The organism is Moritella sp. F3, assembly GCF_015082335.1.
In the GTDB taxonomy this organism is placed as follows: domain Bacteria; phylum Pseudomonadota; class Gammaproteobacteria; order Enterobacterales; family Moritellaceae; genus Moritella.
Map to the genome: position 1 here is coordinate 1 of NZ_BLRL01000015.1, position 57671 is coordinate 57671.

At 39.1% G+C, this 57671-nt stretch carries 53 protein-coding genes (1 of these 53 running past the window's edge); 31 read left to right on the forward strand and 22 right to left on the reverse strand.

Translation table 11 applies throughout. The annotated features are described in order from the left end of the window. The 4 genes from JFU56_RS18845 to ihfA form a co-directional block, all read left to right on the forward strand. Positions 1 to 2163: bifunctional diguanylate cyclase/phosphodiesterase (locus tag JFU56_RS18845; RefSeq protein ID WP_198438809.1), on the forward strand; the 2163-nt coding region annotated here is incomplete at its 5' end. 90 nt (positions 2164 to 2253) lie between these two features. Next, complete coding sequence (pheS, locus tag JFU56_RS18850; protein WP_019439700.1) at positions 2254 to 3237, forward strand: phenylalanine--tRNA ligase subunit alpha; 984 nt, start codon at positions 2254 to 2256, stop codon at positions 3235 to 3237. A 14-nt stretch (positions 3238 to 3251) separates the two neighbouring features. Then, positions 3252 to 5639, forward strand: a complete 2388-nt coding sequence (gene pheT, locus JFU56_RS18855) for a phenylalanine--tRNA ligase subunit beta (RefSeq protein WP_198438810.1) — start codon at positions 3252 to 3254, stop codon at positions 5637 to 5639. A 3-nt stretch (positions 5640 to 5642) separates the two neighbouring features. Next, positions 5643 to 5936 (forward strand): integration host factor subunit alpha, encoded by a 294-nt coding sequence (ihfA, locus tag JFU56_RS18860; protein WP_017223241.1) that lies wholly within the window; start codon positions 5643 to 5645, stop codon positions 5934 to 5936. Between the two features lie 124 nt (positions 5937 to 6060). Here ihfA and JFU56_RS18865 read toward each other — a convergent pair whose 3' ends face one another. Beyond that, positions 6061 to 7620 carry a SulP family inorganic anion transporter gene (locus JFU56_RS18865; protein ID WP_198438811.1) on the reverse strand — a complete coding sequence of 520 codons (1560 nt, stop codon included), beginning with the start codon at positions 7618 to 7620 and terminating at the stop codon, positions 6061 to 6063. Between the two features lie 161 nt (positions 7621 to 7781). After that, positions 7782 to 11252 (reverse strand): ribonuclease E, encoded by a 3471-nt coding sequence (gene rne, locus JFU56_RS18870; RefSeq protein WP_374221055.1) that lies wholly within the window; start codon positions 11250 to 11252, stop codon positions 7782 to 7784. A gap of 541 nt (positions 11253 to 11793) precedes the next feature. Between rne and rluC the strand changes: the two genes are divergently transcribed. After that, a complete protein-coding gene (gene rluC / locus JFU56_RS18875) occupies positions 11794 to 12747 on the forward strand; it encodes a 23S rRNA pseudouridine(955/2504/2580) synthase RluC (RefSeq protein WP_198438812.1) in 954 nt (317 codons plus the stop codon). A 104-nt stretch (positions 12748 to 12851) separates the two neighbouring features. Here the strand turns inward: rluC and JFU56_RS18880 are convergent, their stop codons facing one another. After that, positions 12852 to 13439: a nucleoside triphosphate pyrophosphatase gene (locus JFU56_RS18880; protein ID WP_198438813.1), complete on the reverse strand. Its 588-nt coding sequence runs from the start codon at positions 13437 to 13439 to the stop codon at positions 12852 to 12854. A 112-nt stretch (positions 13440 to 13551) separates the two neighbouring features. On the opposite strand from JFU56_RS18880, the gene yceD reads away from it, so the two are divergent. The 12 genes from yceD to JFU56_RS18940 all read left to right on the forward strand — a co-directional run bounded on the left by yceD (position 13552) and on the right by JFU56_RS18940 (position 22876). Beyond that, positions 13552 to 14100 carry a 23S rRNA accumulation protein YceD gene (gene yceD, locus JFU56_RS18885; RefSeq protein ID WP_081588309.1) on the forward strand — a complete coding sequence of 183 codons (549 nt, stop codon included), beginning with the start codon at positions 13552 to 13554 and terminating at the stop codon, positions 14098 to 14100. Between the two features lie 16 nt (positions 14101 to 14116). Then, positions 14117 to 14287: a 50S ribosomal protein L32 gene (gene rpmF, locus JFU56_RS18890; protein WP_006033904.1), complete on the forward strand. Its 171-nt coding sequence runs from the start codon at positions 14117 to 14119 to the stop codon at positions 14285 to 14287. 10 nt (positions 14288 to 14297) lie between these two features. Then, positions 14298 to 15311 carry a phosphate acyltransferase PlsX gene (gene plsX / locus JFU56_RS18895; RefSeq protein WP_198438814.1) on the forward strand — a complete coding sequence of 338 codons (1014 nt, stop codon included), beginning with the start codon at positions 14298 to 14300 and terminating at the stop codon, positions 15309 to 15311. A 132-nt stretch (positions 15312 to 15443) separates the two neighbouring features. After that, positions 15444 to 16367 carry an ACP S-malonyltransferase gene (gene fabD, locus JFU56_RS18900; RefSeq protein ID WP_198438815.1) on the forward strand — a complete coding sequence of 308 codons (924 nt, stop codon included), beginning with the start codon at positions 15444 to 15446 and terminating at the stop codon, positions 16365 to 16367. A 16-nt stretch (positions 16368 to 16383) separates the two neighbouring features. Next, positions 16384 to 17118: a 3-oxoacyl-ACP reductase FabG gene (fabG, locus tag JFU56_RS18905; RefSeq protein ID WP_198438816.1), complete on the forward strand. Its 735-nt coding sequence runs from the start codon at positions 16384 to 16386 to the stop codon at positions 17116 to 17118. A gap of 141 nt (positions 17119 to 17259) precedes the next feature. Next, positions 17260 to 17496, forward strand: a complete 237-nt coding sequence (gene acpP / locus JFU56_RS18910) for an acyl carrier protein (RefSeq protein ID WP_019440310.1) — start codon at positions 17260 to 17262, stop codon at positions 17494 to 17496. A 116-nt stretch (positions 17497 to 17612) separates the two neighbouring features. Further along, positions 17613 to 18860, forward strand: coding sequence for a beta-ketoacyl-ACP synthase II (gene fabF / locus JFU56_RS18915; protein WP_198438817.1), 1248 nt, complete (start codon positions 17613 to 17615; stop codon positions 18858 to 18860). A gap of 177 nt (positions 18861 to 19037) precedes the next feature. Next, positions 19038 to 20036: an endolytic transglycosylase MltG gene (mltG, locus tag JFU56_RS18920; protein WP_198438818.1), complete on the forward strand. Its 999-nt coding sequence runs from the start codon at positions 19038 to 19040 to the stop codon at positions 20034 to 20036. 16 nt (positions 20037 to 20052) lie between these two features. Continuing rightward, positions 20053 to 20697: a dTMP kinase gene (tmk, locus tag JFU56_RS18925; protein WP_198438819.1), complete on the forward strand. Its 645-nt coding sequence runs from the start codon at positions 20053 to 20055 to the stop codon at positions 20695 to 20697. 4 nt (positions 20698 to 20701) lie between these two features. Next, positions 20702 to 21673: a DNA polymerase III subunit delta' gene (gene holB / locus JFU56_RS18930; protein ID WP_198438820.1), complete on the forward strand. Its 972-nt coding sequence runs from the start codon at positions 20702 to 20704 to the stop codon at positions 21671 to 21673. A 1-nt stretch (position 21674) separates the two neighbouring features. Beyond that, complete coding sequence (locus tag JFU56_RS18935; RefSeq protein ID WP_198438821.1) at positions 21675 to 22448, forward strand: TatD family hydrolase; 774 nt, start codon at positions 21675 to 21677, stop codon at positions 22446 to 22448. A gap of 176 nt (positions 22449 to 22624) precedes the next feature. Further along, a complete protein-coding gene (locus tag JFU56_RS18940) occupies positions 22625 to 22876 on the forward strand; it encodes a DUF2960 domain-containing protein (RefSeq protein WP_019440304.1) in 252 nt (83 codons plus the stop codon). 256 nt (positions 22877 to 23132) lie between these two features. Here the strand turns inward: JFU56_RS18940 and JFU56_RS18945 are convergent, their stop codons facing one another. Then, entirely contained in the window at positions 23133 to 23651 is a 519-nt protein-coding gene (locus JFU56_RS18945) for a DUF2062 domain-containing protein (RefSeq protein ID WP_198438822.1), read from the reverse strand. Between the two features lie 232 nt (positions 23652 to 23883). Between JFU56_RS18945 and JFU56_RS18950 the strand changes: the two genes are divergently transcribed. Together JFU56_RS18950 and JFU56_RS18955 are read left to right on the forward strand one after the other, a co-directional pair. Next, positions 23884 to 25260: a ComEC/Rec2 family competence protein gene (locus JFU56_RS18950; protein WP_242066028.1), complete on the forward strand. Its 1377-nt coding sequence runs from the start codon at positions 23884 to 23886 to the stop codon at positions 25258 to 25260. A gap of 18 nt (positions 25261 to 25278) precedes the next feature. Then, positions 25279 to 25620: a hypothetical protein gene (locus tag JFU56_RS18955; RefSeq protein ID WP_198438823.1), complete on the forward strand. Its 342-nt coding sequence runs from the start codon at positions 25279 to 25281 to the stop codon at positions 25618 to 25620. Here JFU56_RS18955 and JFU56_RS18960 read toward each other — a convergent pair. From JFU56_RS18960 to JFU56_RS18970, 3 genes are all read right to left on the reverse strand, one after another. Then, positions 25617 to 26522, reverse strand: coding sequence for a TIGR01777 family oxidoreductase (locus tag JFU56_RS18960; RefSeq protein WP_198438824.1), 906 nt, complete (start codon positions 26520 to 26522; stop codon positions 25617 to 25619). The two genes, JFU56_RS18955 and JFU56_RS18960, sit on opposite strands and share 4 nt — an antisense overlap. Positions 26523 to 26698: 176 nt before the next feature. Beyond that, entirely contained in the window at positions 26699 to 28180 is a 1482-nt protein-coding gene (locus tag JFU56_RS18965; protein WP_198438825.1) for a glycosyltransferase family 39 protein, read from the reverse strand. Positions 28181 to 28235: 55 nt separating this feature from the next. Continuing rightward, positions 28236 to 29282 carry a glycosyltransferase family 2 protein gene (locus JFU56_RS18970; RefSeq protein WP_198438826.1) on the reverse strand — a complete coding sequence of 349 codons (1047 nt, stop codon included), beginning with the start codon at positions 29280 to 29282 and terminating at the stop codon, positions 28236 to 28238. Between the two features lie 149 nt (positions 29283 to 29431). Between JFU56_RS18970 and JFU56_RS18975 the strand changes: the two genes are divergently transcribed. Together JFU56_RS18975 and JFU56_RS18980 are read left to right on the forward strand one after the other, a co-directional pair. Then, a complete protein-coding gene (locus tag JFU56_RS18975; RefSeq protein WP_198438827.1) occupies positions 29432 to 30109 on the forward strand; it encodes a response regulator transcription factor in 678 nt (225 codons plus the stop codon). 14 nt (positions 30110 to 30123) lie between these two features. Further along, positions 30124 to 31377 carry a HAMP domain-containing sensor histidine kinase gene (locus tag JFU56_RS18980; protein ID WP_198438828.1) on the forward strand — a complete coding sequence of 418 codons (1254 nt, stop codon included), beginning with the start codon at positions 30124 to 30126 and terminating at the stop codon, positions 31375 to 31377. Between the two features lie 30 nt (positions 31378 to 31407). On the opposite strand, the gene JFU56_RS18985 is transcribed toward JFU56_RS18980, so the two are convergent. From JFU56_RS18985 to JFU56_RS18995, 3 genes are all read right to left on the reverse strand, one after another. Beyond that, the gene (locus tag JFU56_RS18985) at positions 31408 to 31791 is read right to left on the reverse strand and encodes a GtrA family protein (protein WP_198438829.1); all 384 of its coding nucleotides are present in this window, start codon (positions 31789 to 31791) and stop codon (positions 31408 to 31410) included. Positions 31792 to 31924: 133 nt separating this feature from the next. Then, entirely contained in the window at positions 31925 to 32398 is a 474-nt protein-coding gene (locus JFU56_RS18990; protein ID WP_198438830.1) for an NYN domain-containing protein, read from the reverse strand. Positions 32399 to 32447: 49 nt separating this feature from the next. Then, positions 32448 to 32900 (reverse strand): YaiI/YqxD family protein, encoded by a 453-nt coding sequence (locus JFU56_RS18995; RefSeq protein WP_198438905.1) that lies wholly within the window; start codon positions 32898 to 32900, stop codon positions 32448 to 32450. A gap of 206 nt (positions 32901 to 33106) precedes the next feature. Between JFU56_RS18995 and JFU56_RS19000 the strand changes: the two genes are divergently transcribed. Continuing rightward, entirely contained in the window at positions 33107 to 34333 is a 1227-nt protein-coding gene (locus JFU56_RS19000; RefSeq protein WP_198438831.1) for a murein L,D-transpeptidase, read from the forward strand. 69 nt (positions 34334 to 34402) lie between these two features. Beyond that, entirely contained in the window at positions 34403 to 34951 is a 549-nt protein-coding gene (locus tag JFU56_RS19005) for a DUF882 domain-containing protein (protein WP_198438832.1), read from the forward strand. A gap of 17 nt (positions 34952 to 34968) precedes the next feature. On the opposite strand, the gene JFU56_RS19010 is transcribed toward JFU56_RS19005, so the two are convergent. Further along, positions 34969 to 36006, reverse strand: coding sequence for a right-handed parallel beta-helix repeat-containing protein (locus JFU56_RS19010; protein ID WP_242066029.1), 1038 nt, complete (start codon positions 36004 to 36006; stop codon positions 34969 to 34971). Between the two features lie 273 nt (positions 36007 to 36279). On the opposite strand from JFU56_RS19010, the gene JFU56_RS19015 reads away from it, so the two are divergent. The 7 genes from JFU56_RS19015 (at position 36280) to JFU56_RS19045 (ending at position 45442) form a co-directional block, all read left to right on the forward strand. Beyond that, positions 36280 to 37539, forward strand: a complete 1260-nt coding sequence (locus tag JFU56_RS19015; RefSeq protein ID WP_198438833.1) for an O-antigen ligase — start codon at positions 36280 to 36282, stop codon at positions 37537 to 37539. Between the two features lie 35 nt (positions 37540 to 37574). Next, complete coding sequence (locus tag JFU56_RS19020) at positions 37575 to 39026, forward strand: oligosaccharide flippase family protein (RefSeq protein ID WP_198438834.1); 1452 nt, start codon at positions 37575 to 37577, stop codon at positions 39024 to 39026. A gap of 363 nt (positions 39027 to 39389) precedes the next feature. Then, a complete protein-coding gene (locus JFU56_RS19025) occupies positions 39390 to 40784 on the forward strand; it encodes an undecaprenyl-phosphate glucose phosphotransferase (protein ID WP_198438835.1) in 1395 nt (464 codons plus the stop codon). 57 nt (positions 40785 to 40841) lie between these two features. Then, entirely contained in the window at positions 40842 to 42032 is a 1191-nt protein-coding gene (locus JFU56_RS19030; protein ID WP_198438836.1) for an outer membrane beta-barrel protein, read from the forward strand. Positions 42033 to 42041: 9 nt separating this feature from the next. Then, positions 42042 to 42560 carry a polysaccharide biosynthesis/export family protein gene (locus JFU56_RS19035; RefSeq protein ID WP_198438837.1) on the forward strand — a complete coding sequence of 173 codons (519 nt, stop codon included), beginning with the start codon at positions 42042 to 42044 and terminating at the stop codon, positions 42558 to 42560. Beyond that, positions 42560 to 44863, forward strand: coding sequence for a polysaccharide biosynthesis tyrosine autokinase (locus tag JFU56_RS19040; RefSeq protein ID WP_198438838.1), 2304 nt, complete (start codon positions 42560 to 42562; stop codon positions 44861 to 44863). The genes JFU56_RS19035 and JFU56_RS19040 overlap by 1 nt, the downstream gene beginning before the upstream one ends. A 99-nt stretch (positions 44864 to 44962) precedes the next feature. Further along, on the forward strand, positions 44963 to 45442 hold the full coding sequence (locus JFU56_RS19045) for a DUF1499 domain-containing protein (RefSeq protein ID WP_198438839.1): 480 nt from the start codon (positions 44963 to 44965) through the stop codon (positions 45440 to 45442). Between the two features lie 116 nt (positions 45443 to 45558). Here JFU56_RS19045 and JFU56_RS19050 read toward each other — a convergent pair whose 3' ends face one another. From JFU56_RS19050 to JFU56_RS19075, 6 genes are all read right to left on the reverse strand, one after another. Continuing rightward, positions 45559 to 47349 carry an amino acid ABC transporter ATP-binding/permease protein gene (locus tag JFU56_RS19050; RefSeq protein WP_198438840.1) on the reverse strand — a complete coding sequence of 597 codons (1791 nt, stop codon included), beginning with the start codon at positions 47347 to 47349 and terminating at the stop codon, positions 45559 to 45561. Then, positions 47346 to 49097, reverse strand: coding sequence for a thiol reductant ABC exporter subunit CydD (gene cydD / locus JFU56_RS19055; RefSeq protein ID WP_198438841.1), 1752 nt, complete (start codon positions 49095 to 49097; stop codon positions 47346 to 47348). Before cydD ends, JFU56_RS19050 begins: the two co-directional genes overlap by 4 nt. Before the next feature lie 161 nt (positions 49098 to 49258). Further along, entirely contained in the window at positions 49259 to 49387 is a 129-nt protein-coding gene (cydX, locus tag JFU56_RS19060) for a cytochrome bd-I oxidase subunit CydX (RefSeq protein WP_198438842.1), read from the reverse strand. Between the two features lie 10 nt (positions 49388 to 49397). Then, positions 49398 to 50537 (reverse strand): cytochrome d ubiquinol oxidase subunit II, encoded by a 1140-nt coding sequence (cydB, locus tag JFU56_RS19065; RefSeq protein ID WP_198438843.1) that lies wholly within the window; start codon positions 50535 to 50537, stop codon positions 49398 to 49400. Positions 50538 to 50548: 11 nt separating this feature from the next. Next, positions 50549 to 52138 (reverse strand): cytochrome ubiquinol oxidase subunit I, encoded by a 1590-nt coding sequence (locus JFU56_RS19070; RefSeq protein WP_198438844.1) that lies wholly within the window; start codon positions 52136 to 52138, stop codon positions 50549 to 50551. Positions 52139 to 52158: 20 nt separating this feature from the next. Then, the gene (locus JFU56_RS19075; protein ID WP_198438845.1) at positions 52159 to 52722 is read right to left on the reverse strand and encodes a GbsR/MarR family transcriptional regulator; all 564 of its coding nucleotides are present in this window, start codon (positions 52720 to 52722) and stop codon (positions 52159 to 52161) included. Between the two features lie 368 nt (positions 52723 to 53090). On the opposite strand from JFU56_RS19075, the gene JFU56_RS19080 reads away from it, so the two are divergent. Continuing rightward, the gene (locus tag JFU56_RS19080; protein ID WP_198438846.1) at positions 53091 to 53714 is read left to right on the forward strand and encodes a lysophospholipid acyltransferase family protein; all 624 of its coding nucleotides are present in this window, start codon (positions 53091 to 53093) and stop codon (positions 53712 to 53714) included. A gap of 158 nt (positions 53715 to 53872) precedes the next feature. Here JFU56_RS19080 and hisIE read toward each other — a convergent pair whose 3' ends face one another. The 5 genes in view from hisIE to hisC are tightly spaced (at most 46 nt apart) and all read right to left on the reverse strand, a layout consistent with a single transcriptional unit that may run on beyond the window. Beyond that, the gene (hisIE, locus tag JFU56_RS19085) at positions 53873 to 54487 is read right to left on the reverse strand and encodes a bifunctional phosphoribosyl-AMP cyclohydrolase/phosphoribosyl-ATP diphosphatase HisIE (protein ID WP_198438847.1); all 615 of its coding nucleotides are present in this window, start codon (positions 54485 to 54487) and stop codon (positions 53873 to 53875) included. Next, entirely contained in the window at positions 54484 to 55257 is a 774-nt protein-coding gene (hisF, locus tag JFU56_RS19090) for an imidazole glycerol phosphate synthase subunit HisF (protein ID WP_198438848.1), read from the reverse strand. The genes hisIE and hisF overlap by 4 nt, the downstream gene beginning before the upstream one ends. 1 nt (position 55258) lies before the next feature. After that, positions 55259 to 55891 (reverse strand): imidazole glycerol phosphate synthase subunit HisH, encoded by a 633-nt coding sequence (gene hisH, locus JFU56_RS19095; protein WP_198438849.1) that lies wholly within the window; start codon positions 55889 to 55891, stop codon positions 55259 to 55261. Then, entirely contained in the window at positions 55891 to 56964 is a 1074-nt protein-coding gene (hisB, locus tag JFU56_RS19100) for a bifunctional histidinol-phosphatase/imidazoleglycerol-phosphate dehydratase HisB (RefSeq protein WP_198438850.1), read from the reverse strand. Before hisB ends, hisH begins: the two co-directional genes overlap by 1 nt. Before the next feature lie 46 nt (positions 56965 to 57010). Next, positions 57011 to 57671, reverse strand: the 3' portion of a protein-coding gene (gene hisC / locus JFU56_RS19105) for a histidinol-phosphate transaminase (protein ID WP_198438851.1). It continues 407 nt past the right edge of the window; only the last 661 of its 1068 coding nucleotides appear in the window; its start codon lies beyond the right edge, outside the window; its stop codon occupies positions 57011 to 57013.

Below are 57671 nucleotides of genomic sequence, written 5' to 3' on the forward strand. Positions count from 1 at the left end.
ACGCAATATTATGATTCTATAATTGTGATGTTGATGGGCGTCATAGGCTTAAATTTGAGCTTGTTTGCACGACAATTGCTTAAATTACGATACCGAGCTTGGTTTTCGTTATCGACTCAAGTGTTAATTGCGGCTTCATTCGTTGTTATTTTGAGTCCGTTATTATTTTCATTCAAAATAGGTATTATTTTTGTCTCAGCTTTAGCGTTAGGCATTACGCTACTGTCGATAGTATGTGGTTTGTTTTTTATTCGTGACGAGTCGAAAGATGTTCGTTTTTATGTGCTATCGCTAGTGTATTTTATACTCGGTATTGATATACATATTCTCACGCGTTTTGGCTTACTTGGCGACTTTGAGTTTTCAGACTATATCTCAGCATGTTCAGCATTAGTTGTCTTGATTTATTTATGCTGGAACTTTGCAAAACAAATGGCACATGACCGAGTTGTAAAAAAAGATGTAGAAAAACAAATGACCTCTGTCAATGAGCGCTATTACAGTGTATTTCAAAACGCAGCTGAGGGCATGTTCACGACATCAATGGAAGGCAACGTATTGGCGATGAACAAGTCAATGTGTCGAATATTAGGCTATATCAATCTTGAAGATATGAATAAGTCGGGTCATTTTAAAGCGGACGACTTTTATGCTAACCCCAATTTACGTGATGAAATAATCGCTACCTTACGGGTTAAGGGCGAAGTGAATAGCGTCGAGATGACAGGGCATGACCGTTATGGCGAGATATTTCATGGCGAAATTAATATGCGCTTGAATGTTCAACCAGATATTACCGTGATTGACGGCTCATTCGTTAATACGACTAAGCGTAAGCAGCATGAGATTAAACTTGAGTCTATTGCAAAATATGACCAGTTAACAGGATTAGTCAATCGTATACACTTTGAGAAGCTGGTTGGTGTATCACTAGAGACTAACCGTTCAGTACTCGAAGACAATATTTTGCTTTATTTAGATCTTGACCAGTTCAAATTGGTTAATGATATATGTGGTCATGATGTTGGTGATTCACTATTGAAAAAAATAACGGTTGTTTTAAAGTCATTTCTTGATGACACGGCAATATTGGCACGCCTAGGTGGCGATGAATTTGGTATTTTGCTTAACCACACCAATTTCGACAATGCACTCGAGGTCGCTGATACTATCCGTTGTGGTATTGAAGATTTTAGATTTACGCATCAAGGACGCCATTTTGTGCTCGGTGTTAGTATTGGTATCGTGATACTTGACGAGTCAATTGAAAATTTTTCACAGGCATTAAGTCTTGCTGATACAGCGTGTTATACAGCTAAAGAGCAAGGACGTAACCGTGTGCATGTTTATAGTAAATGCAATGATGTTATGTTGGGTCATCAACGAGAAATGCGCTGGATTGGGGTATTACGAGAAGCGTTAGATGAAGATAGATTTGAACTCGCATTTCAAACGATTATGCCATTATCAGCTGATATTAATGAAGGTTATCGTTATGAAATATTGCTGCGTTTGAGGGACGAGGAGGGGAAGCTACAATCGCCGAGTGAGTTTATCGCCGCAGCTGAAAACTATAATTTCATGACTCAGTTAGATCGTTGGGTTGTCAGAACATACTGCCAGTGGCTATCATCTAATCCAGCACATCTCGTTAGTTTAAGTTCTGCATCAATTAACTTATGTGGACAATCGTTAGTAGATAGAAGTATGCATACATTTATTGAAAATACGATTTCAATGTATGGCATCCCCCCCGAAAAACTATGCTTTGAAATAACAGAAAGCCAAGCCATTATGGACTTTGATCAAACGATTTTATTCATGAATAAATTTAAAGCATTAGGCTGCCGTTTTAGCTTAGATGATTTTGGTAGTGGTTTTTCTTCATATAGTTACATCAAACGATTGCCTATTGATCAACTCAAAATTGATGGCGCATTTGTCGAAAATATTGAAACTGATAACGTTGATTATACGATGGTTAAGTCATTTAATGATATCGCTAGGGCGGTAAATATCAAGACAGTGGCCGAATATGTTGAAAATGAAAACATCAAAAATATATTATCAGAAATCGGCATTGATTATGTGCAAGGCTATTTAATAGCCAAACCTCGACTTTTAGTCGATTTTGTTGATAATGAACAACTTGATTCAGCTTAAGGACTAGCACTTCAGCTTACTTTTGAGTAAAATCATCCATTACTGAATGAATCTATTCACTTTTCCTGCCAACAGGGTGATAAGAAAAACATGCAACACCTCAAAGAAATAATAGTACAGGCCGTAGAAGCCGTAGCAAACGCAACAGATCTAGCAACATTGGATACTGTCCGTGTTGAGTACCTTGGTAAAAAGGGTATTTTGACTGAACAGATGAAAACATTAGGTAAACTGCCTCCAGCAGAGAAACCTAAAGCTGGTCAAGCGATTAACATTGCGAAACAAGAAGTTCAAAAAGTCATTAACGAGAAACGTGATGCATTTCAACAAGCAGTTCTAGATGCTAAATTAGCTGAAGAAATGATTGATGTTACTGCACCAGGTCGTACCAACCTAAATGGTGGTCTACATCCTGTAACACGAACTATCGAACGTATTGAATCATTTTTTGGTGAATTAGGTTTCGCTGTTAAATCTGGTCCAGAAGTTGAAGATGATTATCACAACTTTGATGCATTGAATATCCCTGAGCACCATCCTGCTCGTGCGGATCACGATACATTTTACTTTAATCCTAAATTAGTACTTAGAACACAAACGTCTGGTGTTCAGATCCGTACGATGGAAGTGGAAAAACCACCTATCCGTATTATCTCTCCAGGCCGTGTTTACCGTAATGATTACGATCAAACGCACACACCAATGTTCCATCAAGTAGAAGGTCTATTTGTTGACGAAAAAGTAAGCTTTAGCGAGCTGAAAGGTGTGTTACACGACTTCCTAAACAACTTCTTTGAAGAAGATTTAGAAATTCGTTTCCGTCCTTCTTATTTCCCTTTCACAGAAACTTCAGCTGAAGTAGATGTAATGGGCAAAAACGGTAAATGGTTAGAAGTATTAGGCTGCGGCATGGTACACCCTAACGTATTAACGTCTGTTGGAATCGACCCTGAGAAATACTCTGGCTTTGCCTTTGGTATGGGTGTTGAACGTTTAGCGATGCTTCGCTATGGCGTTAACGATTTACGTTCATTTTTCGAAAATGATTTACGTTTCCTCAAGCAGTTTAAATAAGATAGGACACTAAAATGAAATTCAGTAATGAATGGTTACAAACTTGGGTTAAACCAGGTCTAACAAATGAAGAACTAGCGCATCAAATTACGATGGCTGGCCTTGAAGTAGATGGTATTGATGCTGTTGCGGGTGATTTTACTGGTATCGTTGTCGGTCACGTTGTTGAATGTGGTCAGCATCCAGATGCAGATAAATTACAAGTAACTAAAATCGATATCGGTGCTGAAGAGCTAATCGACATCGTATGTGGTGCATCTAACTGCCGTGCAGGCCTTAAAGTTGCTGTTGCAACAGTGGGCGCTGTATTACCTGGCGATTTCAAAATCAAGAAAGCAAAACTACGTGGTCAACCATCATTTGGTATGCTTTGCTCTGAATCTGAAATGGGTATGGCTGAATCAGCTGACGGTATCATTGAATTACCTGCAGATGCAGTACCGGGTACTTGTATCCGTGAATTCCTTGGTCTTGATGATGTTACAATTGAAGTTGATCTAACGCCTAACCGCGCAGATTGCTTAAGCATTGCTGGTATCGCTCGTGAAGTCGGTGTATTAAACAACATCGCAGTAACTGCACCAGAATGGACTAACGTAACAGAAACAAGCAGCGAAACAGTCGCTGTATCTGTGACTGCAACAGAACTATGTCCTCGTTACCTTGGTCGTGTTATCAATAACTTAGATATGAGCGCTAAAACTCCTTTATGGATGGTTGAGCGTTTACGTCGTTGTGGCACGCGTTCTATTGACCCTGTTGTTGACGTAACTAACTATGTATTGTTAGAACTTGGTCAACCAATGCATGCATTTGATCTTGCAACATTGACAGGCGCGATTAATGTTCGTCTTGCTAACCAAGATGAAAAATTAACGCTGCTTGATGGCAACGAAGTTAAATTAAACGATAATACACTTGTTATTGCTGATGACTCTGGCGCTATCGCAATGGCTGGTATCTTTGGTGGCGAAAAAACAGGTGTAACGGCTGCAACTAACTCTATCTTATTAGAGTCTGCATTCTTTAGCCCGTTAGCTATCACCGGTCGTGCTCGTGCATACGGTCTACATACTGATTCATCACACCGTTTCGAACGTGGTGTTGATTTTGAACTACAATACCAAGCGATGGAACGTGCAACACAGTTAATAGTTGAAATCTGTGGTGGTGAAGTTGCACCTGTTGTTGATGTAACAACTGAAGCGACATTACCGAAGCATGCACCAATCAACTTACGTCGTCATCAATTAGATAAAGTAATTGGTTTCCACGTTGAAGATGAAAAAGTAACTGACATTTTAAATACGTTAGGCCTAGCACCAACGTTTGAAAATGATACGTGGACTGTTACTTCTCCTTCATTCCGTTTCGACATCGAAGTTGAAGTTGATCTGATTGAAGAAGTGGCGCGTGTATTTGGTTATAACAATATCCCAAATATAGCGCCTGTAGCACCATTGAAGATGACGAATCATGACGAGGCTACATTACCAGTTCGTCGTATCCGTGACTTAATGGTTGACCGTGGTTTCCAAGAAGCAATTACATATAGCTTCGTAGATCCTAAACGTCAATTCTTGCTACACCCTGAAGCTGATCACCTAACATTACCGCATCCAATTTCGATTGAGATGTCTGTAATGCGCGTAAGTATGTTTACAGGTTTGGTTGAAGCTGTTGTAGCTAACCAAAAACGTCAACAACAACGTATCCGTTTATTTGAAACGGGTCTGACTTTCATCAAAGATGAGTCAGTTGAAAACGGTGTACTTCAAGTGCCTATGCTTGGCGCTATTATAGCCGGTACAGCAAATGCTGAATCTTGGACTCAAGAAAGCAAAGCAGTAGACTATTTCGACCTTAAAGGTGATTTAGATGCATTGCTAGACCAAACCTGTAATACCGATGAATTTGTACTTAAACGTGCAAGTCATCCTGGTTTACACCCTGGTCAAAGCGCTGAAATATTCTATGCTGGTCGCTCAGTTGGCCATATTGGTGCTATCCATCCTTCATTAGAGAAGAAGTTAGGCCTAAATGGTTCAACGATTATTCTTGAGATTGAACTTGCAACGTTAACAGCTCGTAAATTACCGCAAGCTGCTGAAGTTTCTAAGTTTCCTGCTAACCGTCGTGACATCGCTATGATTGTTAAAGACGATGTTAATGCAGGAGATGTACTGAACTTTATCAAAAAAGTTGGCGGGAATCAGTTAGTTGGCATAAACTTGTTTGATGTATACCAAGGTACAGGTGTTGTGGAAGGGCATAAGAGCCTAGCTATCAGCTTAACCTTACAAGATATATCACGCACCTTGGAAGAAAAAGAGATATCTGAAGCAGTTAATAATATTGTTGAAGCTATTTCATCTGAATTCAATGCATCCTTGAGGGATTAATTTATGGCACTAACCAAAGCTGATATTGCTGAAACATTATTTAACGATGTTGGTCTAAGTAAACGTGAATCTAAAGAAATGGTAGAAGCTTTCTTTGAAGAAATCCGTTTATCTTTAGAAGTTAACGAACAAGTTAAAATATCTGGTTTTGGTAATTTTGACCTACGTGATAAAGGCGAACGACCTGGTCGTAACCCTAAAACAGGTGAAGATATACCAATTACAGCTCGTCGTGTTGTGACTTTTAAACCAGGTCAGAAGTTAAAAGCGAAAGTAGAAACAATCGTAAAAGATTAGCGTTTCATCAGATAATAAAAAACCGGCTAATGCCGGTTTTTTTATGCCTGTTATAAATTAGCGTCATAACAGTGAATATATTTATACCCTACAACCTAATGAAAAGAAGTAGGGTAAAGACGTATTAGCCGCCTAATTTATCTGATGCGATATGGTATTCTGGATCTTCGATTAAATTAACTTCAATCATGTCTCCAGCACGTTTCATTAGTTGTTTACATTCTAATGATAGGTGACGAAGGTGTAATATTTTACCTTCAGCTACATAGCGCTCAGCTAGTGTATCAATTGCTTCAATTGCTGAGTGGTCACAAACGCGTGAATTAGCAAAGTCGATGATCACATCTTGTGGGTCATTAGCTGTATCAAATAGCTCTAAGAAGTGGCTAACAGAACCAAAGAATAATGGGCCGTTAACTTTATATACTTTACTGCCAGACTCTTCTGTAGATACTTCAGTGTTAATGTGTGCTGCGTGTTCCCATGCGAAACGTAGTGCTGAAACGATAACACCGATGATCACTGCAACCGCTAAATCAGTAAACACTGTCACGACAGTTACAAGTACAATCACGAACGTATCAGCTTTCGGGATCTTACGCATAACACGGAATGTTGCCCATTCAAATGTGCCAATCACAACCATGAACATTACACCAACAAGCGCAGCTAGTGGGATAACTTCAATGAGTGAAGAGAAGAATAAAATGAATAACAATAATGAGATTGCTGCAGTGATACCAGATAGACGACCACGGCCACCAGAATTAATGTTGATCATTGATTGGCCAATCATTGCACAACCACCCATAGCACCGAAGAAACCGTTTACGATGTTTGAAGCACCTTGTGCAACACATTCTTGATTGCCTTTACCACGTGTACCAGTCATTTCATCAATAACCGTTAGTGTTAGTAGTGATTCAATAAGACCAACAGCAGCAAGAATTAATGAGTAAGGCAGAATGATATAAAGAGTTTCAAGTGTAAATGGTACGCTTGGAATACTAAACGTTGGCAGTGAACCTGAGATTGTCGCATTGGCATCACCGGTCATCGAGCGAACAAAATCAACTACTGTGCGTGTATCAAGACCCATGTAATAAACAATTAACGTCACAGATACAATAGCAACAAGCGAAGACGGAACTGCTTTAGTTAATTTAGGTAGGAAGTGAATAATCGCCATTGTAAGCACAACTAAACCAAGCATGATATAGAGTTGAGATCCTTGTAACCAAGCAAGATCACCGTTCGTGTCAATGAATTTGAATTGACCAAGCTGTGCTAAGAAAATAACAATTGCAAGACCGTTAACAAACCCCATCATTACTGGGTGTGGCACGATACGAATGAACTTACCGAGTTTGAATACACCCGCTAATACTTGCAGTAGACCTGCAAGCACCACTGCGGCAAATAAGTATTCTACGCCATTGTCGGCAACTAACGCTACCATTACAACTGCCATCGCGCCTGTTGCACCAGAGATCATACCTGGACGACCACCAAAGATAGCAGTAATTAAACCAACCATAAAGGCAGCATACAAACCAACTAAAGGTTCAACACCTGCTACAAAAGCAAATGCAACCGCTTCTGGTACAAGTGCCAGTGCAACGGTTAGACCAGATAAAACATCATTTTTAACTGATGCAATCGAATATTTTGGAAATTCAAACATAAATTTTAAGTTACCGAGTTGTCATTAATGAATAAAAAAGTAGCAAGATAATGTCCATTTTGCACGATCTTGCTATTAAAAAAGTATTTAAATAAATACTAAAAAAGCCGCAATTTATGCGGCTTTTAATTTAGCTAATAGTTATTTTTAAATAATAGTTATTATTTAGCTAATGTAGTAGGTGATTTGCTTTCTGACGATGCAAATTGACTACCACCTGGTCCAGCTGCCACATCAATTGATGGGCGTTGAACGACACCAACTTTAGCAACAAAGTTAGTTTTTGAAGGCGCTACCTGTTGAGGTGTAGCCATCTTAACGGTGAAGTTAGTTTTCTTAGATGTTGTACCTTCAGTTTGTAACGCTGCAAGTGGTGTTACGTCGATAGCTTTATAAGCTACTGGCGCTTCAGCAACAACTGGTGTTTCAGCAACAACTGGTGTTTCAACAACAACTGGTGTTTCAACAACAACTGGCGCTTCAGCAACAACTGGTGTTTCAACAACAACTGGCGTTTCAGCAACAACTGGTGTTTCAGCAACAACTGGCGTTTCAGCAACAACTGGCGTTTCAGCAACAACTGGCGTTTCAGCAACAACTGGCGTTTCAGCAACAACTGGTGTTTCAGCAACAACTGGAGCAGCGCCTGGGCGAGCAGCTGGAGCGGAGTGCATTTGACGTGAAACTGATTTAGTTTCAATCTTTACACGTTCAGTCGATGATTTTGCTGTCGGTGCTATTACAGTTGCCGTTGTTTCAGCTACTGGCGCTGGTTTAGCTGCCGCAGCTGTATGCATAACAGGTTTTGCTGCAGTTACAGGCTTAGTCACTTCAGCAGTTACTGGCTTAGTTACTTCAGCAGTTACTGGCTTAGTTACTTCAGCAGTTACAGGCTTAGTTACTTCAGCAGTTACAGGCTTAGTTACTTCAGCAGTTACTGGCTTAGTTACTTCAGCAGTTACTGGCTTAGTCACTTCAGCAGTTACTGGCTTAGTCACTTCAGCAGTTACTGGCTTAGTCACTTCAGCAGTTACAGGCTTAGTTACTTCAGCAGTTATAGGCTTAGTTACTTCAGCAGTTACTGGCTTAGTTACTTCAGCAGTTACTGGTTTAGTTACTTCAGCAGTTACAGGCTTAGTTACTTCAGCAGTTACTGGTTTAGTTACTTCAGCAGTTACTGGTTTAGTTACTTCAGCAGTTACAGGCTTAGTTACTTCAGCAGTTACTGGTTTAGTTACTTCAGCAGTTACTGGTTTAGTTACTTCAGCAGTTACAGGCTTAGTTACTTCAGCAGTTACTGGTTTAGTTACTTTAGCAGTAACAGGCTTAGTTACTTCAGCTTTAACTGCCGTTGCAGTTTCTACTTGAGCCTGTTCAACTTTTTGAGCATCATTCGTTTTAGCATTTCGAGGGCTACGACGAGTGCGCTTCGCTGGTTGTGCTTTTTCATCTTGTTTAGTGTTTTGGGCAGCAACAGGAGTCTGTTCTAACTCAGGAGCAACTTGTTGATCGTTACTCGTTACACGTACTTTCTTGCGCATGTTACGACGTTGACGACGTTCAGCTAAAACAGCTTGGTTTTGCGAGCTACCTTCTTCTTTTGTTTCCTTTACGTCTTTCGACTGTACAGGTTGTTTATGTTGAGTAGCTTGGTTCGAAGCTTTTTGTTTTGCTTCGAACTTGCTATGTTGTTTTACTTCAACATCCGCTTTTTTATTTGCGTCTTGCTGTTTGTTTTCAATATTTTCAGGGTTACGAGGCTTACGATTACGACGATTACGTGGTTTACGTGTTTCATCACTATTATTACGGGTAGTAGGGGCTTTATCTACAACCGGCTTTTTAGGTGCTTCCTTAGCTGTTTCTTTAACAACAACTTTTTCATCGCTTGCAAAGAATCCTGTAATCGCTTTACCAAGACGGCTAAACATAGAGCCTTTATCAGCCGCAGGCTTAATGTCCTTAGCTTTAGCTGGTGCTTTCGGCGCCGTTTTCGCGGACACTTTTTTCACTGCAGGGGCTGGTTTAGCTGTTTTAGCTTCAGTAGCATTAATTTGCTGTACCAATGGCTGAACCGTTTCGTTATTTACTTTAGGTTCATAACGATTAAATTCACGTGGTTTAGCTAAATCAGTACTCGATAAATCAGAGCTGTCGTCATCTGCTTTAACACGAGATACTTCAAAATGAGGTGTTTGTAAGTTCTCATTTGGAATGATGAAACTTTTAACTTTATAACGCTTTTCTAAACGAAGAATTGAATTACGCTTTTCATTTAGTAAGTAAGCAGCAACTGGTACTGGTACTTGCGCTACAATGTGATTGGTATTTTCTTTAAGCGACTCTTCTTCGATTAAACGGAGAATTGAAAGTGCTAAAGATTCATTGTCACGGATAGTACCTTGACCATCACAGCGTGGGCAAACGTGCGTGCTTGATTCACCTAGAGAAGGGCGGATACGTTGACGAGACATTTCCATCAAACCAAATCGAGAGATACGGCCTAATTGAATGCGTGCACGATCTTGTCGTACTGCATCACGTAAGCAGTTTTCTACTTCACGTTGATTTTTAACTGGACCCATGTCGATAAAATCGATAACAACAAGACCACCTAAATCGCGTAAACGCAGTTGACGAGCAACTTCATCCGCAGCTTCTAAGTTAGTATTTAATGCTGTTTCTTCAATATCACCACCACGTGTAGCTCGCGCTGAGTTAATGTCGATAGACGTTAACGCTTCCGTTGGGTCAATTACAATTGAGCCACCTGAAGGTAAGCGAACTTCACGTTGGAACGCTGATTCGATTTGAGTTTCAATTTGGTAATGATTGAATAAAGGCACATCACCTTGATACAATTTAATACGGTCGATAAAATCGGGACGTATTAATTTGATGCGGTTCTTTGCTTCTTCAAATGCTTTTGGATGGTCGATAAGAATTTCACCGATATCACGGCGAAGATAATCACGAATAGCACGTGCAATTACGTTACTTTCTTGATGAATTAAGAAGGTACCTTGGCGGTCTTTCGCACTATCTTGGATTGCTCCCCAATGGTTTAAAAGTACTTTAAGATCCCACTCTAGTTCTTCTGCCGATTTACCAACACCAGCAGTACGAACAATCAGTCCCATGCCTTCTGGTAATTCTAATGTAGACAGTGCAGATTTTAGTTCAGTACGCTCATCACCTTCAATGCGACGAGAAATACCACCGGCGCGAGGGTTGTTTGGCATAAGAACAAGGTAACTACCAGCTAAACTAACGAATGTCGTTAATGCTGCACCTTTATTGCCACGTTCTTCTTTTTCAATCTGTACAATAACTTCAGTGCCTTCAGCAACAACATCCTTGATACTTGGACGTCCGCGTTGCTTACCTGAACCTGGCTTGAAGTAAGTGCGAGAGATTTCTTTAAGAGGAAGGAAACCGTGACGGTCTGCACCATAATCAACAAAAGCAGCTTCTAAACTAGGTTCTACACGAGTAATTTTACCTTTGTAGATGTTAGCTTTCTTTTGTTCGTGACCTGGGCTTTCTATATCTAAATCGTAAAGGCGTTGGCCATCTACTAGCGCAACGCGCAACTCTTCTTTTTGAGTTGCATTAATTAACATTCTTTTCATTTTTTTATGACTTATAATTTAATTTTCATGCTTGGATAAATTAGTTAGACGTACATCAGGCCTTGTGTCTGTAAGATAATCAACCTCTCGGCTGTTTAAATTAAGGCGCTATCAGATGCTCTAATATGTGATCAAGTGTCTTACGATTATTTCTGCACTTATTAGATTCCATCAATAACTAACGTGTATAATTGCAATCGAAAGGTGTCTTATATAGAAGTTGATATTGTGGGAGGTGGTATCCTACTGGATAAATGAAACTCCCTATCAACGTACACCTTATATACAAAATGTATGCTAAAAACCCGCAGCAAGAATAACGACATCCTGGTTATTCTGTATTTATTGATATAAATAAATGATTATTTACCTCAATAGCAGATATACTAAAGCCATTATCACTCTTGGCTGTATTTTTTTAGCAGTACAGAGGGTATTATCCCACTGCCTGTATTAATATAGCAAGATAACTTTCCATTCAATTTAGAAATATGTTTCAAATTGATACCTAAACGCATTTGAGTTAGACAATAAAATAATTATGACTGATAAAATTTCACCTAAAGTAGAATTTGTAACTATTACTGAAGATTATCAAGGCCAGCGCATTGATAACTTTTTACGCACTAAATTAAAAGGTGTGCCAAAAAGTATGATTTACCGCATCATTCGTAAAGGTGAGGTGAGAGTTAACAAAGGAAGAATCAAGCCAGAGTATAAACTGCAGCCAAATGATATTGTACGTGTACCGCCAGTGCGAGTTTCTGAAACTGAAGCTATTTCACCATCAGCAAATTTAGATTCTGTGCGTGCACTAGAAACACAAATCATTTATGAAGATAACTACTTAATTGTTATCAATAAGCCATCGGGCATGGCTGTTCATGGTGGTAGTGGATTAAGTTTTGGTCTTATCGAAGGTTTACGTGCTATTCGTCCTGACAGTAAGTTCTTAGAATTGGTACACCGCCTAGATCGCGATACATCTGGCTGTTTACTTGTTGCTAAAAAACGTAGCACACTAAAAGCATTACATGAGCAACTACGCCTAAAAACAATGCGTAAAGATTATCAAGCACTTGTTGCTGGTGCATGGCCACGTAGTACTCGAGTTGTAAATGCACCGCTATTAAAGAACACAGTAAGTTCAGGTGAACGACTTGTACGTGTTGACGACGAAGGTAAGCAATCTCAGACTCGTTTCAGCATCATACAACGTTATGAAAATGGCACGCTAGTTCAAGCAAGTCCTATTACAGGTCGTACGCATCAGATCCGTGTTCACGCGTTACATGCTGGTCATCCTATTGCTTGTGATGATAAATATGGCGATACAGGGTTTACGAAGCACATGAATGGCTTAGGCTTGAAGCGCTTATTCTTACATGCAGCACGCCTGCAATTTTTCAACCCTGGCACAGAAGAAACACAAGAAGTTGAAGCGCCATTAGATATGGCACTTGTTAGAGCGCTAGAAAAAATGAAAAAGTGCTAAATATAAACACACATTAATATGTGTTAATAGCTTCGCTAAACCAACAAAGCCAGTATCAGCGATACTGGCTTTGTTGTATCCGACGTAGAAATTTTAATTTGACTTTAATTCGATAATACGTCGTAACCTTGTTCTTGTAGAATGGCCACTAAACTAATCAGTGGTAATCCGATCAAGGTATTTGGGTCCTTACCTTCTAATTTCGAAAATAATGCAATACCAAGTCCTTCACACATAAAACTGCCTGCGCAATTATACGGTTTTTCAGTTTCAAGATAGTAACGGATCTGGCTGCTTGTTAGTGCTCTAAAATGGACAACGAACTCTTCAACTATCGTATCAGTACGATCTGTGCATTGATTTACAACAGAAAGACCTGTGTAAAAAGTTATATTTTGTGCAGAAACGGCAGATAATTGTGCAAAAGCTGTTTCAAAATCACCTGGTTTACCTATTATTTCGTTATTAATGACACAAACCTGATCCGATCCGATAGATATTGAGTTACTATACTCCCGACTGGCAGATTGAGCTTTTTCTAGTGCTAGGCGTGATACAAGCATTTGAGCCGTTTCGTTTGGTTTGACGGTTTCATCAACTCTCGGGTTGAAGGTATCGAAAGGGCAGTTTAGTTTTTCTAAAATCTGTTTACGAAACGGTGATGTTGAAGCAAGGATTAGTTTAGGTTTCATGGTTTATCTATCATCAATTATTTAATTATTTAATTATTTGATGATTTTAACGCCAAAAAACCTATTTTTGTAGGTAAATGTGATTTTTTTTCATTTTCCTTTTGACTCTAACATGATGAATCTATATTATCCGCAACCTATGAAAAAGGTAAAACTACCAGTAACTGTTGATCCTTATCGTACTGCTCAACAAAGATTGGACTTTAACACTAGTGTTGAAGCTCGTCTGTTGAAACGTATTACGGATGCAACGGCAGGTGAACCAAGTGATGCTGAGGTATCAATTTCGTTTAGCAAAGACAATCAAGGTCTTATAGTGATACAGGGTAGCGTATCGCTAACCGTTAACCTTGAATGTCAGCGCTGTGGCGGGATATTTACGCAAGCTTGTGAAACCGAATTTAGATATAGTCCTGTGAAAAATGATTCACAGGTCGACGATCTGCCAGATGCTTATGAGCCCATTGAATTGGACGCAAATGGCGAAATCAATCCGATTTCATTCATTGAAGATGAAGTGATTATCAATTTACCGCTTGTTGCTTTGCACCAAGAGGAAGATTGTTCAGTGAATCCAAATGATATGAGTTTCGGAGAAATCGAGCCTGCTGATGAGCAGCCCAACCCATTTGCAGCTTTATCTGAATTAAAGCGCAAGTAATCAGGAGTATAGGCCAATGGCTGTACAAAAAAGTAAAGTAACTCGCTCTCGCCGCGGTCAACGTCGTTCACATGACGCACTAACTGCAGCAGCTACAACTGTTGACGTGACTTCAGGTGAAACTCACCTACGTCACAACGTAACAGCTGATGGTTACTACAAAGGCGTTAAAGTAATTAACAAATAAGTTATTTACTTTGCCTAATCTAACCATTGCGTTAGATGCCATGGGGGGCGATTTCGGTCCCCATGTCACTATCCCCGCCGCAATTAATATACTGAAAAAGTATAAGAACCTTTCTATATACCTTGTCGGTAACGAAGCTGAAATAAATTCTTTATTACAGAATATCTCTACGTCTATCAGATCTCGTTTTACAATAATTCCTAGTCTCGATGATATACCCATGGACCTTGCTCCAGCATTAGCGCTGCGTAATTTTAAGCAATCCTCTATGCGTATGGCATTGAACCTTGTCCGTGAAGGCAAAGCACAAGCATGCGTGAGCGCGGGTAACACCGGCGCTCTGATGGTGCTTTCACGACACCTGCTTAAAGTATTGCCTTTTGTTGATCGACCTGCACTTGTTTCTACATTACCCTCTGTAACTAAGCAGCCTGTGTATATGCTCGATTTAGGTGTTAATGTGAGTTGTGATGCGGATGCATTGCTGCAATTTGCATTAATGGGCTCGGCGCTAGCTGAGCATGTTGGTAATATACCGAATCCTCGTGTTGCGTTACTTAATGTCGGCCAAGAAGACATTAAAGGTAATGACCTAGTCAAACATGCCGCTCAGTTACTTTCTAAACATCATAATTTAAACTATATTGGTTTTATTGAGGGTAACGATATCTTCTCTGGTAAAGCGGACGTCATCGTATGTGATGGATTTACTGGTAATGTTGCACTCAAGACAAGTGAAGGTGTTGTTGACCTGGTTATTTCACAGTTAACATCTGTATCAAATAACAACATATTTACTAAATTATTATCATTATTGGTCAAACCACTAATAATGAACAGTCTAAAGCGTTTGAAACCCGACCAGTATAACGGAGCAACTTTGTTAGGATTGCCGGGTATTGTAATTAAGAGTCATGGTAATGCTGAACAGGTTGCCTTTGAATTTGCAATTGAGCAGGCTGTAAAAGAAGTTGAAAGCGGTTTAGTAAATAAAATATCCGCTAGTCTTGATGTTATTGATTAAGGCCCAATTTTTATTATTTTATTTGCCTCTTCTCTTGAAAAATCCAATCGATATCCTCATATTACTTTTTAGTTAGATAAGTTCATTTTCAAATTGATACATGAATCTTTGTTAATTTTTTATAGGTAATTTATGTCAAAGTATGCAGTAGTATTCCCAGGTCAAGGTTCACAAACAATAGGTATGCTTGCAGATCTTGCTGAAGACCATTTGGTTGTAGAGCAAACGTTTGCTCAAGCAAGTGAAATGCTTGGTTATGATCTATGGGATTTAGTGCAAAATGGAACAGTTGAAGAATTAAGCCAAACTCATATTACGCAACCTGCATTATTGGCTACCTCTGTTGCATTGTGGCGCATAGCCGCCGCGAAAGAAGATTTTAAACCTGCATTAGTTGCTGGTCATAGCCTCGGTGAATACTCAGCACTTGTTTGTGCTGGTGTGATTAAATTCGAAGATGCAATTGCGCTTGTTGAATTACGTGGCCAGTTAATGCAGCAAGCTGTACCTCAGGGTATTGGCGCAATGGCTGCTGTTATTGGTCTCGATAACGATGCAATTATTGCAGCTTGTGCAACAGCGGCTGAAGATGAAGTCGTATCAGCTGTTAACTTTAATTCACCTGGTCAGGTTGTTATTGCGGGTAATAAAGCGGCAGTAGCACGTGCATCTGAATTATGTGTAGAGGCGGGCGCTCGACGTGTTATGCCGTTACCAGTAAGCGTACCTTCGCATTGTTCGCTGATGAAGCCAGCTGCTGATGAATTAAAATTAGCACTAGAAAAAGTTACATTTAATACGCCTGTCATCAAATTAATCAATAATGTTGATGTCGCGGCACCGGTCGATGCAGAAAGTATTAAAGATGCGCTTGTTCGTCAACTATACATGCCAGTACGCTGGACTGAAGTGATTGAAACAATGGCACAACAAGAAATTACAGCACTATACGAATTCGGTCCTGGTAAAGTATTAACAGGCCTTGTAAAACGTATTGATAAAACGATCAAAGGTAGTGCAGTGAACAATCAAGCAACTATTGCTGATTTTGTATAATATTAGGAATAAATAAATGAGTTTTTCAGATAAGACAGTACTTGTTACAGGCGCAAGCCGTGGTATTGGCCGTGCAATCGCGGAACATTTTGCTAAATTAGGTGCCAAAGTAATCGGTACTGCAACATCTGCGCAAGGTGCTGAACGCATTGGCGCATATTTAGGTGATGCAGGTTTTGGCTTAGAACTTAACGTGACAAGCCAAGATTCAGTTGATGCACTTTATGCAGAGATCAAAACGCAAGTTGGTCACATCGATATTCTAGTGAATAACGCTGGTATTACAGCAGATAACATCTTCTTACGCATGAAAGAAGATGAATGGTGTAATGTTATCGATACTAACTTGACCTCATTATACCGTTTATGTAAGCCTTGCTTACGTGGCATGATGAAGCAACGCCATGGCCGTATTATTAATATTGGTTCTGTTGTTGGTACAACTGGTAATGGTGGCCAAGCGAACTATGCAGCGGCTAAATCAGGCTTATTAGGTTTTACTAAGTCGCTTGCAAGTGAAGTCGCGTCTCGCGGTATCACTGTTAATGCAGTTGCACCTGGTTTTATTGAAACAGATATGACAGCTGAATTAACAGAAGAACAAAAACAAACAATTTTAGCTCAAGTACCAACCAGTCGTCTTGGTAGTACTACTGAGATAGCTGAAACAGTTGGATTTTTAGCATCTGATGGTGCAAGCTATATTACGGGTGAAACCATCCATGTAAATGGCGGCATGTACATGGCTTAGCCATTTATATTTGATTTTGTTTGTAAATTTGCGATCTTTTTCACCAATCGTGGTTTGACCACCGAGTAAAGGCTTGCAAGTTTATGAGTAATCAATAAACTACTAATCAAAGCATTATATATTTTTCAAAGGAAAGTAAAAATGAGTAACTTCGAAGAACGCGTAAAAAAAATCATTATCGAACAACTTGGTGTTAAAGAAGAAGAAGTTAAAAACGAAGCTTCTTTTGTTGATGACCTAGGTGCAGATTCTCTAGATACAGTTGAACTTGTTATGGCTCTAGAAGAAGAATTCGATACTGATATCCCTGATGATGAAGCAGAGAAAATCACTACTGTTCAAGCTGCAATCGACTACGTTGTTTCTAGCGCTGAATAATTCAGCTGATTAGTTCTCTCTGAGAAAGAATCAATTAAAATGATTATCATAATCATTTTATAAATGTTAAAGCGGTCGCAAGACCGCTTTTTTTTTGCCTATTTTGGAGAACAAGTGTGGCTAATAATAGAAGAGTTGTAATTACAGGATTAGGAATTGTTTCACCGGTTGGCAACACAGTTGCAGCAGCATGGGAATCAATTAAATCTGGTATCAGCGGCATTGAAAATATTGAGCACTTTGATACCACTAATTTTTCCACAAAGTTTGCTGGCTTAGTTAATGACTTTGACGCAGAATCTGTAGGAATCAACCGCAAAGACTGCCGTAAAATGGATTTATTCATTCAGTATGGTATTGCAGCCGCAGAGCAAGCGTTAACAGACTCTGGTTTAGAAATCACTGAACAGAATGCAACACGTATTGGTACAGCTATCGGCTCTGGTATCGGTGGTTTAGGTCTTATCGAACAAAACGTACATAGTTTTGTCAAAGGTGGCGCGCGTAAAGTCAGCCCGTTCTTTGTACCATCAACAATTGTTAATATGATTGCTGGCCACGTCTCTATTCGAAATAATCTCAAAGGCCCAAATATTGCCATTGCGACAGCATGTACTTCTGGTACGCACTGTATTGGCCAATCTGCGCGTATGATCGCATATGGTGATGCAGATGTGATGGTTGCCGGTGGTGCTGAAAAAGCCTCTACTGAAATGGGAATGGCTGGTTTTGGTTCCGCTAAAGCGCTTTCAACTCGCAATGACGATCCACAGAAAGCAAGTCGACCTTGGGACAAAGACCGCGATGGTTTTGTACTGGGTGATGGCGCTGGTATATTAGTGATGGAAGAATATGAGCACGCCGTTGCTCGTGGCGCAACTATCTATGCTGAATTAGCTGGTTTTGGTATGAGTGGTGATGCATTTCACATGACGTCACCGCCTGAAGATGGTGCAGGCGCTGCATTATCAATGAGTAATGCGATTGCTGATGCGGGTATTACTGCAGATAAAGTAGGCTATGTGAATGCCCATGGCACATCAACACCTGCAGGTGATAAAGCTGAAACCGCTGCTGTGAAATCTGTATTTGGTGAGCACGCTTATACACTTGCTGTTAGCTCAACAAAATCAATGACCGGTCATCTATTAGGTGCTGCTGGTGCAATTGAAGCTATCTTTACGATTCTAGCATTGAAAGATCAAGTATTACCGCCAACAATTAACTTGGAAAACCCGAGCGAAGGTTGTGATCTTGATTATGTAACTGATGGTGCTCGCGCTGTGAATATGGAATATGCACTATCCAATTCATTTGGTTTTGGCGGTACTAACGGTTCTCTGCTATTTAAAAAAGCGGACTAAAATACCAAAGAGATAACGTAGGGAACTTTATTTTTTATTTTGCGATGGCTAACGTGAAAAATAAATGTTTTTTGCTATTTGATATATACATGTAAGGTGATTAAACACACCTTACATGTATCAAACAATTTTTCATTGGTGTAAAATGTGCGTTGAATTTAATTTACGCATCGAGCTATGAAAAAAATAATTACTGCTGTTTCCTTATTGTTTACCATTCTACTTATTGCATGCGTACTTTTTTATTCACGCTATCAATCCTTTATTTCTGTTGATCGTGTTCAATCCGATCATATTTTAACTGTTGCTTCAGGTGACACTGCCCAATCAATTGCTAACAGCATGATTGCAGTACCAGATATGGAATCTAAAGTATTCTTACGTTTATTTTTCAAGCAAAATCCAAGTATCACCAATATCAAGCTTGGCTCTTATAAAGTCACAGCAGGCTGGGACTTTAAAACATTATTCGAACACCTTGTTTCTGGTGATGAATTTCAGCATAAGATCACCTTTATCGAAGGTTCTACGTTTAAAGAGTGGCGTCAGCAATTATCGCAGGCTAAGGGTATTATTGATGATACCGCGGGTTTATCTGAACCAGAGATAGCCCAGCTATTAAACATCGATAATCCAAAACTCGAAGGACTGATGCTTCCTGAAACTTATTTCTATCCTGAAGGTACCCTAGTTTCAGCCTTGTACCGAAAGTCACACAAAAAGCTACAAGCTTATTTAGACGCAGCATGGCAATCAAGAGACAAAAACTTACCACTTAAGAATGCTTATGAAGCATTGATCCTTGCCTCTATTATTGAAAAAGAAACGGGTTTAGAAAGTGAAAGAACGACAGTCGGTTCTGTGTTTATCAACCGTTTGAATAAGCGTATGCGCCTGCAAACAGACCCAACGGTTATTTATGGAATGGGGGATGATTATAAAGGCAATATTCGCCGTAAACATCTACGTCAAAAAACGGCTTACAACACCTACGTGATTAAGCGATTGCCACCAACACCGATAGCAATGGTCGGTAAAACATCGATTGATGCGGCATTACACCCAGCAACAACAAATTATTTGTACTTTGTTGCCAGCGGTGATGGCGGGCACTATTTTTCCAAGAATTTAAAAGAACACAATCGTGCTGTTCGTAAATACATTTTAAAGAAATAAATTGAAGAGAGTCATTGTGCAAGCAAAATTTTTAGTAATCGAAGGCCTTGAAGGCGCAGGTAAAAGTACCGCAGTTAGCACTGTTATTGGTTGGCTTGCAGAGCAGGGGATCAGTGATGTGATCACGACTCGTGAACCTGGCGGCACAAAATTGGCCGAGAAGATGCGTGCCATAGTTAAAGACGTAGATACCGAAGAACCTTTGACTGAATCTGCTGAGTTAATGTTAATGTATGCAGCACGCGCTCAATTAGTGGAAAATGTTATTAAACCTGCACTAGCAAAAGGCCAGTGGGTAGTCGGCGACCGCCACGATCTGTCTTCTATTGCTTATCAAGGCGGTGGTCGCGGTTTTGACATTAGTGTATTGAATACGTTACGCCAAGTAGCTATTGGTGATTTTAAGCCTGATGTGACGTTATTATTAGATATCGATCCTGCTATTGGTTTGCAGCGTGCAAAAGTACGTGGCGAGTTAGATCGTATTGAATTAGAGCAATTGTCTTTCTTCCAACGTATTGGTGCTAAATATAACGAACTTGCAGCAGCAGATGACACTATTTATAGCGTTGATGCTGGCCAGGATATTGATAATGTTCAATTGCAGATCCGTGATGTACTTGCTGCAAACGTTGTTTTCCATAACAGAAATGTTGATTAATTAGATGTTATATCCTTGGTTATTACCACATTGGGAAAAACAGCAAGCGCAAATGACTGCGGGTCGTTTGCATCATGCTCTGTTTGTTACTAGCCCGAACGGTATGGGTAAACTGTCTTACGCACAAACGCTTTCCCAAACATTACTTTGTAAAGAACCTATCGGTTGGGAACCTTGTCACCATTGCCACCCTTGTCAGTTGTTCGAGACCAGTGTGCATCCTGATTATTACTTGGTTGCCACAGAGCCGGGTAAAGTGATTGGCGTTGATCAAATACGAAATATAAGTCAGAAGTTAAATGAGCACTCACAGCTTGGCGGCAATAAAGTGGTGATCATCGAGCATGCTGAAAGCTTTAATCTTGCGTCAGCAAATGCCTTGCTAAAAACCTTAGAAGAGCCAAGTGATGGCAGTTATATCATTTTGCTTGCTGAGAATAAGTCTCAGGTGTTGCCAACCATTTACAGTCGGTGTCAGAAATTACATCTGCCTGCACCAGCTGAGCAAGATACATTAACTTGGCTGCAACAGCAGTTCCCGATTGAAAGTCCCACGTTGACTTCGATCCGGATTAATCATGGTGCACCTTTACACGCGTTAAGTTATTTAAACAACGGCGATGATGATTTACGTAAAGATATATTTTCTAATATCACCTTGTTAACGCAACAGCCAGCGGCTATTACACGTTTATGTGAAATTATTTCAGACCGAACATTAGAAAAATTATCTTGGTTACAATTTATTTTATTGGATTTACAGAAAGTGGCTCGAGGAGTGAGTATTGATTACATTGTTAATACTGACCAACTAGAATGGTTAACTCATTTTTCAACTCAGTTATCACAAGATAAAATTACTCAACTACAATCAGAATTAACAGATCTTCGTCAGTTGTTATTGCAAAATAATAATTTAACTGCTGAAACATTAGTGCTGTCCTTTTTGATTAAACTTAAAAGATTTATAAATTAATATGCTAGTAGATTCTCATTGCCATTTAGATGGTCTAAATTACGATACCATTCATACCGATCTTGCGGATGTTGTTAACAAAGCAACAGAGCGCGGTGTTTCACATTTATTAAGTGTGTCAGTCACATTACCGCGCTTTAAAACCATGATCGAATTGATTACTGATTTTGATAATATCCATGCATCTTGTGGTGTACATCCACTGAACCTTGAAGATGAATACGAAAAGTCGGAATTATTAGCACTAGCAAGTAATGACAAGGTTGTGGCGATCGGTGAAACGGGTTTAGATTACTTCTATTCACCTGAAAACAAAGATATCCAACAAGCATCATTCCGTAATCATATTCAAGTAGCGATTGAATTGAAAAAACCACTGATTATCCATACCCGTGGTGCTGTTGATGACACTATCCGCATCTTAAAAGAAGAGGGTGCAGAAAAAATTGGTGGTGTTATCCATTGTTTCACTGAATCTGACGCGATGGCAGCAGCTGTATTGGAAATGGGCTTCTATATTTCAATATCAGGTATTGTGACGTTTAAATCAGCAAAAGATTTACAGGCAGTGGTAAAAACAATTCCAGCGGATCGATTACTCGTTGAAACTGACTCTCCGTACCTCGCGCCGGTACCATACCGTGGTAAAGAGAACCAACCTGCGTATGTACGCGCTGTCGCCGAGTTTGTTGCTGACCTGCGTGGTGTAAGCTTTGCTGAACTAGCAGAAACAACAACAGAGAACTACTTTAAGCTGTTTAACGCTAAAAAGTAATTTCGACTTGATATTGAAACCATGCTCAAATCTTGAAGAAGATGTTGAGTGTGGTATTATCTGCGCAAATTATCAGTACAATGTTGATCAATGACCTGTACAACGTTGATAAATTACCAGTAAGGCCTCGATATTCGTCTGACGAGTTATCGAATTAATCATTATTTGGAGGCATTTTGGCCCATCTAGTTACCTATACGTATAAAAAACAAGATAAGAAAATTCCATTTTCATATAGACAGTTCCACCATATCTATGAAGCGGCAGCTGCAGAAGAAGGCATCGACCTAACGCAATATTTGATAATGGAAAAACAAGTTGAAGATGTATCGAAAGGTACGAAAGCCGTAAGAGAGTTCCGTAAAAATCATTTTACTAAACTAGGCTTTACTAACGTATGGTTTATTAAAGACGGTATTGAAGAATAACGAATAAATGATAACTTTGTGGTCAACGGATTTGGCCACAGCATTCTATCTACTTATCAATCCAAGCCATTGCACATCCTTATTTTTAACAAACACGTTATGTTGTGATCTAACTCGACATTCATGCCTCTAAAGAACACTTACCCTTGAGAAAGACAAATAGTGCGAGTGTATTCGCTGCTTAAACGTGCTAAATAAAGATTATAAAAAAGGCCACATCACTGATTTAGTGCTGTGGCCTTCACATTTTTAATTATTATTTTGTGCGTGACGTTTTACGTTTGTTCCATGCGTTGATTATCTTCCAACGCCATAGCCAGCGGATACTAAAATAACCAAGAATGGAAAAGAATGTACCACAGACAAAGCAGCCCAGTAGAAATGCAGGACCATATAACGATATAGCCTGTATCAACCATTCCATTGTTAATTCAAAGGAGAATGGATGCACAGGGACTTGTAATATCCACGCGCCTAAGACATAGGTGCCATAAAACATCGGTGGCATAGTCACAGGGTTAGATAGCCATACAAGGGCGACAGAGAGCGGTAAGTTAACACGAAATAAAATTGCAAAACCAGCAGCTAACAACATCTGGAAAGGTACGGGTACAAAGGCCATAAATAGACCAACAGCAAAAGCACCTGCAGCAGAACGGCGATTTAAGTGCCAAAGATTTGCATTGTGCAGTAAATCACCAAAGATTTTAAGATGCTTATGTTCTTTGATTGACTCAGGGTCTGGGAGATATTTTTTAATTAAATTCTTAGGCATAATTCTAATCAAATGTCAGGGGTGATGGATGCCCTTTAAGGCCATACTACTTTCCATTACCATATTAATAAGTATGTTCTTTATTGATATCGAACGTATTGAATATATTACGATAATGACAGTCGCTGCCTTTATCATTTTTTACTTGAAGATAACACCTATATTAGTATTGCTGTTTATTACTCTGTCTTGGTCTGTAATATATAAAAATAACGTCATAAATGAAGCAAATATGTTACTGCTTAATACAAAGTGGCAATACAAAGAATCATCAAAAAGAGTAGTTGAAGACAATATCATAACAGCCGAACTAATAACATTAGTAAATAATAAAAATCGCCTTTCGTTTGATGTAAACGTGATTGACATTGATGGTCAAGAAACACCTTATTTTCAACCTAGACTTAGATTAAAGTGGCTAAATCCAGAATATCACTACGAAGGGGATTTAGGCATTGGCCAGGTATGGCGATTTAAAGTTCATCTCATTGACAGTGAAGCCTCGGGATTATTAGCAGGTCATATTCGCTATACAGGGTTTATTGATAAAGGCGAAATAATTAACTCTAAGTTTAGTTTACGCGGGGAGTTGTACCAAGTATTTAAATCAGTCTTACCAGCCAACAGTAATCCTATGTTGTATGCGTTAAGTTTTGGTGACAGGAGTTACATTGGTAATGAATTATGGACGCAGTTTAAATTATTAGGGATTGGTCATCTCGTCGCTATATCTGGTTTGCATATTGGGCTTATATTTGGTTTTTGCTATGCCTGTATACTGCGATTGTTGAGATTATTTAATCAGCCTTATCAATTGTTCATCACTTTAGCATTTAGTTTATGTGTATCTCTCTTTTATGCATGGATAGCTGGCTTCTCGTTACCAGCGTTAAGGGCTATCATTTTATTGAGCGTTCATTGCCTTTATCGACTGCAATACTACAAAATAACGCTAGTACAGTTGTTTTCTATCATGCTTTTCGTTACTTTAATTGTCGATCCGTTGGCGGTATTCTCGGTCGGATTTTGGTTATCCTTTTCAGCTATGGCTGCTGTTTTTATACTAGTTTGGCTAAACCAACGACAGAACTCCATTGATGAATCGAGTGCACTTGATAAACAGGGCAATGTTATTAAGTGCTGGTATCGCATTAAGTTGGCGGTAAAGGCGGTTATCAGCAAGCTCGTGTACCTCTGTCATAGCCAAGTATTATTGACATTATTCATGTTGCCGATGCAACTGTCTGTGTTTTCGGGCGTTAGCTTAATCTCTGTCATCATCAACTTGATTTTCATTCCTGTTTTTAGTGTTCTTGTATTACCAGTGCTGTTGATAGCCGTACTCTTAGTCGGAATAGTGCCGAAGGTTAGCGGTATATTACTCATTATTGTGAATGATGTTTTAAATAGCATTGAAGCTATTTGGGCGAGGGTGACTGTGTATGATGGTATTTGGATCGAGCAAGAGCAATTAATTAGTGGGGTATATCCCAATGCTCCAGTACTTATCTTTATTTTATTTATGATGGGTTTTATTTTTAAGCCAATGCGCGTTACATTTCACTCTTTGTGTCTGTTATTATTACCATTACTGTTTATCGCTATTTGAGTTCAGTTAGGATTATGTATGAATAATATTATTAAAGCGGGTCTGTTGGCTGCGTTCTTGTTTCCTGGTGCAGCTCATTGGTGGTTAAAGAAATATATACTGGCAGGTGTCTTTGCTATTGCTGCCGCCGTACCGCTCTATGTGATTATGGATGTCACGATGACACAAACACAATTAGTCATCGATAAGGTGTTGCAGTCTGGCGGACCGATTGATTTACTGAGTATAAATACATTGGTGACACAACAGATGGCAAGTCTTGACACTCAAGGCGTTTACTATGCCACTGTTATGCTGCTTTGTGTCTGGTTAGTTAATATATTCGACGCAATTAGACTAGCAAGAAAGCGCGAGCATTAAGCATAAATTGCTGATAATGCTTGATCTAACGTATCATACTTAAATTTAAAACCTGAATCTATTAGGTGTGTTGGTATGACACGTTGTCCATAAATAATCAGGTCTGCACGCTCACCGAGTAATAAACGTAACACTAATGTTGGCGTTGTTAATCGTGCCTTTTTATTAAAGCAAGCAGCTAATTTAGTTGAAAATTCACGGTTAGTAACAGCATTTGGTGCTGTAAGATTAAATGTGCCAGAGAGCGATTTACTTTGTAATAAATAATTGATGGCTGAGACCATATCATCGATATGTATCCAGGACATGTACTGTTTGCCTTGCCCGATAGGGCCACCAAGTCCAAATTTAAAAGGTAAGGCCATTTTTTGTAAAGCGCCTTTATCTTTCGCTAATACAATCCCGGTTCTCATGATCGCTGTTCGGGTTAATGGGCAAGCTGTTCGGGCTATTTTTTCCCAATTTTCGCACAAGTGACTAGAGTATTCAGGATGGTATTTTGGGTGTTGTTCATCAATAGCCTGGTCACCTTGACGGCCGTAAATACCAATAGCTGATCCACTGATAAAGACCTCTGGCGTTATTTTCTTAGTTGATATTAAATCAACCAGTTGCTGGGTCATCTCCCAACGACTCGATTCCAGAACATGTTTGTGTTTATCACTCCACATTTTATCCATAATAGGCGAACCAGCTAGGTTGATGACTGCATCGACATGGAGTTCACTTGGTAATTCGTGGAGTTGGCTGATGAATTTGATATTGTGACTCGGTATATGTGCAAATGTACGTTTGGCGGTACTGATATTACGAGTTAACACAGTAAAATCATAATCAGACTGGAAGGTATTAATAAATGCTTGGCCGATGAAGCCGGTGCCTCCCGTAATTAGTATATGCATATAGGCTACTCAGTAAGTTATGTATCTTATAGTGTAGGCCATTTGAGTTTTTTATATAATACAGAATCGGGTTTTTTAAACAAAAAAGCAAGTTAGCGTATATCACTAACTTACTTTCAAATGAAGTCATTAATGAAGATCTTGTGAAGACCTTAATGGCTAGCAATCATTCACTGTTAACGCGCGGTGCAGAATAGCAGTACACGTTTTTTCGCTTCTTTGATAAGTTTACATTGTGGTAAACTCTTGATTAGAAACTCCGTTTCGTTTGATCTACGCGTAACAAAATAGGTATCTTTAGTGATATCTTGTACTGCAACTTCGAGTTTTATTTTACGTTCAACAGCGAAGCCTCGAGAATAAAATTGAGCTGAAAATGGTCGTTTGTCTATATAGATTAGCTCGCTATTCTGGGCTTGTTCTGACCAAGCTTGCATCAAGCCTTTTTCAGACTGTTTACTGGTTACTTCAGTGCGTAATAAGATAGCAATAATCAAAATTAACACTGGTGCAATAAAACCTGTTTTATATACTTTACTCGATAATGGGTTATTACGCTGGTAAGTCACCATCAATAAAGCAAACGCCGGTAAACAAGGCATTACATAACTTGAAAGAATGTTGCCACTAAATGTAAATAATAATAATGGTGCTAATAACCAGGCCCACAAAAAACTCGTATAATTAAGCTCAATTGTATCGTCTTCCTCTTGTTGTATTCGTGTTTCACGTTTCGTTTTTATGGTTATCTGTAAACTTTTAACCCATTGGTAAATAAATATAGGTGTCCAAGGTAGGGCTGAAATAATAGCAAATACCCAGATAGTTCCTTTCATCTCTTTGTGTGCAGTACCGTATAAATCACCTTGCCAACCGCTCACGAGGAAACGTTTGATATGCTCACCAACGATAAAGTAGTTAAGAAAACCCGGAGTGGAATACTCTGCGATGATATACCAAGGTAAGCTGGTTGCAAGAAACAGCGGAATACCGGTTTTCCACGGTAAACTACGGAACATAGTCATCCACGTTTTGTTAAACAGCGCCCAGATGAATAAGCTAATGCCAATCAAAACTAATGCGAGGGGCCCCTTGGCTAGCATACCTATTGTTAGACCAATAAAAAATAGGTGTCCCCATAAGGCAGACTTATTTTTATAGTTAAGCCAAAATGCGGCCATGCTAAGGGTAACGCCTAACGTGAGCGCAGTGTCAGTCATGACGGCACCTGTTACGACAATAAAGGTCGCTGTTGTTGCTAGGATAGCTGTGGCTAACCAGGCCTCTTGCTTTCGTTCTGAACTGAGTCGTGATGGCAAAATGTTATAAGCCAGTAAGCCAACAATGGATAATATTAATCCACCTGTGAGTAGGTGTGGGATCCGCACTGCAAACTCGTTTAATCCAAATATTGAAATGCCCGCCGCGCTCATCCACGTGAATAGGGGGGGCTTACCCCAAAACGGGACGTTGTAATCGAACATTGGCGTGATCCAGTTACCGGTTTCTGCCATGATCCTCGCCATTTCACCATACCGTGCCTCGGTCGTGTCCATGAGCGGGAAAAAGCCAAGGGTAAATAATCTGATTGCGATTGCTGTCACCACCAAGGTGATGGCTATTTTGGTTAAAGATAAGTGGTTTACTACTTTAGACATGTGAAGACTAGCCTTGTTTAAAATTTGTGTTATGTGCTTGATGAATATTCTGCTTTTAGCGTCCACGATTTTCACGTTGAGCATGTACCGAATTATTTGAGTTGAGGTTTACTGTTGGCGCAGTGCAGCTTTCATTCATGACGATAAAGTTAGGGCGTTGTTTTGATTCGATAAATAAACGGCCCACATACTCACCCATTAAGCCGATGGATAGAAGCTGTATACCGCCAAGTAATAGGACAACGGTCATTAATGACGGATAACCAGTAACGGGATCCCCCCAGAATAACGTCTTGCTGACAAGAAAAATGACCATTATTACTGATACTACAGAGGTCACCACACCTACAGCAGTAGCGATGCGTAAAGGTCGAATGCTAAAAGAAGTGATCCCTTCAAATGCAAGATGGATCAGTTTTGCGTAGTTCCATTTAGTGGTACCTGCTTGGCGGGCGTCACGATCAAATTGCAGTGTACAAGTATTAAATCCAGGCCATGAAAGCAGACCCTTCATAAAACGATTACGCTCCGGTAATGCGTTAATAACGTCAACGACCTTACGATCTAATAATCTAAAGTCTCCTACATTACGCGGCATCTCAATATCAGCTAAACGATTAATCACTTTATAAAATAGATGGGCTGTTGAACGTTTCAGCCAATTTTCACCATGACGTTGTTTACGTTGCATGTTAACGACATCATAGCCATTTTCCCATTCGCAGACCATCTGTGGGATTAATTCTGGTGGATCTTGTAAGTCTGCGTCGAGCAGAATAACAGCGCGAGCAGTTGTATTGATCATGCCTGCTGTCATCGCGGATTCTTTGCCAAAATTACGACTCAGTTTTATACAGCGTACAATATGATTATTGGCTGTGAAGTTGATTACTTGAGCCCATGAGCTATCACTGCTGCCGTCATCCACATAAATGATTTCGCATGGTTCAGATAATGTATCAAGTACAGCGACTACCCGTTGATGGCATTCGGTTAGTACTTCATCTTCATTGAAAAATGGAATGACGATAGACAATAAAGGCGTCGTTTTGGCTTTAAGGACATCGCGATGTTCTGTAATGGATGTAATACTGGCTGGCATATGAAAATTCCGAAGTGGATTCTAATATGCTCACTTTAGTAAAGAGCATGTGGAATAAATGTTTTCGACAAGTTTTTTACATTTTTACATTAATTCGACATGCTCTTTGGCATAATAAAGGCGTAATCAATTTATTGGGTTAAGCTATTATGAAAATATTGTTAGTCGAAGATCATCAAGATATAGCGGGGATCATTTTTGATTTTTTTGAAATCAAAGGTTACACCTTAGATTATGCACAAGATGGTGTTCATGGTTATGAACTTGCGAGTAATAACTATTATGATTTAATCATTTTAGATGTTCAAATGCCCCGAATGGATGGACTCACTGTCTGTCAAAAGTTAAGAGAGCAGGGCGATGACACGCCTATCTTAATGCTAACAGCACGAGATACTCGTGAAGATACTCTTGCAGGTTTTGATTGCGGTGCTGATGATTACCTTATTAAACCGTTTGATCTTGATATCCTTGGCGCTCGAATTCAAGCGCTACATCGCCGTCGTAGCGGTAAGAATGCAGCGAAAATCTTAACGTTTGAAGCGTTATCGCTCGATTTAAAAACGCATATCGCTTCTCGTAATGGTTGTAATTTTGAACTTAACCCTACTCAGTTTACGATCTTGAAATTGTTAATGATAAGAACACCTGAAATTGTCACTAAAAATGAAATAATCAATGCGATTTGGGGGGAAGATGAACCAGAAGGCGATATTCTTCGTAGCCATATTTACCAATTACGTAGCCAAGTGGACAAGCCATTTCAGCAGCACTATATTAAAACGCTATCAAAAATTGGCTATCAACTCGTTTCAGTAAATCGTTAAATTTAGGGTTCAATATGGCGAAGGTACGTTCGGCTAAACAGCTTACATTTATTTATTTTTCAATTGTCGCGTTTGTGATCATCTTGATCCACGGGACAGTACTTGATTCTACGTTAGAAAGTATTGAGAAATTAAGTATTCAGAATAGACTCTTGCTACAAAAAGAGTCTATTGTTGAAAAGTCAAAACTGAGCGACAACAACCGTTCATTTAAAATTGATGAGTTTACGACTGGCTATATTGATCGTGTGACCTTGCCTGACCTCGTGGATGAAAATATATTTTTGCCTATTGATGAAGCTATCGAGATCCAGCAAAGTAATTCTTTAGGTACCGAATTCTTTTTGATGAAACTCGCGACATCGGATAAACAAGACAAATTTATTTATGTTGTCCATAGTGATCCTGCGTTTGAATTAGGTGAAGAAGAGATCATGTGGACGCAATCATGGCAGTCGCTGACTTCATTAGTGCTTTTACTTATTGCGCTGCTTGTTGTTATGCGGATTTCTGAGCGCTTAACGGCTCCCATTTCAGTGTTTGCGAAACAAATTGCACGCCGGTCGCCAGATGATACCAGTGATATCGAGTTACCACCGGGTGTCGCGACTAAAGAGCTGCTTCAGCTTGTTGATAGTTATAATAAGAATCAACAACAGAAAAACGCGTTAATCGAACGAGAACGCGCTTTTAATCGGATGGCAAGTCATGAATTACGTACGCCACTCATGGTTATGAAGGGCGCTACGAATTTACTGAGCTACAGTAATGAACCTGAATTTATTCGAAAACAGCAAACGCGTTTACAAAGTGCAACAAATGAAATGAACGATTTTATAGAAGCATTGTTATCATTAACAAAATCAGAACAAGATTTAGAGTTATCTCAGCGGAAGTTAAATGAAGATGAAATAATGGCAATCGTTGATACCCATAGTGCTTTATTAAATACCAAACCTGTTGTTGTTAATATCGAGATAAAGCAGGAACTTGACATAATAATGCCCGAAGTTGCGTTCAAGCTATTATTGGGTAATTTATTAAAAAATGCGTTTAGGTGTACAGCGGTTGGCGAGGTTAATATTGTTGTTGATAGCCAATCAATCTCAGTGAACGACACGGGGTGTGGCCTTTATCATAAACAGCGAGGTGATGAGGGACATGGTTTAGGTTTGCTGATCACCAGAGATGTTTGCCGTAAATATAACTGGCAGTTTGAGCTGAAAAACAATGATGCTGGTGGCTGTAGCGCCATTATATCTCTGTAGAATGACTGACAATACTATATGTGCACCTGATTACTTGCTAAATACCCAGCGGTCTGCAAGCAAGTAATTAACGAGCATACCAAATATAATCCCCGGAATAATGGCGATGATCGCGGTATTACCGGTGAGTGATAGCCCGGTAACTAATAGCCAATAGCAAAGCAGGTTTGGGATTGCACCAACACAAGATGCACATAGAAATTTACTCCACTCTTGCATTAAGCTGGTATTTTCATGTTGATTTTTAAATGTGAAACTGCGATTTAATAGCCAATTACTGTTTACGGCAAAGAAAAATGCGAGTAATCGGGCGCTCAACAAAGGGAGGAATGTTGAGAATAATACCATTGCGAACAAATCGACGACAAAACCCATCCCGCCGACCATCGCAAATTTAACATACTTGTGATTCATATTATTGCTGACTATACGTTGTATAAATCATCAATGTAACATTTAGCTTGTAGAAAAAACGTGAATATAACAGTCTGTAAATGCCTTCATACAATCAGTAATATCTGCACTAATGAAGGTCTACAATAACAATCTATAACAGAAAATCTTCATAAATAGGATTGAACACTGTGGCACTATGAATTAATGCATGCGCAGTTAGCGCGGGAACGCCATATACTTCAGCTCTCACTTGATGACGCGTTTTGATTGTATCCAGTAAGATCGCAAAGTCACCATCACCAGAAAGCAGTACGACGGTATCGACTGACTCAGCAACTTGTAAGACATCGATCGTTATCCCTACATCCCAATCACCTTTGGCACTACCATCACTGCGCTGGATAAAAGGTTTTAGCTTCACATCAAAGCCAATATGTTTCAGAGCATCTTGAAATTTTCGTTGTTGGTCATCACCACGGTCAATGGCATAAGCGTAAGCCGTGACAACATCACCTTGTAGCAATAAATGTTGCCACAGTTTGCGATAATTAAACTGACGACCATAAGTCTGGCGAGTGGTGTAATAGATATTCTGTACGTCAACAAACACTGCTATTTTTTGCACAAGCTCCTCCGGTGTTCCATTATTGCTTTAAGTCGTGTATTTAAATGAGCTATTTATTCGCGTATTTGGCTAGATATTGGTCAAGCGCATTACCAAATGCTTGTTTATCTTTTGCTCCTAATGCAGCTGGGCCACCTGTCATTTCACCGCTTGCGCGCATCGTGTCCATAAAATCCCGTATATTAAGGCGCTGACGAATATTACTTAACGTGTACTTTTCACCACGAGATGTGATCACATGTGCGCCTTTTTCAATAACTTCGGCTGCTAATGGAATGTCAGAGGTAATAACCAGATCGTCTTTAGCGACTTTCAATACAATGTGATCATCGGCAACATCAAAGCCTGATGGTACTTGGGTCATTGAAATATATGGAGATGCTGGTACACGTATCCAATGGTTTGCGACTAATACCAAAGGTACTTTCACGCGAACCGCTGCGCGAAAGAGTATTTCTTTCATTGGGCCTGGGCAAGCATCAGCGTCAACCCATATTGTAATATTATTTTGCATAAAACCTTCAGGTTAAATTCGAGAGTGCCATTTTAGCGTATTAATAGATGAAAATGTTGTTCGTTGATATTTATTAGCCATACTTAATTTATATTTGTTGAGGGCTTGCTATGTTTAAAATGCGTTATTTTAGGGTTTCATCATCTAAACAATTATATCGTAATCGTTTGAAGCTTAAATTTAAACGAGCATTGATGTTCATTGCTTTCATCTATACTCACCAGGCCTTAGCTTTACCTGTAGATCATATTTCTATTGTGGGAGCTGATGAAAGGAAAAGTATCGATGAAACTATAAATGATCGTTATGCGCTTGTACATCATAGTAATAAACAACTGGATCATTTATTACCTGTGATTAATACGCAAGCAAGCGTGCCTATGTCTAAGCAAGAGCGGCAGTTTTCTAGTCGAGTGAGTTATTTAAATTGGCTTGCATCGCAGTACAGTTGGGATGAAATTAAATTATCACGACTATTACGTGTTGGTGATCGCAGCCCGAAAATTCATGAAATCCATTCGAGGTTGACGTTGTTGGGTGACAGCGAAACATCAATTCAACTATCAGATATATACAGTACTGATATTGCGATTTCAGTTCGTCACTTTCAACGTCGCCATGGTCTAGAGGCTGACGGTGTCATTGGACCTGCAACATTAAAATGGTTAAATGTTAACCCCAAGCGTAGAGCCACATTACTAACTGTTAATATGGGTAACAAAATGGATTACATGGCAGATCTAGGGCCGCGTTATCTTTTAGTTAACATCCCTGCATATGAATTATTGCTGAGTGATAATGGTGAGATAGCACTGCGATCACGTGTTATTGTTGGTAAACCAAAAAAACCGACGCCAATATTATCAAGTGAAATTAAAAGTATGGTGATTAATCCAAGCTGGCGTGTTCCCCGTAGTATTTTAGAAGACGATTTACTGCCTAAAGTAAGACTGAATGGTGACTTTATCAATCAGCGTAATTTTAATGTCTTTAATTATGAAAATAATAAGGTTGAAAGGACTGCTGCTGAATGGGAAGAGCTTGCTGGTGGGTTATTCCCATATCGACTCGAACAAATGCCAGGTGCAAATAATGCGCTTGGTCGCTATAAATTTTATTTCCCCAATAATTTTAGTGTTTACCTTCATGACACAACTAACCCTAAACTATTTAGCCATACTAACCGTGCATTGTCTTCTGGCTGTATTCGTATTGAAAAAGTTGATGAACTGGCCGATTGGGTCGCTAACAGTCTTGTTGATAATAAGTCGTTGTGGACACGATTAAAAATTTCTAGGAATACGACTAAATGGTTTCCTTTAAACGATGTATTACCTGTCCATTTGGTATATTGGACGGCATGGATGGATGACAGTGGTTTAAGCCAATATCGTGATGACATATATGCTTTACAGCGATAAAGCTTGATTTGAGAGCAATTAGAAACTATATTCCACTTTTGTTGTGTGAAAATCAACCAGTGGTGATGTGTGTCAATAGTAAGTTCAACACGAAGAAAAGTGATATTAGGTCTTGGCGGCTTAGCGGCGTATTCAGTTTCGCCAATCAAAGTTCAGGCAGGTCAGGCTATTCAGGGTAAAAGAAATTTAGAGTTTTACAATATTCATACTCGAGAACGTGCTCAGGGTCATTACTGGGTAGACGGTATATACCAAGAAAATACACTCAATGATTTTAGCCATTTATTACGTGATCATAGAGAAAATTTATCCGCACCAATGGATAAGCGCTTATATGAATTGCTTTACCAATTAAACAAGACACTCAATATTTCAGAAGAGTTCCATGTTATTTCTGGTTATCGCTCACCTAAAACCAACCAAATGCTTGCGAGTAAGAGTCATGCTGTTGCGACTAAAAGTTACCATATGCGTGGAATGGCTATTGATATTGCAATACCGGATGTGAAGCTATCTCACTTACGCGAAGCAGCTATATCTCTAGAGCTAGGTGGGGTGGGTTATTACCCTAAATCAGGTTTTATTCATGTGGACACTGGGCGTGTAAGAATTTGGTAGTAATACCTGATTCAAGCTCACTTAAATATAACGTCAGCCTTAGCATTACTTTTGGTGCCACCAGTGCATGCTTCTGAGAATGCTAAGCCCGCACCAACTAACTTGTTATTCTCTAGTGTGACCTTATTTAAGCTAGGGTTTAAAAATGTAGTAAATAGACAAATAGCGGTAAACTTATCCTGGTCATTGATAATCAAGTTATCCTTAATGAATGTGTCACCATGGCCAGCAGCAATGCCAATCGCTCTATAGCCTGAACGGTTTGTTATATTACTGAGCACATTATCAACGACTTGATAACCGCCAAGCGGTGCAAAAGAAGATTCAGTTGCGATGGTGATTGCAGCATTAAACTTTAAATTTATATGGTTAATGCGATTTTGGATTATTTTGACATTGTAGGCATTGGCTTTTACATCAATAGCTTCATTGCCTGTGTGATGAATAAGGTTGTTTTTTACTAGCACATTACTGACGGTATATTTAATTTTTAACTGAGATCTGTCTTTGGTGTAAGAGCCATCACCAATATAGATACCCTCTCCATATTGAGGGGATAGTAAACCTGTGTTAAATATGACGTTATTCTCAATTAAGTAGTTTTTACCGCCGCTATACCGTGGCTTTATTGATATAGCTTGATTACCGGTATTAAATACACGATTCGATAGTAATGATATATCTGAAGAATCTTGTATGAAAATTGCGTATAAGCCTCCAGTGATAATTAAACCATCAATAACAATCCCGTTTGAATTTTTAATTGCTATCCCTGTACCACTATAGTGTCTACTTTTTATTGTGGTACCAAGATAATGCAAAGGACGAATTATGAGTGGCTTATTGCCACTATCGAAGTCTTCAATCACAATTGCTGATTGATAAACATCAGCAAGACACACCACGTCACCTTCAATATATTGTTCTAACGCAAAATTCAGTTTAGAAAATGTGGGTATTGAATTCGATATTTTCTTGTCACTACTTGAAATTATTTTTGTACAGACTGAATGTGCTTTGTCCGCGTCATCATACGTGCTATTAGCGAAAGCCATTATTTGTACATTAATCATTATAATGAACAGTATGATGTTGTTTTTGTACTGACTTATCAATTCATACATCATACAGCTCCAAATGACGACTCATCTAACTGTGTTAAGGATAGCGCATGAGATAAAGTCTGACATTGAATGTAGTGCCAAACTAAGTCTTAGCGTCTAGTATCATAGTAATGTTGAAATAATTGTTATATTAAACGTTGCCAATATAACCCACCGAATACATATATCTACTAACTGTCATATGACTTTTTCATTGGATTATTTATGAATGTTTTTATCTGGTTCGAAAAGTACGGTTTATTATTTATGATGTTGTTTTGTCTTGGGGTATATACTCCTGACTTTACTTATAAAATTAGTATGATGGATCATGAATTAGATGTAGTTACAGATAGTCTTGCAGAAAGTAATGCCTTTAAACAAATATTTTGGGTTGTGGTATTTATGTTTTTTGCTTTTCGGTTTTTTATCAATACCGAGTTGAATAAGTTAAAACCAGCACTAATAAATAAAATATTTTTATTTTTTGTGATATGTGCAATTGCTTTTTTAAGTGCAAGTTGGTCAAGTTACCCCATTATTTCGATGAAGAGAGCTATTTTTCAGATACTCTTTTGCACGTCAGTATCTCTAGCACTCTGTTTTTCCTATTTTCATCGTAGTATTGAAATTAACTTAAAGTGTGCCGCGGTCATATGTATCGTCATGATCTTATTATCACTTATTCAGGGGGCTGGGTTTAACGAAGATCTAAATTTAGCTGGTTATTCTAAATCTAAGAATACGATGGGTCTAAACTTAGCTGTACTTATTATAGTCAGCCATATGTGGATTAAGTCATTAAATATAAATAGTCGTTTTTTGTATGCGACGCTTGGTGTTCTCTTTGTTTTTCTTATATTAACGCAGAGTAAAACGAGTATCATACTTTGTATTGGTTATTTCTTATTAACGCAGATTAGCTTATTTAAAATAAAAGCGTTTATGACTGTGTTTTCGATTCTGTTTTTTTGTATTTTTATATTAATACCTGGTATTAGTTATCATTTGAGTCACTATCAACATATAGCCTTGTATGTTGATGATGACTTTATTACCGGGCGTGGTGTTATATGGGATTCATTGTATTATGATCTTGGTTTTTTTGACAAAATAACTCTAGGTTATGGCTATGGTAGTTATTTTGGCGTTGGCGTCATCCCTTTTGTATTAGATGATAAATATAGCTTCCTGCAATATATATCCTCAGCACACAATGGCTATTTACAGATGTTATTGCAATTTGGCGTTATTGGTTCTAGTGTCCTTTTTATAGCTTTTATTATATCTATGCTTAATGCGAGTAATGTATATATACACGCGGCACTTATTGTACCTGTATTTCAGAACGTCACTGAATCGAGTATATTTAGAGATGCAAATATAGCGTGGTTTTTAATGCTGGTGATAATTGTATCTTCCAGTATTCATGTCTTAATAAAAGACATGAGAAGTGACAGTGACATGATGGAAAGTGTAACGTGATTATTTAAATAAAATCCTAATAGGATTATCTATTTATGAGTAATATAAACAAAGATCTGAATAAAGGGATAAAGAATAGTCTAATCGGTAAGTATTCACTTTATATTTTTCAAATGATGTCATTAGCTATTTTGGCTAGGCTGTTCACGCCAGAAGATTTTGGTACTTTGGCTGCCCTACAAGTGTTAATTTTATTCTTTCAGTTGTTGGCAACATCGGGTCTTGCACCTGCTATTATTCATCAAGATTCGATGAGTGGGGAGCAGCGTAATGGCATATTTAGTGCGACAGTTATTATCGGGATGTTGTTGTCGTTTTTATTCATTTATATTACACCGATATTAGCGAACTGGCTTAGTTTAACAAACGTTAGCTTAATCACTTATGTATTAGCGTTGAATGTATTCTTTTCTGCAATTGCAATGCTCCCCCTGGCCTCACTCCAAAAAGATACCCAGTTCATCATCATAGGCAAAGCTGAAATAGGTGCAGAGATAATGGCATTTATTATTTGTATTCTTTTGTACTTTTGGGGTTTTGGTGTTGTTGCATTGGCGATGAAACTGTTGGTTACACCGATAGGGCGGTTTGTGTTCTATTACTTATATTCAAAGAATACCGAAATAGGGCAAGTGAAATTGGGTTATAAAATTTCGAGCATATTACCGTTATTTGCGATCGCAAAATATCAGCTTGGTTTTAATATATTAAATTTTTTCTCTCGTAATCTCGATACTATTTTGGTCGCAAAATACTTTGGCGTTGCGACAGTTGGCTTCTACGAAAAAACATATCAAGTTATGCGTTATCCGCTTCAATTGTTTACTTTTGCAATAAACCCCGCTTTACAGCCTGTTTTGACTCGATACAAGGATAAACCAAGTATTATTATGGCTGCATACTATAAATTAGCTTATAAGCTTGCTGCTATTGGGGTTGTCACTGCTACGTTCATATTTTGGTACGCTGATGACATCATTATCATATTATTTGGCGCTCAGTGGTTAGCTGTCAGTACTTTATTAAAGATATTAGCATTATCCATACCAGTACAAATGGTCTTAAGCTCAACAGGCGGGTTATATCAAGCAATGGGCGCGACAAAGGAAATGTTTTATTGCGGTATATTTTCATCGGCTGTGAATGTATCTGCTATTTTTATTGGTATTTACAGTGGCGAAATGACAGTGCTGTGTCTTAGCCTTATCTTTGCTTTTATGATTAATTACTTTCAATGCTTTTATACTTTGCACTGTTACGTGTTTAAACTTAAAAAGCTGAAACCATTTTTACTGTTGACTGTTATGATACTAACTGGTTTTTTTAATGGGATATTTTACTCTTCAGTTGAAATACCCGTAGAACCGAGCAGTTTTGGAACCAGTATTTATAATATATCTTATGTGTTAATCCCAGTGTTAATTTTAATTTCCTCTATTCTATTTTTCAAACGGGTGTTAAGCCCTATTTTTAAACGTGAGGTATAAGCCTCTGTATTAATGTTGTTGCCTGCCTACTCGTTAAATTATTATAATAGTAATGTAATAAGTGGTTTGTAAGCATTATAAACCACTATGTTGATGCAACCAATTAATATCATTGTCTAACGCCTTAATTTTTAGAGGTATATGTGGTTAGCGTGCCTACATTTGCAGCCATAAATAAAATCACTGCTATAGTTAATGGAATTGCTAATGAGTAATTTAAGGTATTGCTTATTATATAGATGAGTTAAAGTTAATTAATGGATTATCAATGACATATTCATTGGATGAACAAATAATTTTCATAACTTAGTAGTTCATTATATATAAAATGAGCCTACTTTAAATCTGTTAAGGAATTATGCTTTGAAACCTGTTAATACATTTAAGGTAAGTACTTCTAATTATTCTTTTGTACATCGTTTTTTAGATCTAAGCTGTATTTCAATCTCATTAATATTTCTGATACATAGCTACAATCTTAAAATGACTCAAGATTATATTATCGTCGCATTAACCTCTGCTGTTGTATTTTTGTATATTGCGGAAGCCCTTCATTTATATCAATCTTGGCGAGTTGGCAGTTTAATCTCTGTGATGATGACAGTGACGGCCGTTTTTATCTCTTCGTTCCTTACTCTGTTTGGCATTGCCATGTGGTTGAAAGCGTCAGTGCCTTTTCCTGAGCAAATACTAACGCTGTGGTTTTTAATGGCATTTATATGCTGTTTGACATGGCGAATGTTGAAGCATCAGTGGACTGTTATACGAAGTAAACTAGGTATCAACTTACGTAAAATGGCTATATTAGGTGCTACGTCAACAGGTGTAAATCTATATCAAGAGATAGATCATTGTGATGAATTAGGTTTTGATTTTGTTGGATTTTTCGATGATAGACAAACGGATCGCCTACCTAAGGATCTCACCGTAATTAGCGATGTATCAAAATGTATAGACGAAGCAAAAAAAGGAAAAATAGACATTTTATTTATTGCACTTCCTATCTCTGCCGAAAAGCGTATCGCTGAAATCATTAATTTATTATCAGATACCACTGTGGATGTGTATGTCGTACCCGTGTTTATGCTCTCTGATGTGATGCAGGGGCGTGTGACTCATATCGGTAAAATCGACGCTCTTAGTATTTTTGAATCTCCTTATCTCGGTTCTAAGATATGGCTAAAGCGGTTTGAGGATATTGTTGTAAGTCTTACTGCTCTTATTGTCCTTTCCCCTGTATATATGCTTATCGCGCTGACATTAAAACTAACATCGCCAGGCCCAATATTGTTTAAACAAAGTCGATATGGGTTACGAGGCGAGAAAATCTCTGTTTACAAATTTAGAAGTATGAATGTCATGGAATCGGATGGCGTTGTTAAGCAGGCGATAAGAAACGATAAACGAGTCACTCCTTTTGGGGCTTTTATACGTCGTACTTCTCTTGATGAATTACCCCAATTTTTTAATGTACTCAAAGGTGATATGTCTGTTGTTGGGCCTCGTCCTCACGCTGTATCACACAATGAAGAATATCGTAAACTTATTCAATTTTACATGCTACGACATCATGTAAAACCAGGGATCACTGGTTGGGCGCAAGTAAGCGGTTGGCGAGGGGAGACTGATACGTTAGAAAAAATGCAAAAGCGTGTTGAGTTTGATCTTTATTATATTTTGCAGTGGTCAATATGGTTTGATTTTAAAATATTGATGTTAACGGTTTTGACCTGCTTGAAAAATGAAAATACTTACTAGCAACATGTAGCGGTGGTCATTATACAAGTTGCAAATCGTGAACTAGGAGCTGCCTGAATGAAAGAATTTAATATCAAATTTTGCTGGTTTACTCTCGCTTTATTCAGTGATAGTGCGCTGGCTTATATCCAAGACACGCATATTACTGACGGCGGTTTATTTGTAAAACCATCGTTGGAAATGAGGCTAGTTCATGATGATAATATTTTTAATCAACAAACAGGTGGGAAGAGTAGTGCTATTTCCTCTTTTATGCCGTCCTTGAATTTAAAAATGGATGATGGTGTTAATTATTACAGCCTTGATATGAACCTAGAAAAAGGGATTTATGAGGCTAGTGGTGAAGATGATTATACTGATGCAGATCTAGGTTTAAGTGCGCATATAGAGCCAAACGATACTCACCGCGTTGATCTTAGTGTAAAAGGCGAGTGGTTAACAGAGCAACGAGGTACGGGGATCTCAGAAGGGATTTTGGTACTTATCGATGAGCCCATTACCTATGGTAGGAACTCACTTACCGCCGCATATGAGTATGGTTCTCAAGAAACAAAAGGCCGAATAGCGTTTGATTTTAAATATTACGAGAAAGAATATCGTAATTTTGAGAATATCACGAGGCGCAGTAATTATGATTCACTCCTTGTTGGTTCTCGGTTTTATTATTCAACGAGAGCACATACGGATGCCTTTATCGAAGTGAACGCGGAAACAATAGGCTACGATTACAATCTGCCAGGCGAGTTTGTCCGTGATTCAAATGTATATACCGGCTTTGTTGGTATGCAGTGGGCAGGTTCCCCGGTCGTCAATGGTTTTGTTAAAATTGGTGGTCAAGCAAAAGAGTTTGATGATGAAGGTCGTGAAGACTTTACTGGTTTTAGCTGGAATGTTGGTGGTGTTTGGCGTCCTCTTACCTATTCTAAAGTCTCACTATCGACTTCTCAAGCCACTAAAGATCCAGATATTTTCGGTGATTACATTCTAGAGACGAAATATAAAGTTGATTGGAAGCATAATTGGACGTCATATATTTATACCTCTGTCGGTGTTTATAAATATAAGGATGATTACAGTGGTATTACACGGGTAGATGATATCTATGGGTACTCACTCAAACTTAATTATGACTTAAATCAGAATGTTGCAATTGCTGTATTTGGTGAATGGGATAGAAACCAATCGACGAATGCGGTGTTTGAATATGATAAAAATGTTGTCGGTGTTAATTTCATGTTTACGCTCTAGGTGGCAAGTATGTTGAAAAAAATCGCTATTAGTATGTTGTTTGTATTTATTCAATTTTCGGCTCTTGCTAAAGGCTCATATATTTTAGGGCCTGGTGATAAAGTTGAAATCAAAGTGTTTGGCCAAGAAGATCTAACGGTGGAAACATTATTAAGTAACAGTGGCCAAATTAATTATCCATTTTTTGGTGAGATTAAAGTAACAGGTTTAACTGTTAAGCAAGTTGAAAAATTAATCTACAAAGGCTTAAAAGGTAATTACCTTGTCAATCCTAATGTGTATGTTCATGTGGTTGAGCATCGCCCCTTTTATATTCATGGTGAAGTAAAAAAACCAGGTGGATATCCCTACCAACCCGGTTTGACGGTCAACCAAGCTATCGCATTAGCTGGTGGGTTAACCGAAAGAGCATCTAAAGATAAGATATATTTATTTAAAGAAAAAAACAAAAAATCTCAAATCAACGCAAGCATGACCTACAAAGTTAATGCTGGTGATACCATATTGATTAAACAAAGGTTTTTCTAATGGATAAATCAGAACAGAATCTGACTAAATCGTCAGTTAATAATGATATTGTTTTACCTTCTCCGCATTGGCACGTTATACAAAGGTATAAATGGCGGGTGCTTCTATTCGCAACGTTGGTATCCATCTGTACGGCATTCTATTTATCTAATGAATCGCCATTATATCGTGCGTCTGCAACGTTATTGATCGAGGCCGATCAGGCTCAAGCTGTTTCATTTGACTCAGTTCAAGGGCAAGATTCGAATCGAAAAGAATATTATTTGACGCAGTTTGAGATCCTTAAATCATATTCAATTGCTGAAACGGTCTTTGACCGGTTAAATTTGCAGCAGCAACCTTCATTCCAAAAATCGGAGAGCTGGAAAGATCAGCTGATTAGTTATCTCGTCGAGGTAATGTCACTATCTGATCTTTTAGGTTTGGATGATAATGTGGATAGTGAGTTTGTTGAAAATATAGGCGCGGGTTATATAAATGGTCTACCACAAGTCGGTGGTGAGATTAATTCTGCAGAGTTGGAAAGCCTAAATGATAAAAAAGCACGCTTACGACAGTTTTCAAAAAGTCTTATAGTTACCCCAATACGTAAAACACAGCTTGTTAAATTATCGTATGATAGTGAAGACCCTGCATTGGCTGCGTTGATCGCAAATGCGGTGGGTGAAGCATATATTGCACAAGATCTTGCAATTAAATCGTCTATTAACAAAAATGCTGCTCAATGGCTTGGAACCAGACTAGAAGATTTACGAGAGAGTCTTGATGCGTCGGAATCACGCCTACAAGTATACCGTAAAGAACAAAATATCATCGATTTACAAGATCGTGATGGGCGAGGGTTAACTGGCTTGGTGAGTAATGAATTGGAACAAACATCTCGTCAATTAATTGAAGCTAAAAATGAAGTTAATCAATTACAGAGTATTGTTCGCGCTGTTAATGAATATGGCGTTAAAAACATGGATAAATTAGAATCAATTCCTGAGATAACATCTCACCCTGTGATTCAAAATATCAAAACGTTAAAAGTGAAAGCTAAATTAAAAGTATCGGAATTATCACAAATATATGGACGTAAACATCCCGAGCTTATTGCGGCTAAATCAGAACTCTATACTGTTAACAAACATCTCACTACGCAGATATCTAAACTGGTAACTGGTATAAATAGAGATCTAAAAACCAAACAAAGTAATGTTGCGGCATTACGAAGAGAATACAACAAAATTCAAAACGAATTCCAGGATGTCATCGGTAAAGATAATGAATATCAAAAACTCGTTCGAGATGTTGAAAGTAACCGTAAACTCTACAACACCTTCCTAGAACGTTCGAAAGAAACTGCATTAACGAGTGATTTTAATGCTGCCGTTGCTCGCTTCACAGATCGGGCCCACACGCCAAGTAAACCAATTACGTTAAGCACCACAATACTCGTGATAATTGGCTTTGTATTAACTATTATTCTACACATTACCTATTTATTAGTTAAAGAATACTTCACCGATAATTTTAACTCGGTTGGCGATATAGAAGGCAAACTTGGATTACCTGTATTAGGTGTGTTACCTCAAATAGCCAGAAAACGTAACCAAGATTTGGATCTGCATTATTTCTTTGATGAAGAAGGACGCCAATTTTCAGAATCAATTAGGACATTACGAACTAGTTTTCTTTTAGCGCAAGGGCAACGAGTTAATCAGGTTATTGGGATTGTTTCGTCGCAACCGAATGAAGGTAAATCTACAACAGCGACAAACATTGCATTTTCATTAGCTCAGATAGAGAAAACACTCCTTATCGATGCTGATATGCGAAAACCAAGCCTGGCAAATAATTTTAAGGTTTCAAAAGGAAAGCCGGGGCTGGCGCAATTGATTACTGGTGAGGCCAACTTGGTCGATTGTATTATGGTAGATAAAGTATCTGGTGCACACATTATGACATGTGGCCCAACGCCAAAAAATGCACAAGAGTTATTATCGTCAAAACGTTTCAAGCAGCTATTGGAGACTTTAAAGCAGTCATATGATCGTATTATTATTGATACACCACCAATTCAAGCGGTGAGTGATTCATTGATTATATCCTTGCATACCGATGCTATTATTTACGTTATTAAGAGTGAAGCGACACGTGTGCGCCTGGTTCAAAATAGTGTCCGTCGACTCGCAAAAGTGGATGCTAATATCGTCGGTGTTGTGATGAATCATGTGAATACTGACGGGGTATCAGACTCTGACTATTATTACGGTTACTACACTGATGAGGCATACGCTGAAAAACCATCAGAGGCATAATACACACTATCAGCAGGTATTTATTACAAGATAAGTACTTGCTGTTTTTAGCGTTTTTTGGTTAAATCACGGGAGTGGATAATAGCCTAAAGGAATCAAATGTTAACGTCTCATAAATTTACCCGTTCTATATTCGTACTTACATGTGGCCTTGTGCTTACAGCATGTACTGGTGCGCGCCCTCATAATCTAGGGGTTGTTAACTCCATGTTAGCGCCTTGTCCTGAAACACCTAATTGCGTATCAAGTGATAGTCTAGACGAAAGTCATTATGTACCGGCATTCAAATTGGAAGCCAGTTCAGAGCAAGTTTGGTCTGAGATTAAGCTGTATTTAGATTCGCAAAGTAATATGGAGATCGTCAGAGAGCTTAAAGATTACCTGTATGTAGAAAGTACAAGTACATTTATGCGCTTTGTGGATGATGTAGAGCTTCACCTTCGCGAACAAGATGGCATTATTGCAGTGCGTTCAGCATCTCGATATGGCAAGTCAGACTTTGGTGTGAATAAAGAACGTATAGACGATTTATATTTATACCTAAGCGAAAAAGGCTTGGTGAGTGAAGCGGTTAAGTAATTCGATACATTAGTTTAGATGCGTTAACTTAAATATAGTGCCTTAAATAACTAATCTAAATAAAAAGGGTAATACATTCGTGTGTATTACCCTTTTTGCATTTTGGAAGTTAGAGGTTAGAAATAATTTAGCAGAGTACGGTAATAATCATTCGTTTCCATTAAGGTTTTATGATCACCGTGAGCCACGATACGTCCTTCATCCATCACAATGATTTTATCCATTCGCTGTAACATTAATGGTTTATGCGTGATCAAGAGTAAACTTTGCTGTGACTGTTCAAATTGCTCAAATAGATTGTGAATAACAGTTCGTTCACTACGACGGTCAAGGCCTTTTGTCGGTTCATCCAATACGACGACTCGGGCATTTCGTAATAAGACTTGGGCTAAACATAGTCGCTGCTTTTGACCACCAGACAAACCAGAACCTGTTTCACCTAGCCATGTTTTAAAGCCATCTTCTAGTTCGTCGATAAATGTCATTAAGCCCGTTGCTTCACAGACATCACGCATTTGCTCATCTGTTGCTTGTGGGTTTGCTAAGCGAAGGTTATCGCCAATAGTGGCATGAAATAAATGACTATTTTGACTCATCAAAGCAATGTGTTCACGCAGTGACTCAGTATTTAGCAGATTTAAATCTATACCATTAATCGTGATTCCAGGTAATGCTTTATCGTCATGACTGTTAATAGCGATATTGTCGTTCGACATATTATTGAGCGTGCTGGTGGATTCTGGAACAGGCCAAAAACCCATTAACAAATTAACTAAGGTCGATTTACCAGCACCACTGGCACCTATAACAGCAACTTTTTCCCCCTGTTCAATAGTCAGTTCAATATCATTTAATACTTGCTCTTGAGCATCAGGATAGCTGAAATTTAAGTGATTAAATTTAATCGGACCTGTGGTCACTAATGTATCGCCACCAACGTCCGGTATTGGTTTATCAATAATTTCGAATAAACGCGCGGCACTGTCATGTACCTTAGGTAAAATCTGACAGGCAAGAGGCATATTAATGACGGTTTCAAAACATACTAAAATCATCAACGCCGCACTGGCTACAAATTCAGGCTGTAAATTCCCCGTTTGTACTTGGGGAACGAGTAAATATAAACTCGCAAATACAGTAGCGTTAATGGCCAAGAATGTTAATGCAGTGGCCAAAGCATGGAGGCGATGTAAGTGAAGTTCGCTGCTATGGTAATGTGCAGATATTTTACCAATGGTCTGCTGATATTGATCTGCAATTTGATAAACCAATAATTCACGCATTGATGCCATGCCATCAACTAATTCAATTTTTAATTCGCTCGACAGTTTGGCTTGTTGTTGTGCGCGTTTCTTACTTAATAATAAAATTAAGATTGGTAATACAAAACCGACAATAAGTAAGGCAGCAACAATCACCAGGGCGAGCTCAGATGAAATAAAACTCACACCCCAGCCCACAATCGGGATAGTAAAAATAGCCACAAGTGTAGGCAGTAATACCCTGAGGTAAAAATTATCTAATTCATCAATGTCTTGTTGTAAACGGGCAAGAATGTCTGATGATTTGAAGTTCACACGGTAGTAGGGGAGTAAGGGTTCTAAACGTGTGTAAAAATAGTAACGTAATGCGGCTAATGTATTAAACGTTGCTTTGTGAGTGAGCAAGCGTTCAGCATAACGACCTGCCGTTCGTACTATGGCAAGAAAGCGAATTATTGCTGCAGGGGTGAAGTAATTTGCAGTCACACCTGAAAGCCCGGCAATTGCCATGATGGTAATAAACCAGCCTGATACAGCAAGTAAGCCAATATTAGCCATGACGGTAATAATAGACAGAAAAGTACCGAGTAACATCAAAGGCAGTTGTGGTCTAAGCAGTTTCATTAATCTAACTAATGGATTCATGCGCTCGTCTCCATATCGATATTAACAGTGCTTGCATAGCTACCATTGAGTGCTAGCAATTCAGTATGTGAACCTTGTTCGATAATTTGCCCTTGTTCTAATACTATAATTTGTTTAGCATCAACGACAGTATGTAAGCGGTGGGCGATGACGATAACTAAATGTTGTTTGGCATACTCAGCGATGCTATTACTCACAATTTGCTCGGTATCTTTATCCAAATGGCTACTTGGCTCATCTAGAATCAACACATCAGGCTGGTGGTAAAATGCCCGCGCTAACGCTAATCGTTGAGATTGTCCGCCTGATATACCAACGCCACCTTCACCTACATGGGTATTAAGCCCGTCTTTTAGTTGTGATACAAAATCAGCTAAGCCAACACTGATTAATACTTGTTGCATTTTTTCAGCATCATATTCTTCAGTTAATGCGATATTAAAGCCGAGGCTGCCATAGAAAACATGCCCTTGTTGCGCTATCCAACCACAATTATTTAACCAAGCATCACGTTGCGCTGGCGTATGCTTGATACCATTGATTTTCATTGTGCCGCTATCAGGCGTATTAAAGCCTAAAATGGTATCAATCAAGGTCGATTTACCTGCACCGCTTTCACCAATAATGGCATACAAGCCTTGGTTAGAAAGGGTCAGATTAATATCTTTAAGGGTATTCTTTCTGCCTGAATAGGTAAAATTAACATCAGTTAACTCGATGTCGAAAGGTGCTTTAAATGGTGTTTCCGTTTGGCTTGCTTTAATTGGCGTGTTCAGAATTTCAAGCATGTCTTGAGCCGCGGTTACGCCCGCCATTTTGGCGTGATATTGAGTGCCTAATTGTCTGAAAGGTAAATAGAATTCAGGTGCTAGCAATAATACCCATAATGCTAATAAATAATCAACGCCACCGTAATATAGTCTAAAGCCAAGAATAACGGCGACGAGTGCAATCGCGATAGACGCTAGAAACTCCAGCATGAATGAAGAAAGGAAAGCGATCTTTAAGATCCCCATGGTCTGATTACCATAGTCTTCACTGATTGTTTTAACCGCTGCCATTTCTTGGCGCGATGCATTAAATATCTTAAGCTGAGTAAGGCCTTGAATAATATCAAGGAAGTGGCTGCTCATACGCAGTAATTTAGTCCAGTGCTTTTGGTTCAGGTCATGTGCTTTATGGCCAATGATGATCATAAACATTGGCACCATCGGTGCTGTTAACATTAAGACTAAACCTGAACGCCAATCCATAGGGAACACGGCAAATAACACAGCACTCGGAATCACAGAACAATAAGCGACAGTCGGTAAATACCCTGAAAAGTAATCTTCTAGTGAATCGACACCTTGATGGAGTAACTGTGCGATTTTGGCGCTGCCAATCGTTTGAGTTTTAGCGGGGCCCATCGCAAATAAGTGCAGTAATAACTGTTGTCTAATTGACACTTTAATAAGCATTGCTGCATGGCGGCTATAGCGTTCACTTATATAACCGAATAGTGTGCGGAAAAGGACGATAGCAATTAAGCCAAGTAATAACGGTGTGATTTCTGCGAGTGCTTTGTTTGAGAATATGATTTCGTTGATGATACCGGCTAAGAATGCCATTTGTACTATCATCAGTATGCCATTGAGTGAGCCTAATGCAATCGCTTTACTTAATTTACCTTGGGCATTGCTACGCTGGCTTTTTAGCCAGGTTAAGCGTTCTTTTTGCGTGTATTCTGTATTTACTGATTCTGTCATTGGTAAGCCTGAAATTGGAGGAATATTGAAACAATATTGAAGTAATAGTGAAATAATAAAATCTGAAATTGGAGGTTTAAAAACAGACGCCCATCCTTGGGCGTAAAGCGTGATCCTTACTTTTTATACTTTCTATAATTTAAATTATCGAAAGTTACTGGTTATTCTTTTTCATCATCTTGATCTTTTGCCACGTTATCCGTGTGCTGTTCCATTTCGTACCACATTACGTTAATGATACCGAGAGAAACTGCCAGCAAAACACCTAGGATCCAGCTGAAATACCACATAATTTACTCCTTAATATGCCGAGTGGGTGTTTTCTTCAATTTCAGAACGTGTCACCGTTCTCCACATTTTGCTATAACACCAAATCGTATAACAAAGAATAATTGGTAAGAATATCGCAACCACGATCAGCATTAAGTTAAGCGTTCCTTCACTTGATACTGAATCCCAAAGGGTCAAACTGTGATTAGGTGTGCTGCTTGATGGCATGATGAATGGGAACATAGACACGCCCATCGTTAAAATGACACCCGAAATTGATAGCGCACTGGCTGCAAATGCAAAACCACCCGGTTTAAAGCGTGCTAATAGACCTGCAATAACCGCCATTACTATACCTGTTGTTGGTAATAACCACAGTATTGGCATGCTGTTAAAGTTATTTAACCAGGCACCACTGACGATTGTAACGACTTTATTGGTTGGTTGAGCATAACCTTGCGTATCGATAACACTTTGAATCACGTAACCATCGATTGAAGTTGCAATCATGACACCAGCAAGGGCAAAACTAACAACAAGCACAGCTGCAAAAATTTGCGCTGCTTTTGCTGAACGTGCTGCAACGTGTTCATCTGTACGCATGCTTAACCAAGTACCGCCATGCATCAATATCATTGATACACTGACAACACCACTGAGTAGTGCAAATGGATTAAATAAAGCGAAGAATGAACCTGTATTCGTTACACGCATTAATTCATCAAAGCTAAACGGAATACCTTGTAATAAGTTACCGAACGCAATACCAAACACTAATGGTGGTACCATGCTGCCGACAAACAATGCTTTGTCCCAGTTGTAACGCCACTTTGGTGAATCAATCTTACTACGATAATCAAAGCCCATTGGGCGTAAGAATAGGCAGAACAACGTCAGCATCATTGCAAAGTAGAAACCACTAAATGCAGTACCGTAAACCATTGGCCAAGCAGCAAAAAATGATGCGCCGACAGTGATCAACCAAACCTGGTTACCATCCCAATGTGCAGCGATAGTATTAATAACCACACGACGTTCGGTATCATCTTTTGCCACGAAAGGCAGTAGACCACCTACGCCCATGTCCATACCATCGGTAACAGCAAAGCCGATAAGTAATACACCGATGATTAACCACCAGATAAGTTTTAAGCTTTCATAATCAAACATAATTTAAGCCCTTAGTATTTGTCTTGACGTAATTGTGGTGATGCTTCTTGCTCTTCTTGCTCAAAATGGTAACGACCAGTATGTAGCGAGCTTGGACCGATCTTCGCAAATTTAACCATTAGCCACATTTCAAGAATAAACATAACGATATAAACAAGGATGAACGCAATCATCGTCATAGCAACTGAGCTTGCTTCATGGTTCGACGTTGCCATAAAGGTAGGCAAAATCTCACTAATAGCCCAAGGTTGACGGCCTACTTCAGCAACAAACCAGCCAGTTTCAATTGCAATCCAAGGTAGTGGTAGTGCAAATAAGATCGCTTTAAGTAACCAGCGTTTATCTTGAATTTGTCGACGAGCGTTAAAGTAGAAGGCTAAAATAAATAGGCCTAACATGACGATACCACTACCAACCATGATGCGGAATGCCCAGAAAATGGGTGCTACAGGTGGAATTGAATCCTCAACCGCCATCTGGATCTGCTCTTCAGTCGCATCAATCACATCGTTGGTATAACGTTTTAATAATAAACCGTAACCTAGGTCATCTTTCACTTCGTTAAAGCGAGCGATGTTTTCAGGTGTTTCTTCACCACCACGTAGTTTCTGTAGGTAATCATAAGCAATCATACCGCCACGAATACGCACTTCATGTTCTTTTTTCAAGTCACTGATACCAGTCACTTGACCATCTAAAGAACGTGTCGCAATAAGACCTAGCGCATAAGGGATTTTAACAGCGTAGTCTGTTTCCATTGTTTCTTCATTTGGCAAGCCAATTAAAGTAAACGCTGCTGGTGCAGGTTCGGTATGGAATTCAGCTTCAATAGCAGCAAGTTTAACACGCTGTACTTCACCAACCTCATAACCTGATTCATCACCCAGTAGCAATACACAGAAGATGGCGGCAACACCGAAACCTGATGCAACAGAAAAAGAGCGCTTAGCAAATGCAACGTCACGACCTTTTAGCAAGTAATAACTACTGATACTCATCACAAACATCGCGCCAGCAACATAGCCTGCAGCAACGGTATGAATAAATTTAACTTGTGCAACAGGGTTGAAAACGAGTTCAGAAAAACTGACCATTTCCATGCGCATCGTTGCGTAGTTAAACTCACTACCGATAGGGTTTTGCATCCAGCCATTGGCAACTAAGATCCACATAGCAGATAGGTTAGTACCTAAAGCCATTAAGAATGTAGCCGCTAAATGTTGACGCTTACTCAGTCGATCCCAACCGAGTAAGAACATACCGACGAACGTTGACTCAAGGAAGAACGCCATCAAACCTTCGATCGCGAGTGGGGCGCCAAACACGTCACCAACATAATGCGAATAATAAGACCAGTTAGTACCGAACTCAAACTCCATGGTTAGACCGGTGGCGACACCGATGGCGAAGTTAATCGCAAACAACTTACCCCAGAATTTTGTCATGTCGCGATAGATAACACGCCCTGTCATCACGTATACCGCTTCCATGATAAACAGGATCCAAGTCATACCAATTGTTAAAGGTACAAATAGGAAGTGGAATAGAGCTGTGATGGCGAACTGCCAACGGGATAGCTCTACTAAAGTTTCATTAATCATTATTAGATTACTCCTAGAGATTAATTTGAATCAGAATTTTTTTTATTTGGAAATAATTGATCTTTAACAGACAACATTTTGGAAACGCCAGCGCCTAGCTTCATTAATTTACTCAGCTGTTCTGGATTAAGACGTTGTAATTCTGCCGCCCACTCGGTGACCATTTCAAGCAGATCGTGGATCTCTTGCATTTTGCTTTGCGCGTATTCGTCATTTGCATCTGTCGGCTTCTCTAACAGAGATGTACGTAACAAAGACAGTGTAGGATCAATTTCACGTTTGCGACGCTCTTTGAACACAGTATTTGCCATATCCCAGATACTCCCGATCGCGCTGTAATATTCTTTGCGATCGCCTGGTATATGGCTGACTTGAATCAACTGCCATGATTGCAGTTCTTTAATGCCCATACTAACGTTGCCACGGGAGATATTTAAACCACTCGCGAGATCGTTTGCGCAAACAGGTGCTTCTGTTATAACAAGCAGCGCATACATTTGACCAACGGTACGATTGAAGCCCCATCGACTACCCATTTCACCGAAGTGATAAACAAACGATTGGTTTTGTGCAGAGATATTCACATGTCACCTTACGAACTTTCAGAAATTTCTGAAAGTTTAAATCACTAACCGTAATTGATCAAGGTCAAATTGGGGTGAATTAGCTTGTGGAGTGTAAAGATTCGTTGATATATATCAAAACGCTATATAACTTGTTTGATTAGTCAAAGACTTGTTATAAAAACAGTTTAATGACACCCTGTATCTTCATCATATGGCGATTGTGATTGAGGTTAACTTAATATCCCAATAAAGTACTTTAAAATTAAGTTAATTTACATAAGGCTAAAATTTATTGATTTGGTTGAAAACCAACCGATTTGTTTTAAAAGCCAAGCATTGTATGTGTATCAATCGTCTGTTCATCAATTATGTAGAAAGGATTAATCATGCCAGTTGAGAAACAGCAAGGGAAACAGGAAGACAAAGGTAAGGATAGCTCTCAAAATGCATTTTTTAGTGCATGTGCCAATAAAATTTTAGATTTAACTGGTTGGTATTGTGAACCCATCCCAGCTAAATATAACAAAGCTGTTATTGCTTATGCGCCGCATACATCTAATTGGGACTTTCCATTATTGATAGGTGCTCGTTTTGCTAATAAAGTGAATGTGCAATGGGCTGGTAAATCGGAAATGTTTCGTTGGCCGTTTAAAAGCGCCCTTAAATTTTTAGGTGGTGTACCGATTGAGCGTTCAAAATCGACGAATATGGTGCAGAGTGTGGTTAATATATTTAATGAACGCGAAAGTTTTCTCTATGCTATGTCACCAGAAGGGACAAGGAAGTATCAAGACTTTTGGCGTTCAGGATTTTACTATATTGCCTTAGAAGCGAATGTGCCGATTATTTTGTATCAACTTGATTACAAGAACAAACGTGTGACGATAGGTGATGTTATTATGGTTACTGGTGATATAGAAAAAGATTTAGCAGCGATTGATATGGTCTTTAAAGATGTTGAACCGAAGTTCAAAGAGAAATATTGTTTAGCTAAATTCAAAAGTCAGTGAAATAAGGCTATTTGGTTAGCGTTTATTGAGTAAATAAAATAACTTTTTATCTGTATATTAAAAGTGCCAGTTAAAACTCAAGTCGGTAAATAACCTGAGTTTTAACTGGTTTAAGTCCTACTGATACAGCTAAGTAGGAGCAAATATATGTTTAGCACTTATTTGTGACGATTTTCAAGGCACTGTACAACTTCTGTTAGTGGCACGTCTTCTTTTTGTAGTAACACGAGTAGGTGATAAAGCAGATCTGAGCTTTCGTTAACTAACTCATCACGATCTTTGGCAACTGCCGCGAGTGCAACTTCAACACCTTCTTCACCGACTTTTTGTGCACAACGCTTAGTACCACGAGCAAATAAACTCGCGGTATAGCTTACTTCTGGATCGGCTGTCTTACGCTCTTCTAACACTTTATCCAGTTGTGCAATGAATGTAAGCGCTGGTTTGTTTTCAGTTACAAAGCAGCTATCTGTACCTAAATGACAAGTTGGGCCGCATGGTTTAGCTGTGATAAGTAATGAATCATTATCGCAGTCTTTCGTTATCTCTTGAACCAATAGATAGTTCTCTGAAGATTCACCTTTAGTCCATAGACGTTGCTTAGTACGGCTGAAGAAAGTAACTTTGCCGATTTCTAATGTTGTTTTTAAAGCTTCTTCATCCATATAACCTAGCATCAAGACTTCACCTGATACTGAGTCTTGAATGATTGCTGGCATTAAACCGTCTACTTTTTTCCAATCAAGTTGGCTAATTTGTTCGTTTGTTATCATGTTCTGATCTCCACATCTTGATCTCGTAGATATTCTTTTAATTCACCAATATTGATGATTTGTTTATGAAATACACTTGCGGCTAATGCGCCATCAACGTCTGCTTCTTTAAAAACTGTCGTAAAGTGTGCCATTTCACCTGCGCCACCTGACGCGATGAGTGGTACTTTACAAATTTTACGGGCTTTAGATAATTGCACTGTGTCGTAACCACCACGAACACCATCTTGATTCATCACATTGAGGACGATTTCACCGGCGCCACGCTTTTGAACTTCTTTAATCCATTCAAACGTTGTCCACTTGGTTACTTGTGTTCGGGTTGCGTCACCAGTGAATTGATAGACTTTATATTCCTCGGTGTCTTCATCGAAATAGCTATCGATGCCGATGACAATACATTGCACACCGAATTTAGCAGCAAGACGATTGATCAAACTTGGATCTGCTAGTGCAGGGGAGTTGATTGATACTTTATCTGCGCCAAACTCTAAAATACGGGCAGCGTCTTCTTCACTTTTAATACCGCCTGCAACGCAAAAGGGAATATCAATAACCTCTGCAACGCGGCTTACCCAGCTTTTATCAACAACGCGATCATCTGCACTCGCCGTTATATCATAAAATACTAATTCGTCAGCACCTTCTGCAGCGTAACGTTGGGCAAGGGGAACTATATCTCCGATCAATTCATGATTACGGAATTTAACCCCTTTGACGACCTTTCCATCTTTAACATCTAAACAAGGTATTATGCGCTTTGCTAACATATTACATCTCCAGGAAATTCTTGATTAATTGTGCACCCGCTTTACTTGAACGCTCGGGGTGGAATTGCACACCGTAGAAATTATCTCTATTCACAGCGGCGGTAAATGGCGCGCCGTGTGTGCAAGTGGCAATAGTGTCACTACCAACTGCGAGTGCGTAGCTATGCACAAAATAGAAATAACTGCCACTTGGAATATCCTTGAATAATGGATGATCTTGTTGCGGTTCAATCTGATTCCAACCCATGTGTGGTAAACGAACACCTTCACCTGGCATTGGATCGATACAGCCACCGATTAACCCCAGCGTTGCTACATTACCTTCTGCTGAAAATTCGGCAAGCAATTGCATGCCAAGACAAATACCCAGTACAGGTTGAGTCAGATTTTTTACGAGCTCGATGAGTTCACGTTCGGCTAAATTTTTCATTGCCTCTTGTGCGGTGCCTACACCAGGTAGAAACAGCTTATCCGCGTTGCGTAATACAGTCGCGTCACGACTAACTGTCACTGAATAACCAAGACGTTCAATAGCAAACTTGACCGACGAGAGGTTGGCACAACCAGTATCAATAATGACGACACAGCTATTCGTTTGCTCTTTGGTTGTGTATTTACTTGAGTCTGGCACCATTAAAGCACTCCTTTTGAACTTGGTAGCATATCGCCTTCGACTTTAATACATTGGCGAAGCGTACGGCCAAAGCTCTTGAATAAGCTTTCTACAAGGTGGTGCGTATTTTTACCTTCCGCTTTAAGGTGTACAGTTGCTGCCATGCCATCACTGAGTGAGCGGAAGAAGTGTGGTACCATTTCTGTTGCAAATTCACCAATGTGGTCACGTGGGAACTCTGCATTAAATTGCAGGTAAGCACGGCCAGAAAGATCAAGTGAACAAGATGCTTCACATTCATCCATCGGTAGTACAAAGCCAAAACGGCCAATACCACGTTTATCACCAAGCGCTTGGTTAATTGCATTGCCTAAGGCGAGTGCTGTATCTTCTACTGTGTGGTGATCATCAATGTGTAAGTCACCAGCCACACTCAAGTTTAGTCTAAAGCCGCCGTGTGTCGCGATTTGATCTAACATGTGGTCAAAGAAGCCCATGCCAGTATCAATACTACTACCGCCTTGGCTATCAAGGTCGATATCTACTTTTATGTCAGTTTCTTTGGTTGTACGCGTTACACTCGCAATACGATTGCCTTTAGCCAAAATCTTATCTTCAATCATTGGCCAATTTAAATCAGTGCGATTATAAAAGATGCCTTCAATACCCATGTTCTCGGCAAGCTGTATATCAGTAATACGATCGCCAATCACATACGAGTTAGAAAAATCAATACGGCCTGATTGAAGATACTCTTTAACCATACCTAGATGTGGTTTACGGCAACTGCAGTTGTCTTCAGTAAAGTGCGGGCAAAGCAGTACAGCTTCAAAGTTAACGCCTTGCGAAGCAAATAGCTCCATCATTGCGTTTTGGGGAATATCAAAATCACTTTGAGGATAGCTATCACTGCCAAGTCCATCTTGATTAGAAACGATGACCAGCTTGAAACCTGCAGCTTGTAACTTAAGTAATGCTGGGATCACTAAAGGCTCAAATTTCAGTTTCTCTAAAGTGTCGACTTGTTTATCGCTAATCGGTTCATCGATTAATGTACCATCACGATCAATAAATAAGAATTTTTCCTTGCTCACATCGGGCTCCTGCTTGTTTATTTTTATTCTTTTATGATTTCTGTAATTAAGAAAGTACAGACTTTAATGCGGACAAGGTGCTGTTCATTTCGGCCGCGTTGCCTAAGGTGATTCGAATACAGTTTTCTAATCGTGCTTTGGAACTAAAATCTCTTAATACAATACCTTGTTCACCTAATAAGCTAAACACTTTTTGGCTATTATTAAATTGTACCAAGACATAATTACCGGTTGCAGGGAATACTTTCTCGACACCGGCTAATTGATTTAACTCATCAATAAACGCACTACGCATACCGTTAAGTTGCGCAACGCGGTCTGTCATTATCTGTATTCCTGACGTAGTTAATGCTTGGCTAGCGATTTGCGCTACAGGTTCCGGTACCGGATAAGGCGGAATAACTTTTGATAGTAAATCGATGACTGTTTCACTGGCTAATGCAAAACCACAGCGTAATGACGCTAATGCAAATGCTTTTGATAGTGTTCTTAAGATCACTAAGTTATCGAAATCTTGTAGTAAAGACACTTGTGATGCCTCTGGACAAAATTCAATGTAAGCTTCGTCACAGACTATAATGGCTTTGTCTTTCGCAGCGTTCAATAAATCCGTTAAACGAGCTGAATCGAGTAGATTACCGGTCGGATTATTGGGTGCGCACAAAAATACAATCTTAACTGAATCTAATTGTGCCGCTATCGCATCG

What these genes read in the sequence shown, in the direction of transcription:
- pheS (WP_019439700.1), top strand. Translation starts at nt 2,254, where the DNA reads ATGCAACACCTCAAAGAAATAATAGTACAGGCCGTAGAAGCCGTAGCA.
- pheT (WP_198438810.1), top strand. Translation starts at nt 3,252, where the DNA reads ATGAAATTCAGTAATGAATGGTTACAAACTTGGGTTAAACCAGGTCTA.
- ihfA (WP_017223241.1), top strand. Translation starts at nt 5,643, where the DNA reads ATGGCACTAACCAAAGCTGATATTGCTGAAACATTATTTAACGATGTT.
- JFU56_RS18865 (WP_198438811.1), bottom strand. Translation starts at nt 7,620, where the DNA reads ATGTTTGAATTTCCAAAATATTCGATTGCATCAGTTAAAAATGATGTT.
- rne (WP_374221055.1), bottom strand. Translation starts at nt 11,252, where the DNA reads ATGAAAAGAATGTTAATTAATGCAACTCAAAAAGAAGAGTTGCGCGTT.
- rluC (WP_198438812.1), top strand. Translation starts at nt 11,794, where the DNA reads ATGACTGATAAAATTTCACCTAAAGTAGAATTTGTAACTATTACTGAA.
- JFU56_RS18880 (WP_198438813.1), bottom strand. Translation starts at nt 13,439, where the DNA reads ATGAAACCTAAACTAATCCTTGCTTCAACATCACCGTTTCGTAAACAG.
- yceD (WP_081588309.1), top strand. Translation starts at nt 13,552, where the DNA reads ATGATGAATCTATATTATCCGCAACCTATGAAAAAGGTAAAACTACCA.
- rpmF (WP_006033904.1), top strand. Translation starts at nt 14,117, where the DNA reads ATGGCTGTACAAAAAAGTAAAGTAACTCGCTCTCGCCGCGGTCAACGT.
- fabD (WP_198438815.1), top strand. Translation starts at nt 15,444, where the DNA reads ATGTCAAAGTATGCAGTAGTATTCCCAGGTCAAGGTTCACAAACAATA.
- fabG (WP_198438816.1), top strand. Translation starts at nt 16,384, where the DNA reads ATGAGTTTTTCAGATAAGACAGTACTTGTTACAGGCGCAAGCCGTGGT.
- acpP (WP_019440310.1), top strand. Translation starts at nt 17,260, where the DNA reads ATGAGTAACTTCGAAGAACGCGTAAAAAAAATCATTATCGAACAACTT.
- mltG (WP_198438818.1), top strand. Translation starts at nt 19,038, where the DNA reads ATGAAAAAAATAATTACTGCTGTTTCCTTATTGTTTACCATTCTACTT.
- holB (WP_198438820.1), top strand. Translation starts at nt 20,702, where the DNA reads ATGTTATATCCTTGGTTATTACCACATTGGGAAAAACAGCAAGCGCAA.
- JFU56_RS18935 (WP_198438821.1), top strand. Translation starts at nt 21,675, where the DNA reads ATGCTAGTAGATTCTCATTGCCATTTAGATGGTCTAAATTACGATACC.
- JFU56_RS18945 (WP_198438822.1), bottom strand. Translation starts at nt 23,651, where the DNA reads ATGCCTAAGAATTTAATTAAAAAATATCTCCCAGACCCTGAGTCAATC.
- JFU56_RS18950 (WP_242066028.1), top strand. Translation starts at nt 23,884, where the DNA reads ATGTTACTGCTTAATACAAAGTGGCAATACAAAGAATCATCAAAAAGA.
- JFU56_RS18955 (WP_198438823.1), top strand. Translation starts at nt 25,279, where the DNA reads ATGAATAATATTATTAAAGCGGGTCTGTTGGCTGCGTTCTTGTTTCCT.
- JFU56_RS18960 (WP_198438824.1), bottom strand. Translation starts at nt 26,522, where the DNA reads ATGCATATACTAATTACGGGAGGCACCGGCTTCATCGGCCAAGCATTT.
- JFU56_RS18965 (WP_198438825.1), bottom strand. Translation starts at nt 28,180, where the DNA reads ATGTCTAAAGTAGTAAACCACTTATCTTTAACCAAAATAGCCATCACC.
- JFU56_RS18970 (WP_198438826.1), bottom strand. Translation starts at nt 29,282, where the DNA reads ATGCCAGCCAGTATTACATCCATTACAGAACATCGCGATGTCCTTAAA.
- JFU56_RS18975 (WP_198438827.1), top strand. Translation starts at nt 29,432, where the DNA reads ATGAAAATATTGTTAGTCGAAGATCATCAAGATATAGCGGGGATCATT.
- JFU56_RS18980 (WP_198438828.1), top strand. Translation starts at nt 30,124, where the DNA reads ATGGCGAAGGTACGTTCGGCTAAACAGCTTACATTTATTTATTTTTCA.
- JFU56_RS18985 (WP_198438829.1), bottom strand. Translation starts at nt 31,791, where the DNA reads ATGAATCACAAGTATGTTAAATTTGCGATGGTCGGCGGGATGGGTTTT.
- JFU56_RS19000 (WP_198438831.1), top strand. Translation starts at nt 33,107, where the DNA reads ATGTTCATTGCTTTCATCTATACTCACCAGGCCTTAGCTTTACCTGTA.
- JFU56_RS19010 (WP_242066029.1), bottom strand. Translation starts at nt 36,006, where the DNA reads ATGGCTTTCGCTAATAGCACGTATGATGACGCGGACAAAGCACATTCA.
- JFU56_RS19015 (WP_198438833.1), top strand. Translation starts at nt 36,280, where the DNA reads ATGAATGTTTTTATCTGGTTCGAAAAGTACGGTTTATTATTTATGATG.
- JFU56_RS19020 (WP_198438834.1), top strand. Translation starts at nt 37,575, where the DNA reads ATGAGTAATATAAACAAAGATCTGAATAAAGGGATAAAGAATAGTCTA.
- JFU56_RS19030 (WP_198438836.1), top strand. Translation starts at nt 40,842, where the DNA reads ATGAAAGAATTTAATATCAAATTTTGCTGGTTTACTCTCGCTTTATTC.
- JFU56_RS19035 (WP_198438837.1), top strand. Translation starts at nt 42,042, where the DNA reads ATGTTGAAAAAAATCGCTATTAGTATGTTGTTTGTATTTATTCAATTT.
- JFU56_RS19040 (WP_198438838.1), top strand. Translation starts at nt 42,560, where the DNA reads ATGGATAAATCAGAACAGAATCTGACTAAATCGTCAGTTAATAATGAT.
- JFU56_RS19045 (WP_198438839.1), top strand. Translation starts at nt 44,963, where the DNA reads ATGTTAACGTCTCATAAATTTACCCGTTCTATATTCGTACTTACATGT.
- JFU56_RS19050 (WP_198438840.1), bottom strand. Translation starts at nt 47,349, where the DNA reads ATGAATCCATTAGTTAGATTAATGAAACTGCTTAGACCACAACTGCCT.
- cydD (WP_198438841.1), bottom strand. Translation starts at nt 49,097, where the DNA reads ATGACAGAATCAGTAAATACAGAATACACGCAAAAAGAACGCTTAACC.
- cydX (WP_198438842.1), bottom strand. Translation starts at nt 49,387, where the DNA reads ATGTGGTATTTCAGCTGGATCCTAGGTGTTTTGCTGGCAGTTTCTCTC.
- cydB (WP_198438843.1), bottom strand. Translation starts at nt 50,537, where the DNA reads ATGTTTGATTATGAAAGCTTAAAACTTATCTGGTGGTTAATCATCGGT.
- JFU56_RS19070 (WP_198438844.1), bottom strand. Translation starts at nt 52,138, where the DNA reads ATGATTAATGAAACTTTAGTAGAGCTATCCCGTTGGCAGTTCGCCATC.
- JFU56_RS19080 (WP_198438846.1), top strand. Translation starts at nt 53,091, where the DNA reads ATGCCAGTTGAGAAACAGCAAGGGAAACAGGAAGACAAAGGTAAGGAT.
- hisIE (WP_198438847.1), bottom strand. Translation starts at nt 54,487, where the DNA reads ATGATAACAAACGAACAAATTAGCCAACTTGATTGGAAAAAAGTAGAC.
- hisF (WP_198438848.1), bottom strand. Translation starts at nt 55,257, where the DNA reads ATGTTAGCAAAGCGCATAATACCTTGTTTAGATGTTAAAGATGGAAAG.
- hisH (WP_198438849.1), bottom strand. Translation starts at nt 55,891, where the DNA reads ATGGTGCCAGACTCAAGTAAATACACAACCAAAGAGCAAACGAATAGC.